This is a genomic window from Lysobacter sp. cf310 (assembly GCF_900114355.1).
GTDB lineage: Bacteria > Pseudomonadota > Gammaproteobacteria > Xanthomonadales > Xanthomonadaceae > Lysobacter.
In genome coordinates this window covers 934,345-988,538 of record NZ_FOSS01000002.1, presented here as the reverse complement: position 1 = coordinate 988,538, position 54,194 = coordinate 934,345, and the positions used below count along the sequence as shown (strand labels likewise).

Sequence of the window (54,194 nt, the reverse complement as noted above, 5' to 3'; positions counted from 1 at the left end):
GGTGCGCGTCACGGCGCGCTGACGGCTCCGATCTTCGTCGGCGGCGGCGTGACCTTCGCGGCCAAGCCGCGCAGCTTCGCGCAGAAGGTCAACCGCAAGATGTACCGCGCAGCGATGGCTGCGATCCTGTCGGAGTTGAACCGTCAGGGCCGCATCACCGTCGTCGAGACGCTGGACATCGACTCGCCGAAGACCTCGGGCATGGTCGCCAAGCTGAAGTCGCTCGAAATGGGCCGTCGTCCGCTGCTCGTCACCGAGGAAGCCTCCGAGAATCTGTACCTCTCGGCGCGCAACCTGCCCTACGTTGAAGTCCGCGACGTGCAGGGACTCGATCCGGTCGCCCTCGTCGGCGCCGATTCGATCGTGTTCACGACCGATGCGGTCAAGAAGATCGAGGAGTGGCTGGCATGAACGACGCCAAGCTCTACAGCATCATCCGTGCGCCGCGCGTGTCCGAAAAGACCGCGCGTCTGCAGGAAGTTTCCAACCAATACGTCTTCGAAGTCGCGACGGACGCTACCAAGGCCGACATCAAGGTCGCCGTGGAAAAGCTGTTCGACGTGAAGGTCGAGGCGGTGAATGTGGTCAACGTGAAGGGCAAGAACAAGGCCTTCAAGTTCCGCATGGGCCGTCGCGCCGACTGGCGTAAGGCGTACGTGAAGCTGGCCGCTGGCCAGTCGATCGACGTGATTGCCAAGCCCTGAGGAAAGACCCATGGCATTGATGACTTTCAAGCCCACTTCCCCCGGCCGCCGCAGCGCGGTCCGCGTGGTGACGCCGGGCCTGCATAAGGGCGCGCCGCACGCGGCGTTGGTCGAGAAGCAGAGCAAGAGCGGCGGCCGTAACCACCACGGTCGCATCACCACCCGTCACATCGGCGGTGGCCACAAGCAGCATTACCGCATCATCGACTTCAAGCGCGACAAGGTCGGCATCCCCGCCCGCGTCGAGCGGATCGAATACGATCCGAACCGCACCGCGCACATCGCGCTGCTGTGCTACGTCGATGGCGAGCGCCGTTACATCATCGCCCCCAAGGGCCTGAAGGACGGCGACCAGGTGATCGCGGGCCGCGACGCCCCGATCCGCGTCGGCAACACGCTGCCGCTGAGCAACATCCCGGTCGGCACCACCGTGTGCTGCGTCGAGATGAAGCCGGGCAAGGGCGCCCAGCTGGCCCGTGCGGCCGGCGCCAGCGCCTACCTGGTGGCTCGCGAGCAGGGCTACGCCACGCTGCGTCTTCGCTCCGGCGAAATGCGCAAGGTGCCCGTCGAGTGCGGCGCCACGATCGGCGAAGTCGGCAACGACGAACACAGCCTCGAGAAGCTCGGCAAGGCCGGCGCCAAGCGCTGGCGCGGTATCAAGCCGACCGTCCGCGGTGCGGCCATGAACCCGGTCGACCATCCGCACGGCGGTGGTGAGGCCAAGGCTGGCCAGGGCAACCCGCATCCGGTCACCCCGTGGGGTGTGCCGACCAAGGGTTACAAGACGCGTAAGAACAAGCGTACGCAGCAGTTCATCGTTCGCGATCGCAGGAGCTAATCGGCCATGGCACGTTCACTCAAGAAAGGTCCGTTCGTCGACCACCATCTGATGAAGAAGGTGGAAGTCGCGGGCAACAACAAGAAGCCGATCAAGACCTGGTCGCGTCGCTCGATGGTGCTGCCGGAGATGGTGGGTTTCACCATCGCGGTGCACAACGGCAAGAACCACATCCCGGTGTTGGTCAACGAAAATATGGTTGGCCACAAGCTTGGCGAATTCGCCCTGACCCGTACGTTTAAGGGTCACGGCGGCGACAAGAAGTCGGGCAAGTAAGGAGATGACCATGGAAGCGAAAGCCATCCTGCGCACCGCGCGCATCTCCCCGCAGAAGGCCCGCCTGGTCGCCGACCAGGTGCGCGGTCTGTCCGCCGAACGCGCCGTCAACCTGCTGAAGTTCTCGGATAAGAAGGCAGCTGCACTGATCCGCAAGGTCGTGGAGTCCGCCATCGCCAACGCCGAGAACAACCAGGGCGCCGACGTCGACGAGCTCAAGGTCAAGACCATCATGGTGGACGAGGGTCCCGCACTTAAGCGCTTCATGGCGCGTGCGAAGGGCCGCGGCACCCGCATCCTCAAGCGCACCAGCCACATTACTGTGGTTGTGGGCGCGGGCAAGTAAGGCGGAGTCAGACAATGGGTCATAAAGTTCATCCGACCGGTATCCGCCTTGGTATCTCCAAGGACTGGAACTCCAAGTGGTTCGCCGGCAAGAAGCAGTACGCCGAGTACCTGGCTGCCGACCTCAAGGTCCGCGAGATGCTTCGCAAGAAGCTCGCGCAGGCCGGCATCTCGAAGATCTTCATCGAGCGTCCGGCCAACAACGCCCGCGTCACGATCCACACCGCCCGTCCGGGCGTGGTGATCGGCAAGCGCGGCGAGGACATCGAGAAGCTGCGTAAGGAAGTCAGCGCGCTGATGGGCGTTCCGGCGCACATCAACGTGACCGAGGTCCGCAAGCCGGAACTCGACGCGCAGCTGGTCGCCGAGTCGATCGCTCAGCAGCTCGAGCGCCGCATCATGTTCCGTCGCGCGATGAAGCGCGCCGTGGGCAACGCGATGCGCCTGGGTGCCCTGGGCATCAAGGTCAACGTGGCCGGCCGTCTCAACGGCGCCGAGATCGCGCGTTCGGAGTGGTACCGCGAAGGCCGCGTGCCTCTGCACACCCTGCGCGCCGACATCGACTACGGCTTCGCTGAAGCCAAGACGACGTACGGCATCATCGGCATCAAAGTCTGGGTTTACCGCGGCGAAATCTTCGATTTCTCGCAGGTCGGCCAGGAAAAGCAGGACGATTCGCCGCGCAGCGATCGTGGTGACCGCGGCGACCGCGGCGACCGTAACGACCGCCCGGGCCGTCCTGCCCGCGAACAGAGGTAATCCGCCATGTTGCAACCCAAGCGAACCAAGTACCGCAAGGTACACAAGGGCCGCAATGAGGGCCTGAGCTGGAACGGCAATGCCGTCAGCTTCGGCGAATACGGCCTCAAGGCGACCGCACACGGCCAGCTGACCGCGCGTCAGATCGAAGCGGCTCGCCGCTCGATCAGCCGCTACGTCAAGCGCGGCGGCAAGATGTGGATCCGCGTGTTCCCGGACAAGCCGATCACCAAGAAGCCGATCGAGGTCCGAATGGGCTCCGGTAAGGGCAACGTCGAGTACTGGGTCGCTCAGATCCAGCCCGGTCGCATGATTTACGAGATCGAAGGTGTCGCTGAGGACGTCGCGCGTGAAGCGTTCCGTCTGGCGGCCGCCAAGCTCTCGGTGACCACCACTTTCGTTACCCGGACGGTGCGCTAATGGAACTCAAGCAACTGCGCGAGAAGTCGGCTGACGAGCTCAAGGCTCATCTGGTCGACCTGCACAAGGAGAGCTTCGCCCTCCGCATGCAGAAGGCCACCGGTCAGCTCGCTAAGACTCATGAGGCCCGCCGTGTTCGCCGCGAGATCGCTCGCGTGAACATGCTGCTGGGTCAGAAGAAGTAAGGACCCACGCCATGACCGACAACAACACAGAGAAGGCGCTGCGCACGGTTGAAGGCCGGGTCGTCAGCAACAAGATGGACAAGACCGTCACCGTGCTCGTCGAGCGTCAGGTCAAGCACGCGCTGTACGGCAAGTACATCCGTCGCTCGACCAAGCTCCACGCCCACGACGCCGAGAACGCCTGCAAAGAAGGCGATATCGTGCGAGTGAAGGAAATTGCGCCGATGTCGAAGACCAAGAACTGGAGCGTGGTTGAGATCGTCAGCCGCGTGGCCGAATAAGAGGAGGCTGAACCATGATCCAGATGCAAAGCTACCTCGCCGTGGCCGACAACTCCGGTGCTAAAGAAGTGATGTGCATCAAGGTGCTCGGCGGCTCCAAGCGCCGTTACGCGCACATTGGCGACATCATCAAGGTCACCGTCAAGGACGCGATCCCGCGCGGCAAGGTCAAGAAGGGCGACGTCTACGACGCCGTCGTGGTCCGTACCCGCAAGGGCGTTCGTCGCCCCGACGGTTCGCTGATCCGCTTCGATGGCAACGCTGCGGTGTTGCTCAACAACAAGCATGAGCCGATCGGCACCCGTATCTTCGGGCCCGTGACTCGCGAGCTGCGCTCGGAGAAGTTCATGAAGATCGTCTCGCTCGCGCCTGAAGTGCTCTGAGCGGAGGAACTAGACCATGAACCGTATCAAGAAGGGCGATCAGGTGATCGTCACCGCCGGCAAGGACAAGGGCAAGAAGGGCGACGTCGTGCGCGTTCTCGGCGACAAGGTCGTCGTGGCGAACATCAACATCGTCAAGCGCCACACCAAGCCGAATCCGCAGGCCAACCAGCCGGGCGGCGTGATCGAGCGCGAAGCGCCGATCCACATTTCCAACGTCATGCTGTTCAACCCGGCCACCGGCAAGGGCGAACGCATCGGTTTCAAGGTGCTGGAGGATGGACGCAAACTGCGTGTGTTCCGCTCCAGCGGTGAGGCGGTTGACGCCTGAGGAATGCTGAAATGACCACCCGGCTCGAAGAGTTCTACAAGAATGAAGTGGTTCCTGCGCTGACCGAGAAGTTCGGTTACAAGAACCCGATGGAAGTGCCGCGCCTGAGCAAGATCACGCTGAACATGGGCGTGGGCGAGGCTGCGACCAACAAGAAGATCCTGGAAAATGCCGTCGCCGACATGGCCAAGATCTCCGGCCAGAAGCCGATCGTGACGAAGACCCGCGTGTCGGTGGCTTCGTTCAAGATCCGCGACGGCTGGCCGATCGGCGCCAAGGTCACCCTGCGCCGCGCCAAGATGTACGAGTTCATGGACCGCCTGATCAACATCTCGCTGCCGCGCGTGCGCGACTTCCGCGGTGTCTCGGGTCGTTCGTTCGACGGCCGTGGCAACTACAACATGGGCGTCAAGGAACAGATCATCTTCCCGGAAATCGATTTCGACCAGGTCGATGCGCTGCGCGGCATGGACATCGCGATCACCACGACCGCGAAGACCGATGCCGAGGCCAAGGCCCTGCTCGAAGCCTTCCGCTTCCCGTTCCGCAACTGAGTCTAGGATTGAACTATGGCTAAGACCTCCATGATCAACCGCGACATCAAGCGGACCAAGCTGGTGAAGAAGTTCGCCGGCAAGCGTGATGCGCTGAAGAAGATCATCTCCAGCGACAGCTCCTCCTACGAGGAGAAGCTGGAAGCCGCCGTCAAGCTGCAGAAGCTGCCGCGCGACTCCTCGCCGAGCCGCCAGCGCAACCGCTGCGCCCTGACCGGCCGTTCGCGCGGCGTCTACCAGAAGTTCGGCCTGGGCCGCAACAAGCTGCGTGAAGCCACCATGCGCGGCGACGTGCCTGGTCTTCGCAAGGCAAGCTGGTAAGATAGTCGGCTGTCCCAGCTGTACCGCCGCGGCCCTCGGGTCGCGGCGGCGCTGTTGAAAGTGTCGTAACCCGTTGTATTTATTACTGAAATTCGCAATCCCGCGGATATCGGTGCTACTCATAGGTGATATTCAATGAGCATGACTGATCCCATCGCCGACATGCTGGTCCGCATCAAGAATGCGGCGGCTGTTCGGAAGCAGACGGTGAAGATGCCGTCGTCCAAGGTGAAGGTGGCCATCGCCGCCGTGCTGAAGGACGAGGGCTACATCCTGGACTCGCGCGTGGTCCAGACCACGCCGGGCAAGGCCGAACTCGAAATCTCGCTGAAGTACTACGAAGGCAAGCCGGTGATCGAGCGCCTCCAGCGCTACTCCCGCTCGGGCCTGCGTCAGTACCGCGGCAAGGAAGCGCTGCCCAAGGTCCTCGGCGGCCTGGGTATCGCCATCATCTCCACCTCGAAGGGCATCATGACCGATGCGCAGGCGCGCCAGCAGGGCGTCGGCGGTGAAGTCCTGTGCTTCGTGGCCTAAGGGAGGAACGAAAATGTCCCGAGTTGCCAAGAAGCCGATCGCTCTCCCGAAGGGCGTCGAACTGAACGTGCAGGCCGACAACGTCAGCGCCAAGGGCCCGAAGGGCACCCTGTCGATCGCGAAGCCGGCGGCCATCAACCTGCAGATCGAAAACGGCGAAGCCGTGTTCACCACCGAAGACGCCGCGCTGATCCCGCTCACGGGCACCCTGCGCGCGATCCTCGCGAACATGGTCAAGGGCGTCTCCGAAGGCTTCGAGCGCAAGCTCGAGCTGGTCGGCGTCGGCTACCGCGCCTCGATGCAGGGCCAGGACCTGAACCTCTCGCTGGGTTTCTCGCACCCGGTGCTGTTCAAGGCTCCGGAAGGCATCACCATCGCTACCCCCACCCAGACCGAGATCGTGGTCCAGGGCGCGGACAAGCAGCGCGTCGGTGAAGTCGCCGCCAAGATTCGCGGTTTCCGTCCGCCGGAGCCCTACAAGGGCAAGGGCGTGAAGTACGCCGGCGAAGTCATCATCCGCAAGGAAGCCAAGAAGGCCTAAGGAACGCATCGCCCTCGCAGGGCCGTGCCGACCCCCCTTCAGCTTTCGGAGATCAGAACATGAACAAGAACATTTCCCGCCTGCGTCGCGCCAAGTCCACCCGCGCGCACATCCGCGAACTCGGCGTGCCGCGTCTGTCGGTGCTGCGCACCGGTCAGCACCTGTACGCCCAGGTCTTCACCGCCGACGGCTCCAAGGTCCTGGCTGCCGCCTCGACCGTGCAGGCCGACGTCAAGGAAGGTCTGAAGAACGGCAAGAACGCCGAGGCCGCCGTCAAGGTCGGCCACGCGATCGCCGCCAAGGCCAAGGCCGCCGGCATCGAGAAGGTCGCGTTCGACCGTTCGGGTTACCGCTACCACGGTCGCATCAAGGCTCTGGCCGATGCGGCTCGCGAAGGCGGCCTGAAGTTCTAAGGCTTGAAGGCGAGGGGATTCGTCCCCACGCCTGAACCAGACAACTGCCGGCGCGGTCTGCGCCGGGCGTCAGGACGGGTTCCCGTCCTGGTCGCGGCACCCGATGCATATCACAACCATAAGCGGCGACGCCGCAAATCCCATAAACCTACGAGATATCGAAATGGCTGAAGAACAGCGTGCACCGCGGGGTCGTGATCGCGACCGTAACCGCGAAGAGATCGACGACGGCATGATCGAGAAGCTGATCGCGGTCAACCGCGTCAGCAAGACCGTCAAGGGCGGTCGCCAGTTCACCTTCACCGCGCTGACGGTGGTGGGCGACGGCAACGGCAAGGTCGGCTTCGGCTACGGCAAGGCGCGCGAAGTGCCGGTCGCGATCCAGAAGTCGATGGAATACGCCCGCAAGGCGATGAACAACGTCGATCTGAACAACGGCACCTTGTGGCACGCCGTGAAGTCGGGCCACGGCGCGGCGCATGTGTTCATGCAGCCGGCGTCGGAAGGTACCGGCGTGATCGCCGGCGGCGCGATGCGCGCCGTGCTGGAAGCGGTCGGCGTCAAGAACGTGCTGGCCAAGGCCACCGGTTCGCGCAACCCGATCAACCTGGTTCGCGCCACGCTGAAGGGTCTCACCGGCATGCATTCGCCGGCCAAGATCGCGGCCAAGCGCGGCAAGAAGGTGGAGGATCTCAACCATGGCTAAGGCTGCTAACAAGCCGGTCGAAGGCGGCACCGTCACGGTGCGCCTCGTCAAGGGTCTGCGTGGCTGCCAGTCGCGTCACCGTCTGTCGGTGAAGGCGCTGGGCCTGAACAAGCTCAACGACGTGCGGACGCTGAAGGACAGCCCGCAGGTTCGTGGCCTGATCAACACGGTCCACTACCTGGTTCAGGTCGAGGGCTAAGGAGAACATCATGCGTCTCAATACACTCAAGCCGGCTGACGGCGCCCGCGAAGACCGCAAGCGCGTCGGTCGCGGTATCGGTTCCGGCCTCGGCAAGACCGCCGGCCGCGGCCACAAGGGTTCGTTCGCTCGTTCGGGCAAGGGCAAGATCAAGGCCGGCTTCGAAGGCGGTCAGACCCCGATGCAGCGTCGTCTGCCGAAGATCGGCTTCCGCTCCAAGACCGCCAAGGACACCGCCGAAGTGCTGTCCTACCAGCTGGACAAGCTGGAAGCCGGCGAGATCGATTTCGCCAAGCTGCTGGCGGCCAAGCTGGTCCCGACCACGGCCAAGCAGGCGAAGATCGTGAAGAAGGGCGAGCTGAACAAGGCGTTCGTGCTCAAGGGCGTGCTGGCCACGGCCGGTGCTAAGGCCGCTATCGAAGCGGCCGGCGGCAAGGTCGAGGAGTAAGCGATACATGGCGCGGAGCAGCAACGCGATGGCCGGTCTCGGCGGCGGTCTCGGTAAGTTCACCGAGCTCCGCCAACGTCTGCTGTTCGTAGTCGGCGCATTGATCGTCTACCGCATCGGTTGCTACATCCCGGTGCCGGGCGTCAATCCCGAGGCGATGCTCAAGCTCATGGAGTCGCAGAAGGGCACGATCGTGGACATGTTCAACATGTTCTCGGGCGGCGCCCTTCACCGTTTCAGCCTGTTCGCGCTGAACGTGATGCCGTACATCTCGGCGTCGATCATCGTGCAGCTGCTGGTGCAGATCGTGCCCAGCCTGAAGGCCATCCAGAAGGAAGGCGAGTCGGGCCGGCGCAAGATCAACCAGTGGTCGCGCATGGGTGCGATCCCCCTGGCCGTGTTCCAGGCCTGGGGTATCGCGACGGCCTTGCAGGCCGGCGGCGCGAGCCAGGGCATTCCGGTGGTCTACAACCCGGGTCCGGGCTTCATCCTGACCGCGGTGATCGCGTTGACCGCGGGCACCATGTTCCTGATGTGGATCGGCGAGCAGGTGACCGAGCGCGGCATCGGCAACGGCGTGTCGTTGATCATCTTCGCCGGCATCGTCGCGGGCCTGCCCGCCGCGGTGATCACGATGTTCACCCAGATCAACGACGGCACCATGAACCCCATGACCGCGATCGCGGTGGTGGCCATCGTGGTGGTGTTCACCTATCTGGTGGTGTTCGTCGAGCGCGGCCAGCGGCGGATCACGGTCAATTACGCCCGTCGTCAGGGCGGCCGTAACGCCTACATGAACCAGTCGTCGTTCCTGCCGTTGAAGCTCAACATGTCCGGCGTGATCCCGGCCATCTTCGCCTCGAGCATCGTGATGTTCCCGGCGACGGCGGCCACCTGGTTCAGCCAGAGCAGCTCGGCCACCTGGCTGCAGCGGGTCAGCCAGTGGCTGAACCCGGGCGAGCCGCTGCATATGATCCTGTATGCGGCCCTGATCATCGGTTTCGCCTTCTTCTATACGGCGCTGGTGTTCAACTCGCAGGAAACGGCCGACAATCTGAAGAAGTCGGGCGCGCTGATTCCGGGTATCCGCCCGGGCAAGGCGACGGCCGACTATGTCGACGGCGTGCTGACCCGCCTCACGGCGGCCGGCGCGGCTTATCTGGTGATCGTCTGTCTCCTCCCGGAGATCATGCGCACCCAACTGGGCACCTCGTTCTACTTCGGCGGCACCTCGTTGCTGATCGTGGTGGTGGTGGTGATGGATTTCATCGCTCAAGTCCAGGCTCATCTGATGTCGCATCAGTACGAGAGCCTGTTGAAGAAGGCGAACTTGAAGGGCGGCTCGCGCGGCGGTCTCGCGCGCGGGTGAGCCAGGGCCATTCCGCGCGCCAGAGTAGCGCGCGGGGCGAGCAGGGCGGGATCGCCCTGTTCAGCCAGTCCTGGTTCGTCGCCGGAGCATGGGCACACTCCCCATGCCGTGGTTCCGTGGCACCCCTGGGTGCCGCGGGGCTTCCTATTAACCCGAGACCTTGTTAAAATTTCCAGTTCACTCCGCCGGGATTAATCCGTCTCGGCCGCCAAACTCAGTTGGAGATCGCGTTATGGCGCGTATTGCGGGCGTCAATTTGCCTGCCCAGAAGCATGTCTGGGTCGGTTTGCAAAGCATTTTCGGCATCGGCCGTACCCGTTCGAAGAAGGTCTGCGATGCCGCAGGCGTGAATTCTTCGACCAAGATCCGTGACCTGTCCGAGCCGGAAGTCGAGCGCCTGCGCGCCGAAGTCGGCAAGTACGTGGTCGAAGGCGACCTGCGTCGCGAGGTCGGTATCGCTATCAAGCGTCTGATGGACCTGGGCTGCTACCGCGGCCTGCGTCACCGCCGCGGCTTGCCGCTGCGCGGTCAGCGCACGCGTACCAATGCACGTACCCGTAAGGGTCCGCGCAAGGCCATCAGGAAGTAAGGGGTAGACCATGGCTAAGCCGGCAGCTGCAAAAACCAAGAAGAAGATCAAGCGCGTCGTCACCGACGGCATCGCCCACGTCCACGCTTCTTTCAACAACACGATCATCACGATCACCGACCGCCAGGGCAACGCGCTCTCGTGGGCGACTTCGGGCGGCGCGGGTTTCCGCGGCTCGCGTAAGTCGACCCCGTTCGCCGCTCAGGTCGCCGCCGAAAAGGCAGGCCGTGCTGCGCTCGACTACGGCGTGAAGTCGCTGGAAGTGCGCATCAAGGGTCCGGGTCCGGGCCGTGAGTCCGCCGTTCGTTCTTTGAACAACGTCGGTTACAAGATCATGAACATCATCGACGTGACGCCTATCCCGCACAACGGGTGCCGTCCGCCGAAGAAGCGTCGCGTCTGAGGAGCTGAAGAAAAATGGCTCGTTATATCGGTCCCACCTGTAAGCTCGCTCGTCGCGAAGGCGCCGACCTCGGCTTGAAGTCGTCCGCTCGCGCACTCGATTCGAAGTGCAAGCTCGAGCAGAAGCCCGGCCAACACGGCCCCACCGCCCGCAAGGGCAAGCTGTCCGACTACGCCACCCAGCTTCGCGAGAAGCAGAAGGTCAAGCGTATCTACGGTCTGCTGGAACGTCAGTTCCGCAACTACTACAAGAAGGCTTCGACCAAGAAGGGCAACACCGGCGAAAACCTGCTGCAGCTCCTGGAGACGCGTCTCGACAACGTGATCTACCGCATGGGCTTCGCGGTTACCCGTCCGGCCGCCCGTCAGCTGGTCTCGCACCGCGGCGTTACGGTTAACGGCAAGTCCGTCAACCTGCCGTCCTACCAGGTCAAGGCCGGCGACGCGATCGCGTTGTCCGAGCGGGCCCAGAAGCAGCTGCGCGTGCAGGAATCCCTGACCGTCGCTTCGCAGATGGACCTCTCGCCGTCCTGGGTCGAGGTCGACAGCAAGAAGTTCAGCGGTGTGTTCAAGGCTGTGCCGGATCGTGCCGATCTGCCGGCCGATATCAACGAAGCGCTGATCGTCGAGCTGTACTCGAAGTAATTATCTTTTGAAGCCCCGGTTCGCCGGGGCCTCGCAGGAGACACCGAAACATGACGGTTACCGCCAACCAGGTACTGCGTCCGCGCGGTCCCCAGATCGAACGCCTTGCCGGCAATCGCGCCAAGGTCGTGATCGAGCCGCTGGAACGCGGCTACGGCCACACCCTCGGCAATGCGCTGCGCCGTGTGCTGCTGTCTTCGATCCCGGGTTTCGCCATCACCGAAGTCGAAATCGATGGCGTGCTCCACGAGTACACCACCGTTGAAGGTCTCGAAGAGGACGTGCTCGAAGTCCTGTTGAACCTCAAGGACGTCGCCATCCGCATGCACACCGGCGACGCTTCCACCCTGTCGCTGGCCAAGCAGGGTCCTGGCATCGTCACCGCCGGTGACATCAAGACCGACCACAACGTCGAGATCCTGAACACCGAGCACGTGATCTGCCACCTGACCAAGGACACGGCGATCAACATGCGTCTGAAGATCGAGCGTGGTTTCGGCTACCAGCCGGCCGCCACGCGTCGTCGTCCGGACGAAGAAACCCGCACCATCGGCCGCCTGATGCTGGATGCCAGCTTCTCGCCGGTCCGTCGCGTCGCCTATGCCGTCGAAGCCGCGCGCGTCGAACAGCGTACCGACCTCGACAAGCTGGTGCTGGACATCGAAACCAACGGCACGATCGACGCCGAGGAAGCCGTGCGCACCGCCGCCGACATCCTCACCGATCAGCTGTCGGTGTTCGGCGATTTCACCCACCGCGACCGCGGTGCGGCGAAGCCGGCCACCAGCGGCATCGATCCGATCCTGCTGCGTCCGATCGACGATCTCGAGCTCACCGTTCGTTCGGCCAACTGCCTCAAGGCCGAGAGCATCTACTACGTCGGCGATCTGATCCAGAAGACCGAAGTCGAGCTGCTCAAGACCCCGAACCTGGGCAAGAAGTCGCTCACCGAGATCAAGGAAGTGCTGGCTCAGCGCGGCCTGTCCCTCGGCATGAAGCTGGAAAACTGGCCGCCGGCCGGGATCGCTCAGCACGGCATGATGGGCTGAGCCCCAGCCTCGCTTGCGCGGCATTGCCGCGCGGCCGGGGCGAACGCCCGACGCGCTGCGTCGGGCAGGGGAGCGACAAGGGTCCACGCCGAAGCTAGCCGAAGCGTGGACTCTTGATCCATCGACAGTTACGCAACACCGCAACACGCAACACAGACGTCGACGGGCCCCAGGCCCGCGACGATGCCCGATCAGGACGACCGGGCTCGGACCATCCGCAGTCCATGCAACAACGCCATGAAGGCGACAGCGAACCTCAATAGCGACACCATTCATTAGGAAATACGACCATGCGCCACCAGAAATCCGGACGTAAGTTCAGCCGCACCAGTGCGCACCGCGATGCGATGTTCACCAACATGGCTGCGTCCCTCATCAAGCACGGCCTCATCCGCACCACCCTGCCCAAGGCCAAGGAACTGCGCCGCGTCGCAGAGCCGCTGATCACCTTGGCGAAGATCGATGGCGTCGCCAACCGCCGCCTTGCCTTCTCGCGCCTGCGCGACAAGGAAGCCGTGGGCACGCTGTTCACGACCCTGGGCCCGCGCTACCAGTCGCGCCCGGGCGGTTATCTGCGCATCCTCAAGTGCGGTTTCCGCGCTGGCGACAATGCGCCGATGGCCTACGTCGAGCTGGTCGACCGTCCCGAAGCCGCCGAGTAATCGACGGCGCGGAGATCGATCCGCAGCGATACCCCGCAACGCCGCGCCAGCGGCGATGCGAGCGAGAGCCCCGGCCCAGGCCGGGGCTTTTGCGTTCTGGCGACGGTTACGACGGCAACGGTTTCGCGGGCAACGAAAGGCAACTTTCGCCGCCTGTCGGAGTCTTCTGACGACATAACCGAACCGGCGCCGCTGCCCGCTAGGCACGGCGCTGCCCACGACGTAAGGTGACCACATGACCGCCAGCCCATTTTCCGCCTCGTTCCGCGTCCAATACCTGCTCGGCTTCCTGGCCTGCGTGGGCCTGCTGGGCTATGCCTTCTATCTGCAATTGCACGACAGCCTGGAGCCGTGCCCGCTGTGCATCTTCCAGCGCGTGGCCTTCTTCGCGCTCGGCCTGGTGTTCCTGATCGGCGCGATCCACGGCCCCAAGGGTGCGCGTGGCCGCAAGACCTATGGCGTGTTCGCGCTGCTGGCCGCGCTGGGCGGCATCCTGGTCGCCGGCAACCACGTACGCCTGCAACACCTGCCGCCGGACCAGGTTCCGGCCTGCGGCCCGGGCTTGGATTACATGCTCGAGGCGATGCCGATCGCCGGCGTGATCCGCAAGGTCATGACCGGTTCCGGCGAATGCGCCGCGGTCGATTGGACCTTCCTGGGCCTAGCCATGCCGGCCTGGAGCCTGATCTGCTTCCTGGTGCTGGCCGCCTGGGCCGCCTACGCCGCGTTCCGCAAGCGCGTTACCGTTTGATCGCCGACGCGCCCTGCGCGCGTCCTTCGCAATTCGTTCCGCAACCACTGGATCCAAGGAAATGAGCGCCACCGACCGCAACCTCCGAGCCGTCAACCTGCCAGCCAACTGGACGCCCACGTCCTGGCGCGAGCGCACCGCGCTGCAGTTGCCGACCTATCCGGACGCGGCCGAGCTGGCCGACGCCCTGCAGGAGCTGCGCAACCTGCCGCCGCTGGTGACGTCTTGGGAGATCCTCGCGCTCAAGCAGCAGTTGGCCGAGGCCCAGGAGGGCAAGCGCTTCCTGCTCCAGGGCGGCGACTGCGCCGAGAGCTTCGACCAGTGCTCCTCGGACGTGATCTCCAACCGGCTCAAGGTGCTGCTGCAGATGAGCCTGGTGCTGGTGCACGGCATGCGCAAGCCGGTGGTGCGGGTCGGGCGTTTCGCCGGCCAGTACGCCAAGCCGCGTTCGGCCGACACCGAGACTATCGGCGACGTGACCCTGCCCAGCTACCGCGGCGACATGGTCAACGCGCCGGCCTTCACCGAGGCCGCGCGCCGTCCCGATCCGCGCCGCATGATCAAGGCGCACGCGCGCTCGGCGATGACGATGAACTTCGTGCGCGCCCTGATCGACGGCGGTTTCGCCGACCTGCACCATCCCGAGTACTGGAACTTGAACTGGGTGGGGCATTCGCCGTTGGCCGACGAGTACCGGCGCATGGTCAACGCGATCGGCGATGCGGTGCGCTTCATGGAGACGCTGTCGGGTTCGGAAGTGCATAACCTCAACCGGGTCGACTTCTACACCTCGCACGAAGCCCTGCTGCTGCCGTACGAGGAGTCGCTGACCCGGCAGGTGCCGCGTCACTGGGGCTACTTCAACCTCAGCACCCATTACCCGTGGATCGGCATGCGCACCGCCGCCGCCGACGGCGCCCACGCCGAATACTTCCGCGGCATCCGCAATCCGATCGCGCTCAAGGTCGGTCCCTCGGTCACGCCGGACCAGCTGTTGCGCACGATCGACCTGCTCAATCCCGAGGACGAGCCGGGCCGCCTGAGCTTCATCCATCGCATGGGCGCGGGCGCGATCGCCGACAAGCTGCCGCCGCTGCTGGACGCGGTGCGCCGCGACGGTCGCCGTGTGCTGTGGGTCTGCGATCCCATGCACGGCAACACCGAGAGCACCAGCAACGGCTACAAGACCCGTCGCTTCCGCAACATCCGCAGCGAGATCGAGCAGGCCTTCGAACTGCACGCCGCGGCCGGCACCCGCCTGGGCGGCGTGCACCTGGAACTGACCGGCGAGGACGTGACCGAATGCCTGGGCGGCGCGCGCGAGCTCACCGAGAGCGATCTGGAACGCGCTTACCACTCCACGGTCGATCCGCGCTTGAACTACGAGCAGGCGCTGGAAGTGGCGATGCTGATCGTGCGCAAGCAGGCGCAGATCGCCGCGCCGGCCTGAGTCCGGCGGCTAGACCAGCACCGGCTGCGATACGCCGCCGGTTCTGGTCTTGTTTGGCCCGACGCTTGCCGACACGGGACCTCGAATGAGGCACGAGCGCGCCAACCGCTGGCTGATCGCGGCCGGCCTCGGCAGCGCGTTGGCGGCGCTACTGCATCTGGGCTGCATCGCGTTCGGCGCGCCCTGGTACCGGTTCTTCGGCGCCGGCGAGCGGATGGCGCAGCTGGCGATCGCGGGCAGTCCGTATCCGACGGTCGTGACCCTGTTGATCGCCGGCGTACTCGCTATCTGGGCCTTGTATGCGCTGTCCGGCGCGGGTGCGATCCGGCGTCTGCCCTTGTTGCGCAGTGCTTTGTGCGCGATCACCGCGGTCTACCTGCTGCGCGGTGTCGTCGCGTTGCCGTTCGTCGCGCAACTGCCGGAGCGCAGCCCGGCGTTCTGGTACTGGAGTTCGGCGATCTGCTTCGTCCTGGCCGCGTTGCATCTGATCGGCCTGCGCCAGGTCTGGGCGCACCTGTCGGCCAGTCGCAGAGTGCGGTGAACCACATCGTTCGCGCAGCCGCCCGCTCGTAGTGAGATGGCGATGGTGCGGTTATCACCGCACCCTACGAGTCCGAGAGGCCGTCTGTGGGTGTGGTGAGCGCAGCGAACCGCATCGTTCGCGCAGCCGCCCGCTCGTAGCGAGGTGGCGATGGTGCGGTTATCACCGCACCCTACGAGTCCGAGAGGCCGACCGTAGGATGTGGTGAGCGCAGCGAACCGCATCGTCGCGTGGCCACGCGTGTGAGACGAGACGGCGATGGTGCGTTATCACCGCACCGTATGGCATCGCCAACGCCGGTGCGCTTGTCGCCGCGCCCTACGGCGCCCGAACCGGTTCCATCGATACGCTGGGCAGGTAGCGCGGCGCGATGCGCGCGCGCGTGAGCTGCTCGAAGGCGTAGCCATAGCCGAGCAGCTTGGCTTCGCTCCACTTCGGTCCCAGGAAGGCCAGGCCCAGCGGCAGGCCCTGGGCGTTGCCCATGGGCACGGTCAGGCTGGGATAGCCGGCGACCGCGGCCGCGCCGTAGCCGGCGCCCTTGAAGTGGTCGCCGTTGATCGGGTCGACGATGAAACTGGGGCCGGTGGTGGGCGCGACCAGCGCGTCCAGCTTATGGCGCTTGAGCGTGGCGTCGATGCCCTCCGGGCCGGCCAGCCGGCGTGCCTTGGCGGCGGCCTGGCGATAGCGCGCATCGGTCAGCGGACCGCGCTGGGCCGCGCGTTCGAAATGCTCCTGGCCGAAGTAGCCGAGCTCCTCGTCCGCGTGCGCGCGGTTGAAGGCGATCACCTCGTCCAGGTCGCGCAGCGGCGCGCCGCTGTCGCGCAAATAGCGCTGCAGGCCATCCTTGAATTCGTACAGCAGCACCTCGTACTCGGCCTCGTCCCATTGCCCGGCGGTGGCGATCTCGACTTCGATCACGGTCGCGCCGGCTTCGCGCAGGGTCGCGATCGCGCGTTCCAACGAGGCGTTGAGTTCGCGCTGATAGCCCACGCCGGACTCGTGCAGGAAACCGATGCGCGCGCCTTTGAGCGCGTTCGGATCCAGGGCGCGGGTGTAGTCGGCCAGGCGATGCTGGGCCGCCGCCTGCGCGGCCGGGTCGCCGCCGGCATCGGCCGCGGCCAGCACGCCGAGCAGGCGCGCGGCATCGGCGACGCTGCGGGTCATGGGGCCGGGCGTGTCCTGGCTGGCCGAGATCGGGATGATGCCGGCGCGGCTGATCAGGCCGACGCTGGGTTTCAGGCCGACCAGGCCGTTCATGGCCGCGGGGCAGAGGATGCTGCCATCGGTTTCGGTGCCCACGCCGACCGCGGCCAGACTGGCGGCGATCGCCGCGCCGGTGCCGCTGCTGGAGCCGCAGGCGCTGCGGTCCAGCGCGTAGGGATTGCGGGTCAGGCGGCCGCGCGCGCTCCACCCCGAAATCGAATGGGTGGAACGGAAGTTGGCCCATTCGCTGAGGTTGGTCTTGCCCAGAATCACCGCGCCCGCCGCGCGCAGGGCCGCCACCAGCGGCGCGTCGGTCTTGGGCCGGTGCGCGGCCAGGGCCAGCGAGCCGGCCGAGTTGACCATGGGCGTGGCGTCGATGTTGTCCTTGATCAGCACCGGGATGCCGTGCAGCGGCCCGCGCAGCGTACCGGCCTTGCGCTCGCCGTCGAGGCGTTCGGCTTCGAGCAGGGCGTCGGGATTGAGCTCGATCACCGCATTGAGGGTGGGGCCGGCGTCGTCGAGCGCGGCGATGCGGTCCAGGTAGGCCTGGGTCAGCTGCACGCTGCTGAGCCGGCCGTCGCCCAGCAGGCCGGCGAGCCGTTCGAGATCGGCTTCGGCGATGCCGTGCGGGTCGGCGACGCCGACGGCCGGCGCGGCGGCGGTAGCCGGACCGGTGGCGGGGGCGGGGGCGGGGGCGGGGGCGGGGCTTCGCGCCTGCGGCGCCATCGCGCAAGCGCTCAGTGCCAGCGCCACCACGGGCGCGGCGAGTCTAGGCGTGAACGGCATCGGCATCCCCTGGCCCTGGTGTGGGCGGAGTATGCCCCAGCGCGGGTCCGCGGGTGGCGGCGCGCCTGCCGCCTCAGCGGCGGCGTTTGAACAGGTCGCGGCCGAGCACCCAGACCACGATCAGATTGATCACCAGCACCGCCACCGCGACCCAGCCCGGGTGCTTGAACAAGGCATAGAGATCGAAGGGCAGATAGGCGGCGGCGCCGATGCAGCCCAGCCACGAGGCCCAGGCCTTGGCGCGCCACAGGCCCCAGGCTTCGATCACGTGCAGCACGCCGTAGGCCAGCACCGCGAGCGCGGCCAGGTGCACCGAGTGCGGGCTGATCGCGTCGGCGAACTTGGCCAGTCCGCCGTGCTCGGGATTGAGGTGGAAGCGCGTGATCAGTTCGTGGATCCAGCGCTGCAGCGGCGCCGGACCCAGCAGTTCCAGCCCGCTCGCGGCGAGCAGGCCCAGCAGGCCCTTGGCCGCTTCGACCAGCGCGATCACGTGCAGGCCCGGGTGGGCCTGCGGTCGTGGATCGTAGTGAGCCTCGTCGCTCACGCGATGCGCTTGCGTGCGCCGGCGCGGATCGCGATCAGGCCGCGCGCGAGGCGCGCTTGCGATCGCTTTCGGTGAGGAACTTCTTGCGCAGGCGGATTTCCTTCGGGGTGACTTCGACCAGCTCGTCGTCCTCGATGAAATCCAGGGCCTGCTCCAGCGTGTACTTGATCGCCGGGGTCAGCTTGATCGCGTCGTCCTTGCCCGAGGCGCGCATGTTGGTCAGCGGCTTGGGCTTGATGGCGTTGACGGTCAGGTCGTTGTCCTTGGAGTGGATGCCGACCAGCTGGCCTTCGTACACCTGGTCGCCTTCGGCGGCGAACAGACGGCCGCGCTCTTCCAGCGGGCCCAGCGAGTAGGCGGGCGTCACGCCGGCGGCATTGGCGATCATCACGCCGTTGATGCGCTTGGCGATCGCGCCGGTTTCCTTCGGACCGTAATGGTCGAACACGTGGAACAGCAGGCCCGAGCCCTGGGTCAGGGTGCGGAACTCGTTCTGGAAGCCGATCAGGCCGCGCGCCGGGATCATGTAGTCCAGACGCACGCGACCCTTGCCGTCGGATTCCATGTTCTTGAGCTGGCCCTTGCGGGTGCCCAGCTTCTCCATCACGCCGCCCTGGTGCTGCTCTTCGATATCCACCACGAGCTGCTCGACGGGTTCCATCAGCTGGCCGTCGATCTCCTTAATGATCACTTCCGGGCGCGACACCGCCAGCTCGAAGCCTTCGCGGCGCATGTTCTCGATCAGCACCGACAGGTGCAGCTCGCCGCGGCCGGAGACCAGGAACTTGTCCGGATCGGAGCCTTCCTCGACCTTCAGCGCCACGTTGTGCAGGGTCTCGCGCTCCAGGCGCTCGCGCAGCTGGCGGCTGGTGAGGAACTTGCCGCCGCTGAGTTCCTTATGACCGGCGAACGGCGAATTGTTCACCTGGAAGGTCATGCTGATCGTCGGCTCGTCCACGGTCAGCGCCGGCAGCGCTTCGGGCGCGTCGAGCGCGCACACCGTGTCGGAGATCGACAGGTCGGCCACGCCGGAGATCGCGACGATGTCGCCGGCCACGGCCTCTTCGGTTTCGATGCGCTCCAGGCCCAGGAAGCCCAGCACCTGCAGGACCTTGCCCTGGCGCTTCTTGCCTTCGCGGTCGACCACGCTGACCGGCATGTTGCGGCGGACCTTGCCGCGCTGGATGCGGCCGATGCCGATCAGGCCGACGAAGTTGCTGTAGTCCAGCTGGCTGATGCGCATCTGGAACGCGCCTTCCGGATCCACGTCCGGCGGCGGCACGTGCTTCATGATCGCTTCGTACAGCGGGGTCATGTCGCCGTCGCGCGCGGCGTCGTCCAGGCTGGCGTAGCCGTGCAGCGCCGAGGCGTACACGATCGGGAAATCGAGCTGCTCGTTGGTGGCGCCGAGCTTGTCGAACAGGTCGAACACCTGGTCGATCACCCAGTCCGGACGCGCGCCCGGACGGTCGATCTTGTTGACCACCACGATCGGCTTGAAGCCCATCGCGAAGGCCTTCTGGGTCACGAAGCGGGTCTGCGGCATCGGGCCGTCCATCGCGTCGACCAGGATCAGCACCGAGTCCACCATCGACAGCACGCGCTCGACCTCGCCGCCGAAGTCGGCGTGTCCCGGGGTGTCGACGATGTTGATGCGGTTGCCCTGCCAGGTGATCGCGGTGTTCTTGGCCAGGATCGTGATGCCACGTTCCTTTTCCTGGTCGTTGCTGTCCATCGCGCGTTCGGCCAGCACCGTACGTTCCGACAGGGTGCCCGATTGCTTCAACAGGCAGTCGACGAGGGTGGTCTTGCCATGGTCGACGTGGGCGACGATGGCGATATTGCGGAGGTTTTGGATGGACATGCGGAGAGCGCCCTTGGTGAAGAGCGTGGAGGCCTGGAGAGAAGCCGATCATTATACCTGTCAATTGCCACACCTGCCCGTTCAGCTGAACGGGGTGGGGTATCCTTGAGGATTGGCCCGGCCGTCGCCATGTCGGCGGCAGGTTTCCGGACCCGAACACCCCCTCCATCCACTCCCAGGAGACGGCTATGAGCCTGACCGCCACTTTCGACACCGACCGCGGCCCGATCCGCATCGAGCTCGCCGCCGACAAGGCCCCGCTCACCGTCGCCAATTTCGTGAACCTGGCCCAGCGCGGCTTCTACGACGGCCTGAACTTCCACCGCGTGATCGCCGATTTCATGGTCCAGGGCGGCTGCCCGCTGGGCACCGGCACCGGCGGCCCCGGCTACCGCTTCGAGGACGAGACCCGCAACGGCCTGCCGCACGAGCGCGGCGTGCTGTCCATGGCCAATGCCGGCCCGGGCACCAACGGCAGCCAGTTCTTCATCACCCACATCCCCTGCGCCTGGCTGGACGGCAAGCACACCGTGTTCGGCAAGGTCGTCGAGGGCCTGGACGTGGTCGACGCGATCAAGCAGGGCGACAAGATCAAGTCGGTGAAGATCGACGGCGACGCCGCCGCCGCGCTGGCCGCCAAGGCCGACCGCGTCGCCGAGTGGAACAAGATCCTGTCGCCCTGACCGGACCTTGAAATACCGGGCCCCGCGGTCGATCCGCCGCGGCGGTCCCGCCGGGCGCCCCTGCGGCGGCCGGCTTCCTGTGGGAGCGGCGTAGGCCGCGATTCGACCGCCCCGGTGGCTGCGAATCGCGGCTTACGCCGCTCCCGCAGCGTTTTTGTCGGGTGCCTGTCCCGCGTGGTCCGACGGGGCGCCTTTGCCGATCCGGCGCCGTGCGCGTGCGTATCCGGCCCGTGCCCGCGCCGACGTCGCGGACGCGGGTTTCGCGGTTCGCGCCGGCCGGCGCCAGGACGCCGCTGTGCTACCATTTTGCGGCTCGATTCCGGTGGTTCCGGACGCATTCGGACACCGTACGCAGCGCGTTCGCTCGCACACCTCCCCGCATCCGTCGTACACCACCCCACGAGGTTTCACGATGCCCCAGCTTGCCCGGCGCATCGGTCGCGCCAAGCCCAGCGCGATCATGCAAGTCGCCGAAAAGGCCAAGCGGCTCAAGTCCGAAGGCCGCGACATCATCAGCTTCTCCATCGGCGTCCCCAACTTCCTGCCCGGCGAGCACGTCTACGCCGCGGTGCGCGAGGCGCTGAGCAAAGACAGCGGCCAGTACGGCAGCAACCGCGGCGCCGACGCGCTGCTGGACGCCTTTCTCGAGCACATCGGCAAGATCGGCCTGACCGGCTACGGCCGCGTCAACGTGGCCACCGGTATCGGCGCCAAGCACGTGATCTACAACATCGCCGAGGCGCTGTTGGACGAAGGCGACACCATCGTCTTCCCGACCCCGTACTGGACCAGCTATCTCGACATCGCCGAGATCGTCAACGCCAAGATCGATCTGCTGCCGTGCCCGGCCGAGCAGGACTACAAGCTCACGCCCGCCCAGCTCGACGCCGCGCTGGCGCGCAAGCCTAAGGTGTTCCTGTTCAACAATCCGTCCAACCCGACCGGCATGGTCTACGGCAAGGACGAGATCGATGCGCTGGCCGATGTGCTGGTGAAGTATCCGGACACCTGGATCATCACCGACGACATCTACAACCGCATGGTGTTCGACGGCCTGGGCTATCACAACTTCGTGCACGCGCGCCCCGAGCTGCGCGACCGGGTGATCTTCCTGGACTCGCTGTCCAAGACCTACGGCATGCCGGGTTGGCGCGTGGGCTTCATGGCCGGTCCGGAATCGGTGGCGCAGGCCCTGGCCACGATGAACTCCAACCACATCACCAACATCCCCGAGATGGTCACCGCGGCCGCGGTCGCCGCGCTGAACGGTCCGCAGGATATCCCGACCCAGAAGTGCGCCGAGTTCCAGGCCAAGCGCGACCAGGTCATGGCGGTGATGGACGCGATTCCGGGCGTGGTCTGCCCGCGTCCGCAGGGCGCGTTCTACGTGTTCCCGGACATCAGCGTCGCCTACGGCAAGACCCATGCGCCCAGCGGCCAGAAGATCGGCAACGACATGGACTTCTGCAACGTGCTGCTGGAAACCAAGGGCGTGGCCTGCGTGCCGGGCTCGGCGTTCGGCGAGCCGCGCGCGTTGCGCATCAGCTACACCTGTCCGACGCCGCAGCTGGCGCCGGGCCTGCAGCGCTTCCAGGAGTTCTTCGCCGAACTCGTCTGAGTCCGGCGCGGACCCGTCAGCGACGATCGGAGAAGGAATCTCGACATGCGCGTGGTCACCGTCCTGTGGATCGCCGGAGCGCTCGCGCTCGGCGTGGTCGGTTACAAGACGCTGGGCGGCGACGTCGGCGCGATGCTCGGCATGGGTCCGGAGCAATTGCATCCGGACGACCCGCGCCAGCTCACCGGCGAGACCAAGATCGTGATGCTGGCGGCGGAATGGTGCGGCTATTGCCGCAAGCAGCAGCAAGATTTCGAGCAGGCGAACGTGCGCTACCGCGTGCTCGATGTCGACACCCCGGAAGGCGAGCGCGCGGCGCGCGCGCTCGGCTCGCGCGGCGTGCCGGTGACCGTGATCGGACAGAACGTGATCCACGGCTACCAGACCGACGCGCTCAAGGAAAAACTGACCCCTCTGGGTTACTCCATCTACTGAAGCGGGCCCGCCCGCATCTCACTCCAGCGTAAGGAACCACCCCATGAAGAATCCCGTCCGCGTTGCCGTCACCGGTGCTGCCGGCCAGATCGGCTACTCGCTGCTGTTCCGCATCGCCTCCGGCGAAATGCTGGGCAAGGACCAGCCCGTGATCTTGCAGTTGCTGGAGCTGCCGCTGGACAAGGCCCAGGCCGCGCTCAAGGGCGTGATGATGGAGCTGGAAGACTGCGCGTTCCCGCTGCTGGCCGGCATGGTCGGCACCGACGACGCCGAGGTCGCGTTCAAGGACGCCGACATCGCCCTGCTGGTCGGCGCGCGTCCGCGCGGCCCGGGCATGGAGCGCAAGGACCTGCTGCTGGAGAACGCCAAGATCTTCACCGCCCAGGGCGCCGCGCTGAACAAGGTCGCTTCGCGCAACGTCAAGGTGCTGGTGGTCGGCAACCCGGCCAACACCAACGCCTACATCGCCATGAAGTCGGCGCCGGACCTGCCGGCCAAGAACTTCACCGCCATGCTGCGCCTGGATCACAACCGCGCGCTGAGCCAGCTCGCCGCCAAGGCCGGCGTCGCCGTGGGCGACATCGAGAACCTGATCGTGTGGGGCAACCACAGCCCGACCATGTACCCGGACTACCGTTTCGCCACCGTCAACGGCCAGTCGCTGAAGGACAAGATCAACGACGCCGACTGGAACGCCAACACCTTCATTCCGCAGGTCGGCAAGCGCGGCGCCGCGATCATCGAGGCGCGCGGCCTGTCCTCGGCCGCTTCGGCCGCCAATGCCGCGATCGACCACATCCGCGACTGGGTGCTGGGCAGCAACGGCAAGTGGGTCACCATGGGCGTGCCGTCGGACGGCAGCTACGGCATCCCGGAGACGGTGATGTACGGCGTGCCGGTGATCACCGCCAACGGCGAGTACACCCGCGTCGAGGGCCTGGAAGTCGACGCGTTCAGCCGCGCCGCGATGGACAAGACCCTGGCCGAGCTCGAGGAAGAGCGCGCCGGCGTCGCCCACCTGCTGGGCTGAGCCGCCGCCTCATCGCAAGGGAACCAACAGGGCGGCCACGGCCGCCCTGTTTTTTTGTGCGCCGCAAAGTCCGGCCGCGCGCACGCCGTGTAGGATCGGGCTGCGCCGAGCGGGCGCGCCGAACGACGCCACGATGGACCAGGGCCTGCGCCTGTTGATCGCCGACGACCACCCGATGTTCCGGGCGGCGTTGCGCCATGCCCTGGGCGCGATCGCGCCCGGCGCGCAGATCGGCGAAGTCGCCAGCCGCAGCGCGCTGGAAGCGGCGGTCGCCGACGGCACGCCCTACGACCTGGCGATGCTGGACCTGACCATGCCCGGCGCGATGGGGTTTTCCTCGCTGGTCTATCTGCGCGGCGAACGTCCCGAACTGCCGGTGCTGATCGTCTCCTCCGACGACCATCCGCGCACGATCCGGCGCGCCCAGCAGTTCGGCGCCGCCGGCTTCGTGCCCAAGTCGGCGCCGGCCGAGGCCTTGGGCGAGGCGGTGAGCGCGGTACTCGCCGGCGGCTTGTGGTTTCCGCCGCAGCAGGCCGAGCGCAACGAGGCCGACGCGCAACTCGCGCAGCGCCTGGCCCAGCTCACGCCGCAGCAGCTGCGGGTGTTGATGCGCATGGCCGACGGCCTGCTCAACAAGCAGATCGCGCACGAACTCTCGCTGGCCGAGAACACGGTCAAGATCCACGTCACCGCGGTGCTGCGCAAACTCGGCTGCCATTCGCGCACGCAGGCGGCGGTGCTGGTGAAGGCGCTGGCGCTGGACGGCGAAGATGCGGGCGAGGACGAGGCTGGCGGCTGATCTGGACGCCTAGAAGCAAATCCCCCTCATTCCCCCTTTTGCAAAGGGGGAGGTTCTATACCCAGCCACCAACGCTGCTGGTCTTCCTCCTTCAGCAAAGGGGGATTGAGGGGGATTTGCTCTTGCTGTTCCCTCACCCCAACGCGCGCATCATCAGCGCGCGCAAGGCCGCCGGCCGCAGCGGCTTGGGCAGGAAACTCCAGCCCAGTTCCTCCGCGCGCTGTCGCAACGCGGCATCGATGTCGGCCGACATCAGGATCACCGGCGGCAGGCCCTGCCAGGCGCGTTGCAGGCGCGGCGCCAGCGCCAGGCCGGTGTCTTCGCCCAGGCGATAGTCGAGCAGCAGCAGGTCCGGCATCGACGCTATCCGCGCCTGCATCTCCGCGTCGGCGGCCGAGCCGGCGGCGGTCGTCGCGCAGCCCCAGTCGGCGAGCAGGCGCGTGGCGGCGTCGCGCGAAGCCGCATCGTCGTCGATCACCCAGACCCGGCGCCCGCTCAAGGGCGCCTCGTCCGTGGACGCCGCATCGACTTTCGCGGCGATCGACGCGGACGCGTCGCCGTACGGCAACTCCACCGAGAACACGCTGCCGCGTCCGGGCCAGGAGCGCACCCGCACCTGATGCTCCAGCAGCAGCGCGATCCGGCGCACGATCGCCAGGCCCAGGCCGGCGCCGCGCGCGGGCGCGTCGATGCCGCTGTCCAGGCGCTGGAACTCCTCGAAGATGGCCTCGAGCTTGTGCTCGGGAATGCCGGTGCCGCTGTCCCAGACTTCCACGCGCACGCCGGTGGACGTGCGGCGCGCGCCGAGCACGACGCGGCCGCCACGCGGCGTGAACTGCAGTGCGTTGGACACGAAGTTCTGCACGATCCGGCGCAGCAGCGCTTCGTCGCTGTCGACGATGGCGCGGCTGGCGATCACGTGCAGACGCAAGCCGCGCGCCTGCGCCAGGATCCGGAACGGCCCCTCGATGGCCGCGAACAAACGCGCCAGCGGAAACGGGCCGCGGCGCACCTGCAGCGCGCCCGACTCCAGGCGCGCGATATCCAGCAGGCTGGCCAGGATGTCGTCCTGCGCCGACAGCGCGGCGTCGATGTGTTCGACCAGATCCACGCCTTCGCCGTCGACGCGCCGACGCAGCGTGGACAGATACATGCGCGCGGCGTTCAAGGGTTGCAGCAGATCGTGCACGGCGGCGGCGACGAAGCGGGTCTTGGAACGGTTGGCGCGCTCGGCCTCGCCCTTGGCCTCGCGCAGATCGCCGGTGCGTTCCTCGATGCGCCGCTCCAGGCTGTCGGCGAGGGTGCGCAGATCGCGCGCGGCCTGCTTGTAGGCGGTGATGTCGGCGTAGCTGGTGACGAAGCCGCCGTCGGGCATGGGATTGCCGCGGATCTCGATCACGGTGCCGTCGCCGCGCTCGCGTTCGTGCAGATAGGGCTGGGCGCGCTGCAGATGATCCAGGCGGCGCTTGATCGCTTCCTCCGGATCGTCGCCAAGCAGGCCGCGGCGCGCGTTGTAGCGGATCAGGTCCTCGATCGGGCGACCGACCTGCAGCAGCTCCGGCGGATAGCGGAACAGCTCGGCGTAGCGCTGGTTCCAGGCCACCAGGCGCAGTTGCGCGTCGACCACGCTCACGCCCTGCGGCAGATGCTCCAGGCTCTGGCCTTCGCCGGTGCTGGCGCGGTGCGCGGCCTGGACCACGCCGTCCTGGGCGGTGCGCAGCGCCTGCGCGTGCTGCTCGACCATCTGCTCCAGTTCCAGGCGGCTGCGCAGGCGCAGGCGCGCGATGCGGTGGCGCTGCCACAGCAGCAGCGCCAGCGACACCAGCAGCAGCCAGGCGCCGGCGGCCATCGCGCGCGCTACCCAGGCCGCGCGCACGCTGGGGCCGGTGTCGCGCAGCAGGTGCAGCGTCCAGCCTTCGCGCGCCAGGCTCAGCGATTGCCAGACCAGATCGCGACGGCCGCCGAACTCGCGCACGCGCACCACGCGCGCATCGTCGTCGAGCGCGCGCTGCTGCGCGATCGACACCGGTCGCAACGACTGGCCGCGGTACTGCTGGGTGCGTTGCAGCTGTTCGCGTTGCGCGGGCAGCAGCGGCGCGAGCATGCGGTAGCGCCACTCCGGCCGGCCGGTCAGGAACACGATGCCGTTGGCGTCGCTGAGCAGGATCAGGTCGCCGCGCTCGCTCCAATCGGACTGGATGTCGTCCAGCACCACTTTCACCGCGACCGCGCCGATCGCGCGGCCCTGCGGGTCGCGCACCGCGCGCGCGATGAAGTGACCCGGGCGCTGGGTGGTCACGCCGATCGCGTAGAACTCGCCGCTGCCGCGCTGCATCGCCTGCTGGAAATACGGCCGGAACGCGTAGGAGTGGCCGACGTTGCTGCTGGGCAGGGTCCAGTTGCTGGCCGCGATGCCGATGCCGTCGCGATCGATCAGGGTCAGGGTGCTGGTGCGGTTGGCGAAGTTGAGCTGGACCAGGCGCTCGTTGGCGCGCTGGCGCTGAACCTGGTCCTGCGGGTCCAGCAGGGTGGCCTTGAGCTGCGGATCCAGCGACAGCACTGCCGGCATGATGCGGTAGCGGTCGATGTGCTGTTCCAGCGCCTGCGCGCGCGGCACCAGCACGGCGCGCGCTTCGCCGGCCTGGGCCCGCAGCGCGCGCGCATAGGCGATGCGGCCGGCGATCAGCATCGACAGCAGCATGCCGGCCAGGATCAGGGCGATCCACAGCACGGTATGCAACTGGCGGCGACGCGGGATCACGGTCGGGGTCGGTGGGTGGCGGGCCTAGGCCAAGACTAGCGACTCTGCGCGCGGCGCGCCCAGGCCGGCGCTCAGAAATTCACCTGCGCGCGCAGTTCCAGCACGCGCGGATCCGCGGCCAGCGCGCCGCGCTCGGCGGCCACCCGCACATAGTTGGCCTGGAACTTGAAATGCGTGCTGAGGTACCAGTTCAGGCCCAGGGTGAGGTCGCGCTGATGGCCGCCGGCGATGCCGGCGTGATCCAGGTCCAGCTCGCCGTAGCGCAGCAGCGCCTCGACCGCGCCGTAGCCGTGCGCGGGTTTGACGTTGCCGACGTTGCCGGCCGCGTAGGGCCGGGTCTCGCCGGTCAGCACCCAGCTGCCGGTGACGTAATAGCCATTCGCGGTGTAGTCCTCCAGGCCGTCCTCGCGTTGCGCGGTGGCGCGCAGAACCTCGGCCTGCAGCGACAGCGGGCCTTCGATCCACAGGGCCTCCAGGCCGTTGCGCACGATGCGGTCGACCCCGCGCAGGCTGCCGCTGTCGACCAGGCGCACCGCAGTCAGTCCGGCCTCGGGGCGCGCGCGGAAACGCGCCGAGGGACCGAACCAGGTGCCGCGCCCGTCGCGGTAGCCGTGCGGGTTCTCGACCGAGCCCGACAGGGCCAGATGCACGACCTGGTCCTTGTCCTTGACCGGCGTCCAGATCGCGCGCCCCGCGGCGGTGATGCCGGGGTTGTCGCCCTGCAGGTCGGTGCCGAAGAAGTAGGCCGCGCTCAGGCCGTAGCGCGGGCGGTCCAGCGACCATTCCACGCCCGTGCGACGCCCTTCGTAGATCGCCTGCGAGGCCGCCGAGGCTTCCAGCATGCTGCCCGCGCGCGAGGCCGCCGTGCTTTCCATGCTGACCGGGGTCTTGAAGTAGCCGATGCGGATCTTGCCGTAGTCGCGGTCGAACAGGGCGCGCGTTTCGACGCGCAAGGCCACGTCCAGCCAGAGCTTGGACTGGAAATCCATGACCGCGGTGAAGTCGTACACGTCCTTCTTCTTGACCACGATGCCGAACTCCTTGCGCCGGTTCGTGTGCGCGTCCTCCAGCGTGGTGGCGGCGGTGCCGTAGCCGTCGTCGCCGGAGAAATCGTTGAGGTCCCAGGCGTAGTTGAGGGTGCCGGAGATCTCGGTGCCGTCGGCAAGGGCGAACTTGGTCGGCCAGTCGTCGCCGGCGTGCGCGACGGTAGCGGCAGACAGGGCGAAGGCGAACAGACAGGCGCGACGGGGCAGAGGAGGCATGGTCGGTCTCTCCGATGGGCGACGCGCAGGCGCGCGCCGCCGACGGGCGTGGCGACGCCCGGGGCTTGCGGGTGGGGATGCGGCGCGCGGGGCGATCCCGCGCGCAGGGGATCAGCGAGGGCGGATCAGCCGCCGGTTTCGGGCACGCGCGGCGCGCGTTCCAGGGCCAGGTCGGCGTCGAGGTCGGCGACGCTGGGCGGATTCAGCAGTTCGTGCTGCAGGCGGTCGCGATCGAGCTCGTTTTCCCAACGCGCGACCACGATGGTGGCCACGCCGTTGCCGATGATGTTGGTCAGCGCGCGCGCCTCGCTCATGAAGCGGTCGATGCCCAGGATCAGCGCCAAGCCGGCCACCGGCACCGAGGGCACCACGGTCAGGGTCGCGGCCAGGGTGATGAAGCCGGCCCCGGTCACGCCCGAGGCGCCCTTGGAGGTCAGCATCGCGACCGCCAGCAGGGTCAGTTCCTGGGTCAGGGTGAGTTCGACGTTGAGCGCCTGGGCGACGAAGATCGCCGCCATGGTCAGGTAGATGTTGGTGCCGTCGAGATTGAACGAGTAACCGCTGGGCACGACCAGGCCGACCACCGGCTTGGAGCAGCCCAGGCGTTCGAGCTTGCGCATCAGCGGCACCAGCGCCGACTCCGAGGAGGACGTGCCCAGCACCAGCAGCAGTTCGTCGCGGATGTAGCGGATGAAGCGCAGGACGCTGAAGCCGGTGAGGCGCGCGATCAGGCCCAGCACCACCAGCACGAACAGCGCGCAGGTCAGGTAGAAGCTGCCCATCAGCTTGAGCAGCGGCCCCAGCGACTCGATGCCGAACTTGCCGATGGTGAAGGCCATCGCCGCGCCGGCGCCGATCGGGGCCAGCTTCATGATCATGCTCATGATGCCGAAGAAGGCTTTCGACAGGCTCTCGAACAGGTCCATGACCTTCTCGCCGGCCTTGCCCATGTGCAGCAGGGCGAAGCCGAACAGCACCGCCAGCAGCAGCACCTGCAACAGGCTGCCTTCGCCGGTGAAGGCGTCGGTGAAGGTCTTGGGGATGATGTGGAGCAGGAAATCGACCGTGCTCTGTTCCTCGGCCTTGTGCGCGTAGCCGATCGCCTCGGCGACCTTCTTGGGATCGAGGTCGGCGACGTTGACGTTGAAGCCGGCGCCGGGCTTGAGCGTGTTGACCACCACCAGGCCGATCACCAGCGCGATGGTCGATACCACCTCGAAATAGAGAATCGCCTTGGCGCCGACCCGGCCGACCTTCTTGACGTCGGCCACGCCGGCGATGCCCAGCACCACGGTCAGAAAGATGATGGGCGCGATCAGCATCTTGATCAGGCCGATGAAACCGTCGCCCAACGGCTTGAGCTTGACGCCGAAGTCGGGGAAGAAATGGCCGACGGCGCCACCCAGCACGATCGCGCCGAGCACCCAGAGATAGAAACGCGAGCCGGGAGATTTCATGGGGTCAGTTCCGAGGCGTGAGGGGGTTCAGTCGCGGTCGATGTGCGAGGTCTTGCGGGTGTCGGGCATCAGCGCGTAGACCAGCAGCGAGCAGAAGATGCAGGCGCTGACGTACCAGAAGAAGCCGCTTTCCATGCCCAGTTGCTTGAACTTGATCGCGATCGGTTCGGCGGTGCCGCCGAACAGGGCCACGGTGAGCGCGTAGGGCAGGCCCACGCCGAGCGCGCGGATCTCCACCGGGAACAGCTCGGCCTTCACCACCGCGTTGATCGCGGTGTAGCCGCTGACCGCGCTGAGCAGGATCATGATCAGCCAGAACGCTTCCATCGGCGTCCGCGCATCCTGGATCAGATGCATCACCGGCACCGTCAGCACCGTGCCGAGCACGCCGAACGCGATCAACAGCGGGCGCCGGCCGATCCGGTCCGAGAGCGCGCCGACCAGCGGCTGCATCAGCATGTAGACGAACAGGCTGCCGGCGTTGATCAGCGACGCGGTCTCCTTGTCGAAGCCGGCGCTGAGGGTGAGGTACTTCAGCATGTAGTTGGTGTAGGTATAGAACGCCAGCGTGCCGCCCATGGTCAGGCCGATCACGGTCAGTACCGCGCGCGGGTGGCGCATCAGGGTGCGCAGCGAGCCTTCGCGCGGCTTGGCGGCTTCGTTGCTCTGCAGCTTGGTGAAGGACTCGGTCTCCATCATGTTGCGGCGCAGGTACAGCGCGATGATCGCGGCCAGCGCGCCGATCGCGAACGGGATGCGCCAACCCCAGGCCTTGAGCTGGGCTTCGTCGAGCACGAACTGCTGCAGCACGATCAGCACCAGCAGGGCCAGCAGCTGGCCCATGATCAGGGTCACGTACAGGAAGCTGGACCAGAAACCGCGGTTCTCGCGCGTGGCCATCTCGCTCAGATAGGTCGCCGAGCTGCCGTACTCGCCGCCCACGCTCAGGCCCTGCAGCAGACGCGCGAACACCAGCAGGATCGGCGCGAGCACGCCGATGGTCTCGTAGCCCGGGGTGAAGGTGATGATCAGCGAGCCGCCGCACATCAGCAGCACCGACAGCATCAGCGCCGCCTTGCGTCCGTGGCGGTCGGCGTAGCGACCGAACACCCAGCCGCCCAGCGGCCGCATCAGGAAGCCCACCGCGAAGATCGCCGCGGTATTCAGGGCCTGCGACAAGCTGTCGCCCGCTGGGAAGAAGGTCTTGGCGAAGTACAAGGAGAAGGCGGTGTAGACGTACCAGTCGTAGTACTCGACCAAGTTGCCGATCGAACCGCTGAAGATCGACTTCAAACGCTGCCCGGCTCCGATCGGCGCGGCCTGGGGGAGGGCGGAGGCGGGGCTGTTGGCGCTCAAGGACGGCTCCTGCGGTTGCGGCGGCGGGACGGACGGACCCATCGCGACGCCGGGGACGATGGTGGACGCGGGGGGGGCGGGCGGCCAATAGCACCTTAAGGCTAGCCGGAAAGGCTTAGGGGGCGCGGGGCTCGCGTGTGTGATCCCGGAGCGCCGAGCCCAACCGCCCCCGATGGCCGTAGGGGCGGTGAGCGAACGCGAACCGCACCACAGCGCCATTCCCAGCCCCCGCGACGGTGCGGTTGTCACCGCACCCTACGGGCGGGCCGCCGTCTAGACCAAGGTCGTAACGCGCCCTTGCACGCCCTGGTCTAGCCTGCCGTGAGACCCGGACCGTACAGGCGCCGCATGAGCTACGAGGAGTTCTACCGCCGTTCGATCGAGCAGCCCGAGGCGTTCTGGGCCGAGCAGGCGCGCGCGATCCATTGGCACAAGCCGCCCGAACGCATCCTCGACTACGACCGGCCGCCGTTCCGGCGCTGGTTCGTCGGCGGCGAAACCAACCTTTGCTACAACTCCCTGGACCGCCACCTGGAGGCGCGAGGCGATCAACTCGCACTGGTCGCGATTTCCAGCGAAACCGGGCAGACCCGCGAACTCAGCTACCGCGAGCTGCACCGCGAAGTGAACGCGTTCGCCGCGGTGCTGAAATCCCTGGACGTAGTCCGCGGCGACCGGGTCGTGATCTACATGCCCAACATGGCCGAGGCGGTGTTCGCGATGCTGGCCTGCGCGCGCATCGGCGCCGTGCATTCGGTGGTGTTCGGCGGTTTCGCCGCGCACAACCTGGCCCTGCGCATCGACGACGCCAGGCCCAAGCTGCTGATCTGCGCCGACGCCGGCATGCGCGGCGGCAAAGTGATCCCCTACAAGCCGCTGGTCGACGCCGCCTGCGCCGAAGCCGCGTCGCCGCCGCCGCGGGTGCTGGTGGTGAATCGCGGCCTGGATCCCGCGCTGCGGCTGATCGCCGGACGCGACCTCGACTACGCCGGCTTGCGTGCGCAACACGCCGAGGCGACGGTCGAGGTCGAATGGCTGGAATCCAACGAACCCAGCTATCTGCTCTACACCTCGGGCACCACCGGCAAGCCCAAGGGCGTGCAGCGCGACGTCGGCGGCTATGCGGTCGCGCTGGCCCTGTCGATGTGGTCGATCTACGACGTGCGCGCCGGCCAGGTCATGTTCTCGACCTCGGACGTGGGCTGGGCGGTGGGGCATTCCTACAACGTCTACGGGCCGCTGATCGCGGGCGCGACCTCGGTGCTGTACGAAGGCTTGCCGACCCACCCCGACCCCGGCATCTGGTGGCGCATCTGCGAGCAGTACGGCGTGCGCACCATGTTCTCCTCGCCGACCGGCATCCGCGTGCTCAAGAAACAGGACGCGGCCTGGCTGAAGGCGCACGACCTGTCGCGCCTGCAGTGGCTGTTCCTGGCCGGCGAACCGCTGGACGAGCCCACCGCGCACTGGATCACCGACGGCATCGACAAGCCCATCATCGACAACTACTGGCAGACCGAGACCGGCTGGCCGGTGCTGGCGCTGATGCCGGGCCTGGACATGCGGCCGATCAAGTTCGGCTCGCCCGGCCTGCCCACGCCCGGCTATCGCCTGCGCGTGATCGACGAGGCCACCGGCCGCGATGTCGGCGCCAACGAGAAGGGCGTGCTGGTGATCGTGCCGCCGCTGCCGCCGGGCTGCATGAGCACGGTCTGGAACGACGACGCGCGCTTCCTGTCCAGCTATTTCGGCCACTTCAAGGAGCTGCTGTACAGCTCGCTGGATTGGGCGATCCGCGACGACGACGGCTACACCTTCATCCTCGGCCGTACCGACGACGTGATCAACGTCGCCGGGCACCGCCTGGGCACGCGCGAGATCGAGGAGTCGGTGGCCTCGCATCCGGCCGTGGCCGAGGCGGCGGTGATCGGCGTGCACGACGAACTCAAGGGCCAGGTGCCGGTGGTGTTCGCCACCCTCAAGCAGGCCGGCGACCAGGACGCCGCGCGCGTCGCCGCCGGCATGCGCCAGTGCGTGGTCGATCAGCTGGGCGCGGTGGCGCGGCCGGCGCGGGTGTACGTGGTCGCGGCCCTGCCCAAGACGCGCTCGGGCAAACTGCTGCGCCGCTCGATCCAGGCCCTGGCCGAAAGCCGCGATCCCGGCGATCTGTCGACCCTGGACGATCCGGCCGCCCTGGACGAGGTACAACGTGCCTTGGCGCGCGGCGCGGACGCTTGAATCGCTTCGCGGCATCGCATTTGCGCAAAACGGGCGGGTCGCGTCCGCCGCGGCCGCGTTTGACGCCGCCTTGCGGCGCGCTCCGCTACCATGCTCCCCTCATTGCCACGGAACCCGGCCGACACGATGGAACAGGACGAGGACGGTAACGACGATCGCGGTGCGGACCAGGCCGGCTGGGACGCGATCGATCGCGCGCTGGCGCCGTTGTACGGCGAGCAGGAGCCGCGCCACTACGGCACCCTGATCAAGCACGCGCTGGGCGGCCCGGATCCGCTCGACGGCATCAGCGCCTACAAGCGCGAGCAGCCGGTGCCGCACTGGCACTTCGTCACCTACGGCCTGTCCGAGTTGTACGCCAAGGAGTCCGAGGATGCCGAGCACAGCGGCTGGGGCTTCGAATTGACCTTCCGCCTGCGCGACGACAGCGACGCCAGCGAGCCGCCGATGTGGGCGCTGAACTTCCTGCAGAACCTCGCGCGTTATGTGTTTAGCAGCGGCAACGCCTTCGCCGACGGCCACTATCTCAACGCCAACGGTCCGATCGCGGTGGACACCCGCATCCGCTCGGTGGCGTTCGTGCGCGATCCCGAGCTGGGCGAGATCGACAGCCCGCACGGCAAGGTCGAGTTCCTGCAGGTGGTCGGCCTGACCAACGAAGAGGAACTGGCCCTCAAGCGCTGGTCCACGCGCAAGGTGCTGCACGCGTTCGAGCCGCACATGCCGCTGTGGATCACCGACCTGGAACGGGATTCGCTGATGCAGGAGTCGGAGATCGCCGCCGAGATCGCCGCCGGCACCGCCAACGAGGGTTCCGATACCGGCTTCGTGTTCGTCGACGGCTTGTCCTGGCAGCAACAGGCGCGGCGCTGGCGCAAGCCGTCGACCACGGTGGTGCTGGGCGCGCGCCAGGTCGGCGAGTTGCTGGCCCTGCTGCCGCTGCGGCTGCCGTTCGACAAGCCGTTCGCGCTGATCGGCGCGGAGTGCCGGATCGAGTTCGCGCAGGGCCGGCGCAACGCCGCCGAGGCCGACGGCGCCGACCTGCGCCTGACCCTGACCGCCGACACCCTGCGCGAGCTGATCGCGACCCTGCAGGCGCGCGAGGGCCAGTACCCCGTGCGCGGCTACGATCTGCTGTCCTTCGTGGTGCGCAAGACCCAGATCAAGGACGCCGAGGGCCGGGTGGTCCAGACCATAGGCTGAAGCGGCCGCGCGCGGCCCCCAACCGCCCGACTCGGCGCGGTCGGACGGGGCGGCGGGGCCGGTCGGCTCGGACGGCTGGGGTAAAATGGCCGGATCGCCCCTGAGTCCCGGGGCCGATCACAACGGAGCCAGCATGAGCCATCCTTCCGCCGGCGCGCAGTTCCGCGCCGCTCTAGCCGCCGAATCGCCCTTGCAGGTGATGGGCGCGATCACCGCCTATGCCGGCCTGATGGCCAAGCGCACCGGTTACAAGGCGCTGTACCTGTCCGGCGGCGGCGTCGCCGCCAATTCGCTGGGCGTGCCCGACCTGGGCATCAGCACCATGGAAGACGTGCTCACCGATGCGCGCCGCATCGTCGACGCCACCGGCCTGCCGCTGCTGGTCGACATCGACACCGGCTGGGGCGGCGCCTTCAACATCGGCCGTACCATCCGCTCCTTCATCAACGTCGGCGTCGCCGCCGTGCACATGGAAGACCAGGTCGGCCAGAAGCGCTGCGGCCACCGTCCGGGCAAGGAAGTGGTGAGCAAGCAGGAGATGGTCGACCGGGTGAAGTCCGCGGTCGACGCGCGCACCGACGAGCAGTTCGTGATCATGGCGCGCACCGACGCCGCCGCGGTCGAGGGCATCGATTCGGCGATCGAGCGCGCGGTGGCCTACGTCGAGGCCGGCGCCGACATGATCTTCCCCGAGGCCATGAACACCCTCGATGACTACCGCCGCTTCAAGGCCGCGGTGAAGGTGCCGATCCTGGCCAACCTGACCGAGTTCGGCTCGACCCCGTTCTTCACCACCGACGAGCTGCGCGACGCCGGCGTCGACATCGCCCTGTACTGCTGCGGCGCCTATCGCGCCATGAACAAGGCCGCGCTGCACTTCTACGAGACCGTGCGCCGCGAGGGCACCCAGAAGAACATCGTCGACACCCTGCAGACGCGCGCGCAGCTGTACGACTTCCTCAACTATCACGCTTACGAAGACAAGCTCGACCAGCTCTTCGCGCAAGACAAATAACAAGGAATTCCGATGAGCGACAACGCCACCCAAGTACTGCCCAAGGCCAAGAAGTCGGTCGCCCTCAGCGGCACCGCGGCCGGCAACACCGCCCTGTGCACGGTCGGCCGCAGCGGCAACGATCTGCATTACCGCGGCTACGACATCCACGACCTGGCGACCCAGTCGACCTTCGAGGAAGTCGCCCACCTGCTGGTCCACGGCGTGCTGCCCACCGCTTCCCAGCTCAAGGCCTACAAGCTCAAGCTCAAGCGCCTGCGCGGCCTGCCCGCGATCGTGACCGAAGCGCTGGAACTGGTGCCCGCCAACGCCCACCCGATGGACGTGATGCGCACTGGTTGCTCGGTGCTGGGCACGGTGCTGCCCGAGCGCGAAGGCCATCCGGCCAGCGAGGCGCGCGACATCGCCGACCGCCTGATCGCCAGCTTCGGTTCGATGCTGCTGTACTGGTGGCACTTCACCCGCAACGGCCGCCGCATCGACTGCGAGACCGACGACGACAGCGTGGCGGCGCACTTCCTGCACCTGCTGCACGGCGAGGAGCCCAGCGCGCTGCACGCCGACTCGCTGGACAAGTCGCTGATCCTGTACGCCGAGCACGAGTTCAACGCTTCGACCTTCACGGCGCGCGTGATCGCCGGCACCGGTTCGGACCTGCATTCGTGCATCACCGGCGCGATCGGCGCGCTGCGCGGCCCCAAGCACGGCGGCGCCAACGAAGTGGCGATGGACATCATCTCGCGCTACAACAGCGCCGACGAGGCCGAGGCCGACATCCGCGCGCGCGTGGAGCGTAAGGAGATCGTCATCGGCTTCGGCCACCCGGTCTACACCATCGGCGACCCGCGCAATCCCATCATCAAGGAGCTGTCGCGCGCGCTGTGCAAGGACGGCGGCAATCAGACCCTGTTCGACGTCAGCGAGCGCATCGAAACCCTGATGTGGGACCTGAAGAAGATGTTCCCGAACCTGGATTGGTACTCGGCGTCGGCCTATCACATGATGGGCATCCCGACCCCGATGTTCACGCCGCTGTTCGTGATCGCGCGCACCACCGGCTGGGCCGCGCACGTGATCGAGCAGCGCGAGGACGGCAAGATCATCCGCCCCAGCGCCAACTACACGGGCCCGGAAGACCGCGCCTACGTGCCGATCGAGCAGCGCTGAACCGCGCCGGCGTTCGCGCCGCGCCCGCAGTACCGGACAGGCCGCGCGGATGCGCGGCCTGTTTTTTTGTGCCTCGTTCTTTGGTCTAACGCCGCCGGCGGCGCGGTCGGCGCATGGCATAGTCGGCCGGTGCGCTCGCAAAGCGCGAACGGCATCGCATCGCGAGCGCGCCGATAGGCGTAGCGTCGGCCCTGCGGCCGGCCGCTATGCCGGCCATGCCGATGCGTGCCGGAGGGGGCCATGCGCGACCAGGACATCCTGAGCAAGACCGAGGCGGGGCGCGAGGAGATCGAGCATCGCACCCGCAAACTGCCGACCGTGCTGCGCTCGCTGCTGCTGGTGGTGGACGGGCAGCGCGACGTGGCGCAGCTGCGTACGGTCGCCGCCGGCCTGCACGGGCCGGCGGATGCGCTGGAGCAATTGGTGGCGCTGGGCCTGATCGGCGTCGGCGGGCAGCCGTCCGCGGCGGCGCGCGTGACGGCGGCGCTCAGCGCTGTCAATGGTGCTCAGGCCGCGCCCGCGGCCGCGGCTCCTGCGTTGGCGGCGGGGGATACGTCCAGTCGCTATGGGGTGCTGTACGCGCTGATGTCGGATGCGGTGCGGGAGCAGTTGGGTCTGCGTGGGTATTTTCTGCAGCTCAAGATCGAGCGCTCGGCCGATCTGGCGGAGTTGGCGCAGTTGCTGCCGGATCTGCGTGCGGCGGTGGCGAAGGTGCGCGATGCGGCTTGGGCGGACGAGTTGGACCGGCGCCTGCGCGCGGCGGCGCAGCTCTAGCGACGCGGTAGCTCGGTGGCCGTTATCGCTACGCGCCACAAGCGAGTCGTGGGATGTGGCGGGCATAGACGGGTCGCATCGTCGCGCAGCTCCGGGCTCTGCGTCTTCGCTTCTTTAGCTCCCTCAGGGTGAAGCCGTCCGGCTTACGAGCTGCGGGTTCGTGCACGGCTGAATGCCGGCCGCTTGCTCCTAGCTCTTAGCCTTTAGCCCTTAGCTCCCTCCTTTGAAAAAGGAGGGTTGGGGAGGATTTGCTTTTGCTTTGCTGTCGCTTCTTCTGATCGAAGGTCAACGGCTTCCGCCTGCTGCGCATGCGGGTCACTTTCTCTTGCTAGCCCAAGAGAAAGTAACCAAAGAGAAGGGCTAGCGTGACCAACCCTCCCTTGCGAGTTCGGTGCGGGCGCGGGGATTTTTCGATAGGACATCCCTGTCCTATCAAAAAACGGCGCGCGTCCTGCGCGCCGCCCTTCGGGTCTACGGTTGTCTGTGTGAGTGCGGTGCTTTTGGACTTCAATGCAACGGCAATGGCAATGGCAACGGCAATGGCAACCGCTACAGCAATCGCTTTAGCAACAGCAACAGCATTGCCGTGTAGGGCGGCATTCGTAGGATGCGGTGAGCCGAAGGCGAACCGCATCGTCGCGCGGCTTCGGGGGCCCGCGATAGCGCGGTTGCCGCCGCACACGAATCTTCGTCGCAATGCACGCAGCGCAAGCCGCGCGCATCGCCGCTCGCGTCTTAGGTCAGGCCTTCCGCCTGCAAGGCCGCGCGCACGCCTGCGTCGGCTTCCATGCGCTGCTTGAACGCAGCCAGATGGTTCAGGTCGCTGAGGTCGATCTTCTGCCCGTCGGCCCAGCGCAGGGTGATGTACAGATACGGATCGGCGTAGCTGCGGAAACCGGCCAGCCATTGCTTGCCTTCGAGCTGACGGTCGGCGGCTTCGTACAGCGCGCGCAGGCGTTTGTGCGCGGCGTCCTTGAGCGCGGGCTGGTCGCTCGCGTCTTCGGAGAAGCGGGTGGGCGCGAACAGCGGCAGGAAGGCCGGGTGCAGGTCGGAGTTCACGAACGCGAGCCAACGCGCCGCAGTCGCGCGCTGTTGGATGCTGCCGTCGCCGGCGAGCTGTGCGTCGGGATAACTGTCGGCGATGTAGCCCATGATCGCGGCGTTCTGGGTGAGCACGAAATCGCCGTCCTCGATCGCAGGCACGGCGCCGGCCGGATTGATCGCGAGGAACGCGGGCGCTTTCATCGCGTCGCGCGTCATCACCTGCAGGTCGAACGGCTGGCCGGTCCACTGCAAGGCGATGTGGTCGGCGGTCGAACACGCGCCGGGCTTGGTGTAGAGCTTCATCAGCGGACTCCTTGGGATGAGGAAAGCGTCCAGAGTAAAGAGGAGCGAGTGAAAAGCGCTACTTCCTCTTGCCGTTGCTTCGCCGTCGCCGCGCATGTCCCAAAAAAGCAAAAGGAACGAGCGCATCCACTCGTTCCTCTTTCTTATTACGCGTTACCCGCTTGCTCAGGTCTTGCGCGGCTTGAGCTTCTGCACCTGATAGAAGGTGTGATCGCCGATGGTCGCGACCTGGTAGGCGTTGCGCCAGCTCGGGCTGGCGATCGCGTGGGCGGCGAAGTGGCTGGCGCCCGGCACGATCTCCTTGCGCTGGCCGGCCGGCAGGGCCCAGTTCCGCTCGGCTTCCAGGGCGATCTGCACCGACTCGGCCCAGGCCTCGGTGTTGCTCAGGCGCGTGCCCGGCGATACCAGGGTCGGCGCGAACTGCTTGCGGGCGGTGACCACCTCGCAGACCGAATCGCCCCACAGGCCGCTGTCGCGGCGACGCAGGGCGACCTCGGCCACGGCCTTCTGGCCGCGGATGGACTGGTCGCGGGCTTCCAGGTACACGGTGGTGCTCAGACACAGCGAATCGGCGGGTTGCGGCGGAAGCACAGAGGCCAGCCACAGGATCCAGGCGAGTTTCATATTGACTCCTTGCTCCGTTGCGCCGGACCGCACTGGGGCTTCCGTTCCCTCCTAGCGGGGACGGACGACACGGCGTGGACCGGCATGGCGTACTGGGGAGGGCAGCGGCTCTGCGGCGCGCTTTTGCCCCGTGCCGTGGACCGCGTGGACGACGCGGGCGGCGAGGGTTGCCACCTGAAGCGGCGGCGTGAAAGTTGGCGCAAGGTAGCCGCGACTAACTAAACGCCCGCTGAATCTAAAAACCTAAGTGCGCGAAAAAACTCAAGTTTTTACTCTGAATAGGCGCTAAGGCCTTGCCAGGGAAGGGTATCTCCGAGGCGCGAGACGCCCCGGGGAGCGTGACGCCCACCACTGTTCAGCTCCCCTGAAAACGCTTTACAGCGCCGCTGCGACCCGGCTGCCCTGGGCGATCGCGCGCTTGGCGTCCAGTTCGGCGGCGACGTCGGCGCCGCCGATCACGTGCACCGGGCGGCCGTCGCCGGCCAACTGCGCGGCCAGCGGCTTGAACGGTTCCTGGCCCGCGCAGATCACCACGTGATCGACCGCCAGCAGCTGTTCGCTGCCGTCGACGCGGACGCGGAAGCCTTCGTCGTCCACGCCCAGGTACTCGACGCCGCCGAGCATGCGCACCTGCTTGGCCTTGAGGGTGGCGCGGTGGATCCAGCCGGTGGTCTTGCCCAGGCGCGCGCCGGGTTTGCCGGCGCTGCGCTGCAGCAGCCAGACCTGGCGCGCGGGCGGCTCCGGCCGCGCTTCGGCCAGGCCGCCGCGGTTGTCGCCGTAGCCCAGGTCCACGCCCCATTCGGCGCGCCAGCGTGCCGGATCCAGACTGGAGCTGTCGTGGCCGGCCGGGTGCACCAGGTATTCGGCCACGTCGAAGCCGATGCCGCCGGCGCCGACGATCGCGACCTTGGCGCCGGGCACCACGCCGCCGCGCAGCACGTCCAGGTAGCTGAGCACCTTGGGATGCTCGGCGCCGGGGAAATCGACCGCGCGCGGGGCGATGCCGGTGGCCAGCACGATCTCGTCGTAGCCGGCCAGCGCGGCCGTGTCGGCGCGCGTGTTCAGACGCAGCTCGACGCCGCTGGTTTCGATTTTGCGCGCGAAGTAGCGCAGGGTCTCGTGGAACTCTTCCTTGCCCGGGATCCGCTTGGCCAGGTTGAACTGGCCGCCGATCTCGTGGGCGGCATCGAACAGGGTGACGCGGTGGCCGCGTTCGGCCGCCACCGTCGCGCAGGCCAGACCGGCCGGGCCCGCGCCGACCACCGCCACGCGCTTGGGCGCCGCGGTCGGGCGGTAGTTGAGCTCGGTCTCGGCGCAGGCGCGCGGATTGACCAGGCAACTGGCGTGCTTGTTCTCGAACACGTGGTCCAGGCAGGCCTGGTTGCAGGCGATGCAGGTGTTGATCTCGTCGCTGCGCCGGTCGCGGGCCTTGGCGACCCAGGCCGGGTCGGCCAGCAGCGGCCGCGCCATCGACACCATATCGGCCTCGCCCTCGCGCAGGATGCGTTCGGCCACGTCCGGCATGTTGATGCGGTTGGTGGTGATCAGCGGCAGGCCCACGTGCGGCTTCAGGCGCGCGGTGATGCCGGTGAAGGCCGCGCGCGGCACCGAGGTGGCGATGGTGGGGATGCGCGCCTCGTGCCAACCGATGCCGGTGTTGATCAGGGTCGCGCCCGCGGCTTCGATCGCCTGGGCCTGGGCGATCACGTCCTCCCAGGTCGAACCGCCGTCGACCAGGTCGATCATCGAAAGCCGGTAGATGATGATGAAATCCGGCCCGCAGGCCTCGCGGATGCCGCGCACGATCCGGGTCACGAACGCGATCCGGCGCGCGGCGTCGCCGCCCCATTCGTCCTCGCGTTTGTTGGTGCGCGGCACGGTGAACTGGTTGAGCAGATAACCTTCCGAGCCCATCACCTCGACGCCGTCGTAGCCGGCCTCGCGCGCGAGCCTGGCGCTGTTGACGAAGGCACGGATCTGCGCGCGCACGCCGTAGCCCGACAGCGCGCGCGGCGTGAACGGATTGATCGGCGCCTTGAGCTTGGACGGCGCGACCTGCAGCGGGTGATAGCCGTAGCGGCCGGCATGCAGGATCTGCAGGCAGATGCGGCCGCCGTGGCTGTGCACGGCCTGGGTCACCTGGCGGTGCTTGCCGACTTCCCAGCGCCAGCTCAGCTTGCCGCCGAAGGGCTTGAGCCAGCCGACGATGTTGGGCGCGAAGCCGCCGGTCACGATCAGGCCGACGCCGCCGGCCGCGCGTTCGCCGAAGTAGGCCGCGAGCTTGGGGAAGTCGGCGGCCTTGTCCTCCAGACCCGTATGCATCGAGCCCATCAGCACGCGGTTGGGCAGGGTGCAGAAACCCAGGTCCAGCGGCTCGAACAGCTTGGGGTAGGCCGGGTGCGGGGCGGCGGGGCTTGCAGGCAGGGAGCTGGCGGCCGTCATGCTCGAATACGCTGGCGTATGGAGCGCGCACGATGCCGGTAAAACGGCCGCGATTCAACCAGGACGTGCGCCGGGCGTCCGCGTGGCCTCCTGGACGACGCCTGGACGAGCACGCGCCGCCGCAACGCTGCATCCCAGGCGCCGCATCGCGCGGACGATTGACTCCGGCGCGGCCGCCCCTACTCTTATGGGCACCCAGAACCCGGCCCTGCCGCCCATGAAGTCGTTCCCGCTACTGATATCGCTGCATGCCCAGCGCGAGAGCGCGGGCCGGGTGCGCCTGCCTCCTGTGATCTGCGAGTGCGTGTCGAGCTGATCCGACCGCGCCGCCGCCACACGATACCGAGCACCCGCAAGGGTGTTTTTTTTTGCCCGTCGTTCGGCCCGGCGCTGCGCTCCGGCGCCGGTTTTCCATCCACCGCAGTCCCGTGCATCCCAAGGAGAACGTGTCGTGAATACCGCGGCCGAGACCGAAACCTAGCCGCGCGCCCCGTCGCCAACCGGGTCGCGCGGCCTCCCGAGTTGGCAACGAATAGCGAAAAATCTCATGAACACCACCACTGTCTCCCGCTGGCGCAATCTCGGCATCATCGCCCACGTCGATGCGGGCAAAACCACGCTCACCGAACGCCTGTTGTGGAAAACCGGCGCGATCCATCGCACCGGCGAAGTCCACGACGGCGCCGCCACCACCGACTTCAGTCCGATCGAGAAGGACCGCGGCATCACCATCGGCGCCGCGGCCGTGCAGACGCATTGGGCGCCGCAAGGTCAGGCCGAGCATCGCCTGACCATCATCGACACGCCCGGCCACATCGACTTCGCGATCGAGGTCGAGCGTTCGCTGCGCGTGCTCGACGGCGCCGTCGCCGTGTTCAGCGCGGTCGACGGCGTGCAGCCGCAATCGGAAACCGTGTGGCGCCAGGCGCGCCGGCACGGCGTGCCGATGATCGCGTTCGTCAACAAGATGGACCGGGTCGGCGCCTCGCTGGACTTCGTGCTGGCGCAAATGCGCGACAAGCTCGATGCGCAGCCGTGGCCGCTGGGCCAGGCGATCGGCGCCGAGGGCGAGCTGCGCGGCTGGGTCGACTACGTGGCGCGCGAGATCGTGCTGTGGGGCCTCGACGACGCCATCGCGCGCCGGCCCTGGGACGGCGACGAAAGCCGCGCCTACGAGCCGCTGCGCCAGCGCCTGATCGAGGCCGTCGCCGATCACGACGACGAACTCGCCCAGGCCTACCTGGAAGCGCGCGCGATCGACCCCGGCCTGCTCAAGGCCGCGCTGCGTCGCGGCACGCTGGCGGGCGCGGGCACGCCGGTGCTGGCCGGTTCCGCGTTCAAGAACAAGGGCGTGGAACCGCTGCTGGACGCGATCGTCGACTACCTGCCGTCGCCGCTGGATCGGCCGTGGGTGCGCGCCGAGAGCGAACAGGGCGAGCTGGCGCTGGCGCCGGACGCGTCCGGTCCCCTGGCCGGCCTGGTCTTCAAGATCGTGCACAAGGAGCACGGCGCGCTGTCGTTCGTGCGCCTGTACTCGGGCACGCTGCGGGTCGGCGACACCGTGTGGGCCTCGCGGCGCGAACGCGCGCTGCGGGTCGGCCGCCTGGTCGTGGTGCAGGCCGATCGCGGCCGCGACGTCGAGGCCGCGTATGCGGGCGAGATCGTCGCGGTGCAGGGCTGGAAGGACGCGGTCAGCGGCGAAACCCTGAGCGCGGGCGAACGCAAGCTGGTGCTGGACGCGATCCAGGCCCAGCCGGCGGTGCTGTCCTGGCGACTGAGCGCGGCCAACGCGAACGATCTGATCCGTCTCGGCCAGGGCTTGGCCAGCCTGGCCCAGGAGGATCCGTCGTTCCACGTCGGCAGCGACGAGGACACCGGCGAGACCCTGATCTGGGGCATGGGCGAACTGCACCTGGAAGTGATGGTGGAGCGCCTGCGTCAGGAGTGGAAGGTCGAGGTGCGCACCGGTTCGCCACGCGTGGCGTATCAGGAAACCCCGAGCCGCGCGGTCGCGGGCGTCGAAGGCAAGCTGTCCAAGCAGAACGGCGGCATCGGCCAGTTCGCGCGTGTGGTCATCGACGTCGAGCCGCGCACGGACGGTCGCTTCGAGTTCGTCGACCGCACCAGCGGCGGCGTGGTCCCGCGCAACTTCGTCACTGCGACGGAAAAGGGACTGCGCAGCGCGCTCATGGAAGGGCCGCGCGGCTATCCGGTGGTCGGGCTCACCGTGACCTTGATCGACGGCGAGACGCATGCGGTGGATTCGTCCGAACTCGCGTTCCAACGCGCGGCGGGCGAGGCCCTGAAGGCGGCGCTGGCGCTCAGCGGCACGACGGTGCTGGAGCCGGTGATGACGCTGGTCGTGGACACGCCCGCCGGCAACGTCGGCGACGTGGTCGGCGATCTGCAACGTCGCTCCGGCCGCGTGCTGGCGATCGACGACCGCGGCACGCGCGCCGACGTCTCCGCGCGCGCGCCGCTGGCGCAGCTGTCGGGGTACACCACCGCGCTGCGCTCGCTGACCCAGGGACGGGCCTCGGCCTCGCTGGTCTTCAACGGCTACGAGGCCGCGCGCAACGTCTGAATGCGTAAGCTTGTTCGAAAGAGAGGGGGCCGGCATTGCCGGCCCCTTTTTTCTTTTTTCGCGTCAAGCCGCCGCCGGCCGCAGACGCAGCAGACTCAATCCCATCGCCGCGTAGCCGGTGCCCAGCGCACGGTTGAACCAGCGCGCGCGGCGCGGCTGCGCGAACCAGCCGCGCAGGGCGCCGGCCAGCACCACGTAACACAGGTGCGACAGCACGGTGCAGGCGGCGAAGGTCAGGGTCAGGGCGAAGAACTGCGGCAGCAGCGCGGCGTCGGCGCGCATGAACTGCGGCAGCAGGGCGGTGAAGAACAGGATGCTCTTGGGATTGGTGGTCGCCACCAGCAGACCTTGCAGGAACATGCGCCGCGGCGCGCCGGCCTGGGCGGGCGAGGGCGCGCGCGCGAACAGGTCGTCGCGAGCGCGCCATTGGCGCAGGCCCAGCCAGATCAGATAGGCCGCGCCTGCCAGCTTGAGCGCGCCGAACAACCAGGCCGAGGTCTGGAGCAGGGCGCCCAAGCCCAGCATCGCGGTCGCCGAGACCAGGAACACGCCCAGGGCGTTGCCGACCGAGCCCAGCAGGGCGCGGCGCGCGCCGTGCGCGGCGGTGTTGGACACCGCCAGCAACACCGCCGGCCCGGGGCTGAACGCGGTCAGCAGCGCGAGGCTGCAGAACAGCAGCCAGGACGTAGCGCTCATGCGCGCGGCCCCGTCGCGATCACCAGCCGGCCAGGGTCAGCTTGCCGACGGTGCTGCCCGATTCGAGGCGGCGATGCGCTTCGCGCAGGGTGGCCGCGTCGATCTTGCCCAGGGTCGCGCTGTGGGTGCCGCGCAGTTCGCCGGCGTCGATCAGCTTGGCGACGCGGTCCAGGATGCGCGCCTGTTCGACCATGTCGGCGGTCTGGAAGCGCGGCCGCGCGAACATCATTTCCCAGTGGATGCCGATGCACTTGGCCTTGTAGGGATCGCCGATGCGCAGGGCGCCGGCGGGCTCCACGATCAGGCCGACATGGCCCTGCGGGGTCAGCAGCTCGCCGATCGCGTCCCAGTAGCGGTCGGTGTCGGCCAGGTTCAGCACCGCCTCGACCTGGGCATGGCCCAGCGCCTGCAACTGCGGCAGCAGCGGCTGGCGGTGGTCGATCACTTCGTGCGCGCCCATCGCGCGGCACCAGGCGATGGTTTCCGGGCGCGAGGCGGTCGCGATCACGTTGAAGCCGGCGCGGCGCGCGAGCTGGATCGCGATCGAACCGACGCCGCCGGCGCCGGCGATCACCAGCACGGTCTTGCCTACGCCGCCCTTGTCGGCGTCGTAGGGCATGCGCTGGAACAGCAGCTCCCAGGCGGTGATCGCGGTCAGCGGCAGGGCCGCGGCCTGGGCCGCGTCCAGCGACTGCGGCGCATGGCCCGTCACGCGTTCGTCGACCAGCTGCAATTGCGCGTTGCTGCCGGGGCGGGTGATGTCGCCCGCGTAGTAGACGCGGTCGCCGACCTTGAAGCGGGTGACCGCGTCGCCGACCGCGACCACGGTGCCGGCAGCGTCGTAGCCGAGCACGCGCGGCTGCGCTTCCACGGTCGGCTTGGGCGCGCGCACCTTGGTGTCGACCGGATTGACCGAGATCGCCTCGACCTGGATCAACAGGTCGTGGCCCTGCGGCGCGGCGGGGTCGGGCAGTTCGACGTCGAGCAGGGATTCGGGATCGTCGATGGGCAGATAGCGGGTGAGGGCGACGGCTTTCATGGGGACTCCAAAACGGTTCGGTCGTTGAATACGAAAGAAGGGATCAGAACGCGGACAGCACCAGGCCGCCTTCGGCGCGGATCGCCGAGCCGTTGACCACCGAGGCCGCCGGGCTGGCGACGAAGGCGACCACGCGCGCGATCTCGGACGGTTCGGCGAAGCGGCGCAGCAGGGAGGTCGGGCGCACGGTCTGGAAGAACTGCTTTTCGAACTCGGCCGCGCTCACGCCCTGTTGCTCGGCGAGCTGTTCGACGAACACGCCCACGCCCTCGGAACGGGTGGGGCCGGCCAGCACCGAGTTGACGGTGACCTGGGTGCCGGCGGTGAGCTGGGCCATGCCGCGCGCGAGCGCGATCTGCGCGGCCTTGGTCACGCCGTAATGGATCATCTCGGCCGGGATCTGCAATCCCGATTCGCTGGACAGGAACACCACCCGGCCGCGATCGCGCGCGAGCATGCCGCTGAAGTAATGGCGCGACAGGCGCACGCCGCTCATCACGTTGGCATCCCACAGGCGCTGCCATTCCCCGTCTTCGATGTCGGCGAAATCGGTGGGCACGAAGATGCCGAGGTTGTTGATCAGGATGTCGGTCTGCGGCACCGCGGCGATGAACTCGGCCGCGCCTTGCGCGGTGGCGAGATCGGCGGCGACGCCGCTGAGCTGCGCGCCCGGCACGGCGGCGCGCAGCGAAGCCAGCGCGGCATCGACGCGGGCCTGGCTGCGACCGTTGACGACCACGGCGGCGCCGGCGCGCGCAAGTTCCTCGGCGATGGCGTAGCCGATGCCCGCGGTGGAACCGGTGACGACGGCGGTGGAACCGGAAAGGGGGGCGCTCATATCGGTGTTCTCGATGAAGGGGTCAGTGTTCGGGGATCGGACGGTTCAGACCGGCGCGGGGGTGCGCTCGGAGAACATGCCGTTCCAATACGGGTAGTAGGGATAAGGCGGCGTGACGCGGCTGGCCTGGTCGAGCCTGGCGACCTGCTCGGCGCTGAGGGTCCAGCCGACCGCGCCCAGGTTCTGGCGCAGCTGTTCCTCGTTGCGCGCGCCGATCAGCACGCTGGACACCGTCGGGCGCTGCAGCAGCCAGTTCAGGGCGATCTGCGGCACGCTCTTGCCGGTTTCGGCGGCGACTTCGTCCAGCGCGTCGACGATGCGATACAGGCGCTCCTCTTCCACCGGCGGCGCGAAGCCGGCGGTGTCGTGCAACCGGCTGCCCTCGGGCAGCGGCTGGCCGCGGCGGATCTTGCCGGTCAGGCGGCCCCAGCCCAGCGGGCTCCACACCACCGCGCCCACGCCCTGGTCCTGCGCCAGCGGCATCAGCTCCCATTCGTAGTCGCGGCCGACCAGCGAGTAGTAGGTCTGGTTGGCGACGAAGCGCGAATAGCCGTAGCGGTCGGCGACCGCCTGCGACTTCATCAGCTGCCAGCCGGAATAGTTGGACACGCCCAGGTAGCGCAGCTTGCCGGCGCGGACCAGGTCGTCGAGCGTGGACATGACCTGTTCCACCGGCGTCTGCGCGTCGAAGTGGTGCAGTTGCAGCAGGTCGATGTAGTCGGTGCCCAGGCGCTGCAGGGCGCGGTCGACGGCGCGGATCAAATGGTGGCGCGAGGCGCCGACGTCGTTGGCGCCTTCGCCGGCGCGCAAGCTGATCTTGGTCGACAGGATGACTTCATCGCGGCGGCCCTGGATGGCGGCGCCGAGTATCGATTCGGAGGCGCCGTCGGAATACACGTCGGCGGTGTCGAACAGATTCACGCCGGCCTCCAGGCAGATCTCGATCAGGCGCCGGGCCTCGGCGACGTCGGTGTTGCCCCAGGCGCTGAACAACGGGCCCTTGCCGCCGAAGGTGCCGGCGCCGAAGCCCAGAACCGGCACTTTGAAGCCGGAGTTGCCGAGAAAGCGGGTGTCCATGAGGGAGTTCCTTTGAGAGTGAGGGCGCGCGTCCAACGCCGCGCCTAGGAATGGGGAGGAAGAAATCAGGCGGCCGGACAGGCCGCGGCGGCTTGCAGCGCCGGCTTGCGCGGCGCATCCAGGCGCGCCGCCCACACCGCCAGCACGATGCCCGACACCGTCACCAACGCGGCCACCCAGGTCACCGCGCCCAAGCCCAGGCCTAGGTTGATCACCGCGCCGCCCAGCCAGGCGCCGAGCGCGTTGCCGAGGTTGAAGGCGCCGATGTTGAGGCTGGAGGCGAGGTTGCGGCCGGCGCTGTCGGTCTTCTGCAGCACCCACAGCTGGATCGGCGACACCGTGGCGAACGCGGCGATGCCGAGCAGGGCGACGAAGATCACCGCCGCGATCTTGCTGTGCAGGGCGAAGGTCATCAGGCCCAGCACCACCGCCAGTGCGACCAGGGTGCCGACCAGGGCCGGCGCCAGGCGACGGTCGGCGAGGCGGCCGCCGAGCAGGTTGCCGGCGATCAGGCCGACGCCGAACACCAGCAGGATCGGCGACACGGCGCTTTCGGCGAAGCCGGTGACCTGGGTCAGGATCGGCTGGATGTAGGTGAACACGGTGAACACGCCGGCGAAGCCGAGCACGGTCATGGCCAGGCCCAGCAGCACCTGCGGATGGGTCACCGCCTTGATCTCGTCGCGCAGCGCGGCGTTCTCCTGCTGGCCGTTGTCCTTGGGCACCAGCGCCGCGATCACGATCGTGGCGATCACGCCGATCGCGGCCACCGCCCAGAAGGTGGCGCGCCAGCCCAGGTGCAGGCCCAGCCAGGCGCCGGCGGGCACGCCGAGCAGGGTGGCCACGGTCAGGCCGACGAACATGATCGAGATCGCCGAGGCCTTGCGGTCTTCCGAGACCAGGCCGGTCGCGACCACCGCGCCCACGCCGAAGAAGGTGCCGTGCGCGAGCGAGGTGATCACGCGCGCGATCATCAGGGTGGTGTAGTTGGGCGCGATCGCACAGGCGATGTTGCCCAGGGTGAAGATCAGCATCAGCGCGACCAGCACGGTCTTGCGCGGCAGGCGCCGGGTGGCGGTGGTCAGCAGCGGCGCGCCGACGAACACGCCCAGGGCGTAGCCGGAGATCAGCAGGCCGGCCGCGGCGATGGTGACCTGGAGGTCGGCGGCGACCTGCATCAGCAGACCCATGATCACGAATTCGGTGGTGCCGATGCCGAAGGCGCCGGCGGTGAGGGCGTACAGGGCCAACGGCATGCGCTGCTTGGGCGCGCCTGGCTTGGAGGCGCCGGTTTCGGAGCGGGGAAGGGCGGGGGATTCCATGTCGGGCATCCACTGGGGAGGCGCGCAGTCTGGAAGCTTGCATCTTTAGCTAAAACCACCAAAATGACTAATCAGTTTCAATGAATAATTGAGAATAGGCCATGGACCGAGTCGGCGACCTTGCCTTGTTCCTGCGCGTGCTCGACTTGGGCTCGATCAGCGCCGCCGCGCGCAGCCTGGACCTATCGGTGGCGGTGGCCAGCCAGCGCCTGAAGCGGCTGGAGCGCGACCTGGGCGTGCGCCTGCTGCATCGGACCACGCGCCAGCTGCACGCCACCCCCGAGGGCGCGGCCTTGGCCGAACAGGGCCGTGCCCTGGTCGAGGACCTGGAGGCGCTGACCGGCGGCCTGCGCCAGGCCGCGACCGACGTCGCCGGCACCCTGCGCCTGACCGCCTCGGCCTCGTTCGGGCGTCAGTATCTGTCGCCGCTGCTGCCCGAATTTCTGGCCCTGCATCCGCGGGTCAAGGTCAGCGTCAATCTCAACGATCAGTTGCTGGACCTGGTGAGTTCCGGTTTCGATCTGGCGATCCGGATCGGCGCGCTCGAGGACTCCAGCCTGGTCGCGCGCAAGCTGGCGCCGAACCGGCGCGTGATCTGCGCCTCGCCCGACTACGTGCGCCGCCACGGCATGCCCAATTCGCCAGAGGAGCTCGCGCGCCACGAGTGCCTGATGCTGGTCGGCAGCCAGGGCCGCCAGGATCTGTGGCGCCTGCACGACCGCGCCGGCCGCGAAGTCGCGGTGCGGGTGTCGGGGCGTTTCGAAAGCAACCTGGGCGAGCTGTTGCGCGACGCCGCGGTCGCCGGCCTGGGCATCGCCGTGCATTCGACCTGGCACGTCAACGAGGACCTGCGCGCGAAGCGGCTGGTGCCGGTGATGCCCGACTACGGCGTCGCCGAATCCGGCATCTACGCGGTGATGCCGCAGCGTCGCCTGATCCCGCCACGGGTCCGCGCGTTCACCGATTTCCTGGCCGAACGCTTCGGCGAGCATCCGCCGTGGGAGCACTACGAGCTGTCGGTGCCTTGAGCGCGGTGTCGAGTTCGCAGCGATGCCGCCGGCTCGCGCCTTCGATGTCTGTGGGAGCGGCGTAAGCGGCGATGGCGTGTCGGCCAAGCTTGCATCGCGCGTGTGGCTCAATCGCGGCTTACGCCGCTCCCACAGAAAGCGCTGCATCGCGCCGGTCTTCCCCTTTGAAAATGGGGGGAGATCGCGGCTTACGCCGCTCCCACAGAAAGCGCTGCATCGCGCCGGTCTTCCCCCCTTTGAAAATGGGGGGGAGATCGCGGCTTACGCCGCTCCCACAGAAGGCGTTGCGTCGCGCCGGTCTTCCCCGTTGAAAATGGGGGGAGATCGCGGCTTACGCCGCTCCCACAGAAGGCGCCGCGTCGCGCCGCTCTTCCCCCTTTGAAAAAAAAAGGGGGATTTGCTGTTAGCGCCTCAATCGAACGCAAACGCATCCAAGGCCAGCGAGCCCATCTCGTGCGAACGGTGGATCGTGCGCACCGAGGCCTGCGCGCCGGCCGCGCCCAGCGCCACGAACAAGGGCATCAGATGCTCGACGGTGGGGTGCGCATGCCGCGCGTGCGGCGCCTGCGCCTGCCAGTCCAGCAGGGCGGCGTGGTCGTGCGCGTCCAGGCGCGCGTGCATCCATTCGCCGAACTCGCGCGCCCACGGCGCCAGCGGCGCGTCGCGGTGTTGCCAGTCGAGATCGCCGAGGTTGTGCACGAAGCCGCCCGAACCGATCACCAGCACGCCTTCCTCGCGCAGCGGCGCCAGCGCGCGACCTAGCGCGTAGTGCCCGGCGGCGTCGCCGTGCGGCATCACCGACAACGGCACCACCGGAATCCCGGCCTGCGGGTACATGCGCCGCAGCGGCACCCAGATGCCATGGTCCAAGCCGTGCGATTCGCGCACCTTGGGATTCAGGCCGGCTTCGTCCAGGCGCGCGCGGATCGCCTTGGCCAGGTCCGGATCGCCGGGGGCGGGGTATTGGATCTGATACAGCGGCGCCGGGAAGCCGCCGAAGTCGTGCACGGTATGCGGCTGCGCGTGCCCGCCCAGCATCGGCCGGTCGGTCATGAAATGCGCCGAGGCGACCACGATCGCCTTCGGCCACGGCAGCTGCGCGCCCAGCCCGTCCAGGAAGCGGCCGGCGGCGGAATCCTCGATCGCCAGCATCGGCGAACCGTGGGACAGGAACAGGGTGGGCAGGCGGGTCGGGATGTCCATGCCGAAAGGGTGATCCCGGCCGGGCGCAAACACCAGCGCGCTACGCCGCTCGCTGCGTTCCGTCCTTGGCGTCAAAGCCGGGCGCCGCGTTCGCGCCGGCCGCACGCGCGGCGTCGCAGACTGCGGCTTCCGTCCACGGCCCGCCGCCCGCCATGAGCCACGCCGATCCGCGTTCCGCCCTACGTCCCGACTACGACTCGCCGATGCGCGAGATCGCCGACTACGTGCTCGATTACCGCATCGAGTCCGAGGAGGCCTACGCCACCGCGCGCACCATGCTGCTGGATTCGCTGGCCTGCGCGGCCCTGGCGATGGCGCACCCCGCCTGCGTCGCCCACCTGGGCCCGCTGGTGCCGGGCGCGGAGCTGCGCGGCGGCGCGCGCGTGCCGTACACCGCTTACGAACTCGATCCGGCCCAGGCCGCCTACAACATCGGCAGCCAGATCCGTTGGCTGGACTTCAACGACACCTGGCTGGCCGCCGAGTGGGGGCATCCCTCCGACAACCTGGGCACGCTGCTCGCGCTGGCCGACTATCTGGGCCGGCGCGCCGAAGCCGCGGGCGGCCGTGGCGCGAGCGTGCGCGAGCTGCTTGGGCATGCGATCAAGGCCCACGAAATCCAGGGCTGCTATGCCTTGCGCAACGCCTTCAACCGGGTCGGCCAGGATCACGTGATCCTGGTGCGCCTGGCCTCGACCGCGCTGGCCACGCGCATGCTGGGCGGCGATCGCGAGGCGATCCTCGCCGCGATCTCGCACGCCTGGATCGACAACGGCGCGCTGCGCACCTATCGGCATGCGCCCAACACCGGCCCGCGCAAGAGTTGGGCCGCCGGCGACGCCTGCCGCCGCGCGGTGGTGCATGCGCTGAACGCGGTCAAGGGCGAAGTCGGCTATCCCAGCGCCTTGAGCGCGCCGACCTGGGGCTACTACGACGTCGCCATGCGCGGTCGCGCGTTCGAGTTCGAGCGCCCTTTCGGCAGCTATGTGATGGAGAACGTGCTGTTCAAGATCAGCTACCCGGCCGAGTTCCACGCCCAGACCGCGGTGGAATGCGCGCTGCGCCTGCATCCGCAGGTGCGCGGGCGCCTCGATCGCGTGGCCCGCATCGAACTGCGCACCCAGGAAGCCGGACGCCGCATCATCGACAAGACCGGGCCGCTGGCCAACTACGCCGATCGCGATCACTGCCTGCAGTACATGGTCGCGGTGCCGCTGATCTTCGGTCGGCTGCAGGCCGAGGACTACGGCGATGCGGTCGCCGCCGATCCGCGCATCGACGCGCTGCGCGCGAAGATGAGCGTCGCCGAGGATCCGGAGTTCACCCGCGACTATCTCGACCCCGACAGGCGCTACATCGGCAATGCCGTGCAGGTGTTCTTCGACGACGGCAGCGCCACCGAGGCGGTGCGGGTGGATTACCCGGTCGGCCATCGCCGGCGCCGCGCCGAAGGCCTGCCCCTGCTGATGGACAAGTTCGAGACTGCGATCCGCGCCCGCCTGCCGTCCGCGCAGGCCGATACACTGTGCGCGCTGGCCCGGGACCCGGCGCGGTTGGACGCGCAGCCCATCACCGGCTTCCTGGGCTTGTTTCAGCCCTGATTCACGTTCGCGACGGCGCCGGCGTTTAACACGGATGCCGCCGGGAATGTTAGATGCCTGTTAACATGGCTTTCACATAGGCAAACCTAACCTGCGCGGGATGGCGTCGGAAGGCGGCTGTCCTGAATTGGTAGGAACCTCGCAGACGCGGTTTCCAATTTTTCTGAACCAAGGAGCTATAACAAATGAATAAGAAACTCCTCTGCGCCGCCCTGCTGGGTGGCCTGAGTCTGGCCCAGGCAGCCAGCGCGCAGGATTTCGACGACCGCTGGTACATCACCGGTTCGGCGGGCATGAACATCCAGGACAACGATCGCGGCACGCGTAACGCGCCGTTCGTGGGCCTGGGCGTGGGCAAGTTCATCAGCCCGAACTGGTCGATCGACGGCGAGCTGAACTATCAGCACCCGAAGTTCGACGCCGACCAGGACCTGTCGTGGAGCCAGTACGGCGTCTCGCTGGACTTCCGTCGCCACTTCATCACCGAAGGCCGCAACTGGAA

At 67.6% G+C, this 54,194-nt stretch carries 58 protein-coding genes (1 of these 58 running past the window's edge); 42 read left to right on the top strand and 16 right to left on the bottom strand.

What is annotated here, in order from left to right; translation table 11 throughout:
• From rplD to BMZ45_RS11180, 28 genes are all read left to right on the top strand, one after another.
• Nucleotides 1-411 carry the 3' portion of a 50S ribosomal protein L4 gene (gene rplD, locus BMZ45_RS11315; protein ID WP_055902318.1) on the top strand. The gene continues 195 nt to the left of window position 1, outside the view, so 411 of the gene's 606 nt are visible here — the last part of the coding sequence; its start codon lies beyond the left edge, outside the window; its stop codon occupies nt 409-411.
• Nucleotides 408-704, top strand: a complete 297-nt coding sequence (rplW, locus tag BMZ45_RS11310; protein WP_056172307.1) for a 50S ribosomal protein L23 — start codon at nt 408-410, stop codon at nt 702-704. Before rplD ends, rplW begins: the two co-directional genes overlap by 4 nt.
• Before the next feature lie 10 nt (nt 705-714).
• Complete coding sequence (gene rplB, locus BMZ45_RS11305; protein WP_091636282.1) at nt 715-1,542, top strand: 50S ribosomal protein L2; 828 nt, start codon at nt 715-717, stop codon at nt 1,540-1,542.
• A 6-nt stretch (nt 1,543-1,548) separates the two neighbouring features.
• Nucleotides 1,549-1,818, top strand: a complete 270-nt coding sequence (rpsS, locus tag BMZ45_RS11300) for a 30S ribosomal protein S19 (RefSeq protein WP_091636279.1) — start codon at nt 1,549-1,551, stop codon at nt 1,816-1,818.
• A 10-nt stretch (nt 1,819-1,828) separates the two neighbouring features.
• Nucleotides 1,829-2,164 carry a 50S ribosomal protein L22 gene (gene rplV, locus BMZ45_RS11295; protein ID WP_056176302.1) on the top strand — a complete coding sequence of 112 codons (336 nt, stop codon included), beginning with the start codon at nt 1,829-1,831 and terminating at the stop codon, nt 2,162-2,164.
• 14 nt (nt 2,165-2,178) lie between these two features.
• Nucleotides 2,179-2,922, top strand: coding sequence for a 30S ribosomal protein S3 (gene rpsC / locus BMZ45_RS11290; RefSeq protein ID WP_056172314.1), 744 nt, complete (start codon nt 2,179-2,181; stop codon nt 2,920-2,922).
• A 6-nt stretch (nt 2,923-2,928) separates the two neighbouring features.
• Nucleotides 2,929-3,342: a 50S ribosomal protein L16 gene (gene rplP / locus BMZ45_RS11285; protein ID WP_055902334.1), complete on the top strand. Its 414-nt coding sequence runs from the start codon at nt 2,929-2,931 to the stop codon at nt 3,340-3,342.
• Nucleotides 3,342-3,527, top strand: a complete 186-nt coding sequence (gene rpmC, locus BMZ45_RS11280) for a 50S ribosomal protein L29 (protein WP_056172318.1) — start codon at nt 3,342-3,344, stop codon at nt 3,525-3,527. Before rplP ends, rpmC begins: the two co-directional genes overlap by 1 nt.
• Nucleotides 3,528-3,538: 11 nt before the next feature.
• The gene (rpsQ, locus tag BMZ45_RS11275) at nt 3,539-3,808 is read left to right on the top strand and encodes a 30S ribosomal protein S17 (RefSeq protein ID WP_055902341.1); all 270 of its coding nucleotides are present in this window, start codon (nt 3,539-3,541) and stop codon (nt 3,806-3,808) included.
• A 14-nt stretch (nt 3,809-3,822) separates the two neighbouring features.
• Nucleotides 3,823-4,191, top strand: coding sequence for a 50S ribosomal protein L14 (gene rplN, locus BMZ45_RS11270; RefSeq protein ID WP_056172322.1), 369 nt, complete (start codon nt 3,823-3,825; stop codon nt 4,189-4,191).
• 16 nt (nt 4,192-4,207) lie between these two features.
• Nucleotides 4,208-4,522, top strand: coding sequence for a 50S ribosomal protein L24 (gene rplX, locus BMZ45_RS11265; protein ID WP_056172324.1), 315 nt, complete (start codon nt 4,208-4,210; stop codon nt 4,520-4,522).
• 11 nt (nt 4,523-4,533) lie between these two features.
• A complete protein-coding gene (gene rplE, locus BMZ45_RS11260) occupies nt 4,534-5,076 on the top strand; it encodes a 50S ribosomal protein L5 (protein WP_056172328.1) in 543 nt (180 codons plus the stop codon).
• A gap of 15 nt (nt 5,077-5,091) precedes the next feature.
• Nucleotides 5,092-5,397, top strand: coding sequence for a 30S ribosomal protein S14 (gene rpsN, locus BMZ45_RS11255; RefSeq protein WP_056172331.1), 306 nt, complete (start codon nt 5,092-5,094; stop codon nt 5,395-5,397).
• A gap of 135 nt (nt 5,398-5,532) precedes the next feature.
• Nucleotides 5,533-5,931 (top strand): 30S ribosomal protein S8, encoded by a 399-nt coding sequence (gene rpsH / locus BMZ45_RS11250; RefSeq protein ID WP_091636277.1) that lies wholly within the window; start codon nt 5,533-5,535, stop codon nt 5,929-5,931.
• A gap of 13 nt (nt 5,932-5,944) precedes the next feature.
• Entirely contained in the window at nt 5,945-6,472 is a 528-nt protein-coding gene (gene rplF / locus BMZ45_RS11245) for a 50S ribosomal protein L6 (protein ID WP_091636274.1), read from the top strand.
• Between the two features lie 59 nt (nt 6,473-6,531).
• Complete coding sequence (rplR, locus tag BMZ45_RS11240; RefSeq protein ID WP_056172342.1) at nt 6,532-6,885, top strand: 50S ribosomal protein L18; 354 nt, start codon at nt 6,532-6,534, stop codon at nt 6,883-6,885.
• Between the two features lie 163 nt (nt 6,886-7,048).
• Nucleotides 7,049-7,591, top strand: coding sequence for a 30S ribosomal protein S5 (rpsE, locus tag BMZ45_RS11235; protein WP_055902361.1), 543 nt, complete (start codon nt 7,049-7,051; stop codon nt 7,589-7,591).
• A complete protein-coding gene (gene rpmD / locus BMZ45_RS11230; protein ID WP_036111762.1) occupies nt 7,584-7,790 on the top strand; it encodes a 50S ribosomal protein L30 in 207 nt (68 codons plus the stop codon). Before rpsE ends, rpmD begins: the two co-directional genes overlap by 8 nt.
• A gap of 10 nt (nt 7,791-7,800) precedes the next feature.
• A complete protein-coding gene (rplO, locus tag BMZ45_RS11225; protein WP_055902365.1) occupies nt 7,801-8,238 on the top strand; it encodes a 50S ribosomal protein L15 in 438 nt (145 codons plus the stop codon).
• Between the two features lie 7 nt (nt 8,239-8,245).
• The gene (gene secY / locus BMZ45_RS11220) at nt 8,246-9,607 is read left to right on the top strand and encodes a preprotein translocase subunit SecY (RefSeq protein ID WP_091636272.1); all 1,362 of its coding nucleotides are present in this window, start codon (nt 8,246-8,248) and stop codon (nt 9,605-9,607) included.
• A 232-nt stretch (nt 9,608-9,839) separates the two neighbouring features.
• Entirely contained in the window at nt 9,840-10,196 is a 357-nt protein-coding gene (gene rpsM, locus BMZ45_RS11215) for a 30S ribosomal protein S13 (protein ID WP_056172351.1), read from the top strand.
• Nucleotides 10,197-10,206: 10 nt separating this feature from the next.
• Nucleotides 10,207-10,599: a 30S ribosomal protein S11 gene (rpsK, locus tag BMZ45_RS11210; protein WP_055902370.1), complete on the top strand. Its 393-nt coding sequence runs from the start codon at nt 10,207-10,209 to the stop codon at nt 10,597-10,599.
• 14 nt (nt 10,600-10,613) lie between these two features.
• Nucleotides 10,614-11,243, top strand: a complete 630-nt coding sequence (rpsD, locus tag BMZ45_RS11205; RefSeq protein ID WP_055902372.1) for a 30S ribosomal protein S4 — start codon at nt 10,614-10,616, stop codon at nt 11,241-11,243.
• A gap of 50 nt (nt 11,244-11,293) precedes the next feature.
• Nucleotides 11,294-12,292, top strand: coding sequence for a DNA-directed RNA polymerase subunit alpha (gene rpoA / locus BMZ45_RS11200; protein WP_091636269.1), 999 nt, complete (start codon nt 11,294-11,296; stop codon nt 12,290-12,292).
• A gap of 290 nt (nt 12,293-12,582) precedes the next feature.
• A complete protein-coding gene (gene rplQ, locus BMZ45_RS11195; RefSeq protein ID WP_091636266.1) occupies nt 12,583-12,954 on the top strand; it encodes a 50S ribosomal protein L17 in 372 nt (123 codons plus the stop codon).
• A 235-nt stretch (nt 12,955-13,189) separates the two neighbouring features.
• Complete coding sequence (locus BMZ45_RS11190) at nt 13,190-13,705, top strand: disulfide bond formation protein B (RefSeq protein ID WP_091636263.1); 516 nt, start codon at nt 13,190-13,192, stop codon at nt 13,703-13,705.
• A gap of 61 nt (nt 13,706-13,766) precedes the next feature.
• A complete protein-coding gene (locus BMZ45_RS11185) occupies nt 13,767-15,155 on the top strand; it encodes a class II 3-deoxy-7-phosphoheptulonate synthase (protein ID WP_091636260.1) in 1,389 nt (462 codons plus the stop codon).
• A gap of 85 nt (nt 15,156-15,240) precedes the next feature.
• Nucleotides 15,241-15,696: a hypothetical protein gene (locus tag BMZ45_RS11180; RefSeq protein ID WP_091636258.1), complete on the top strand. Its 456-nt coding sequence runs from the start codon at nt 15,241-15,243 to the stop codon at nt 15,694-15,696.
• Nucleotides 15,697-16,014: 318 nt separating this feature from the next.
• Here the strand turns inward: BMZ45_RS11180 and BMZ45_RS11175 are convergent, their stop codons facing one another.
• From BMZ45_RS11175 to typA, 3 genes are all read right to left on the bottom strand, one after another.
• Nucleotides 16,015-17,685 carry an amidase gene (locus BMZ45_RS11175; RefSeq protein WP_254776599.1) on the bottom strand — a complete coding sequence of 557 codons (1,671 nt, stop codon included), beginning with the start codon at nt 17,683-17,685 and terminating at the stop codon, nt 16,015-16,017.
• Between the two features lie 73 nt (nt 17,686-17,758).
• Nucleotides 17,759-18,229, bottom strand: coding sequence for a DUF2127 domain-containing protein (locus tag BMZ45_RS11170; protein ID WP_091636255.1), 471 nt, complete (start codon nt 18,227-18,229; stop codon nt 17,759-17,761).
• A gap of 34 nt (nt 18,230-18,263) precedes the next feature.
• Nucleotides 18,264-20,093, bottom strand: coding sequence for a translational GTPase TypA (gene typA / locus BMZ45_RS11165; RefSeq protein ID WP_091636252.1), 1,830 nt, complete (start codon nt 20,091-20,093; stop codon nt 18,264-18,266).
• Between the two features lie 188 nt (nt 20,094-20,281).
• Here typA and BMZ45_RS11160 point away from each other — a divergent pair, with 188 nt between their 5' ends.
• From BMZ45_RS11160 to BMZ45_RS11140, 5 genes are all read left to right on the top strand, one after another.
• On the top strand, nt 20,282-20,776 hold the full coding sequence (locus tag BMZ45_RS11160; protein ID WP_091636250.1) for a peptidylprolyl isomerase: 495 nt from the start codon (nt 20,282-20,284) through the stop codon (nt 20,774-20,776).
• A 412-nt stretch (nt 20,777-21,188) separates the two neighbouring features.
• Complete coding sequence (locus BMZ45_RS11155) at nt 21,189-22,394, top strand: pyridoxal phosphate-dependent aminotransferase (RefSeq protein WP_091636247.1); 1,206 nt, start codon at nt 21,189-21,191, stop codon at nt 22,392-22,394.
• Between the two features lie 45 nt (nt 22,395-22,439).
• Nucleotides 22,440-22,829, top strand: coding sequence for a glutaredoxin family protein (locus BMZ45_RS11150; RefSeq protein WP_091636244.1), 390 nt, complete (start codon nt 22,440-22,442; stop codon nt 22,827-22,829).
• Nucleotides 22,830-22,872: 43 nt separating this feature from the next.
• Nucleotides 22,873-23,859 carry a malate dehydrogenase gene (locus tag BMZ45_RS11145; protein ID WP_056172379.1) on the top strand — a complete coding sequence of 329 codons (987 nt, stop codon included), beginning with the start codon at nt 22,873-22,875 and terminating at the stop codon, nt 23,857-23,859.
• A 133-nt stretch (nt 23,860-23,992) separates the two neighbouring features.
• Nucleotides 23,993-24,658, top strand: a complete 666-nt coding sequence (locus BMZ45_RS11140; RefSeq protein WP_091636242.1) for a LuxR C-terminal-related transcriptional regulator — start codon at nt 23,993-23,995, stop codon at nt 24,656-24,658.
• 133 nt (nt 24,659-24,791) lie between these two features.
• Here the strand turns inward: BMZ45_RS11140 and BMZ45_RS11135 are convergent, their stop codons facing one another.
• The 4 genes from BMZ45_RS11135 to BMZ45_RS11120 all read right to left on the bottom strand — a co-directional run bounded on the left by BMZ45_RS11135 (nt 24,792) and on the right by BMZ45_RS11120 (nt 31,494).
• Nucleotides 24,792-27,359, bottom strand: coding sequence for a hybrid sensor histidine kinase/response regulator (locus BMZ45_RS11135; protein WP_091636442.1), 2,568 nt, complete (start codon nt 27,357-27,359; stop codon nt 24,792-24,794).
• Nucleotides 27,360-27,490: 131 nt separating this feature from the next.
• The gene (locus tag BMZ45_RS11130) at nt 27,491-28,681 is read right to left on the bottom strand and encodes an OprO/OprP family phosphate-selective porin (RefSeq protein WP_091636239.1); all 1,191 of its coding nucleotides are present in this window, start codon (nt 28,679-28,681) and stop codon (nt 27,491-27,493) included.
• 125 nt (nt 28,682-28,806) lie between these two features.
• Nucleotides 28,807-30,138 carry a dicarboxylate/amino acid:cation symporter gene (locus tag BMZ45_RS11125; protein WP_091636237.1) on the bottom strand — a complete coding sequence of 444 codons (1,332 nt, stop codon included), beginning with the start codon at nt 30,136-30,138 and terminating at the stop codon, nt 28,807-28,809.
• A gap of 27 nt (nt 30,139-30,165) precedes the next feature.
• Nucleotides 30,166-31,494, bottom strand: a complete 1,329-nt coding sequence (locus tag BMZ45_RS11120; protein ID WP_254776598.1) for an MFS transporter — start codon at nt 31,492-31,494, stop codon at nt 30,166-30,168.
• Between the two features lie 348 nt (nt 31,495-31,842).
• Here BMZ45_RS11120 and prpE point away from each other — a divergent pair, with 348 nt between their 5' ends.
• The 5 genes from prpE (at nt 31,843) to BMZ45_RS11095 (ending at nt 37,891) form a co-directional block, all read left to right on the top strand.
• Nucleotides 31,843-33,732: a propionate--CoA ligase gene (gene prpE / locus BMZ45_RS11115; protein WP_091636230.1), complete on the top strand. Its 1,890-nt coding sequence runs from the start codon at nt 31,843-31,845 to the stop codon at nt 33,730-33,732.
• 126 nt (nt 33,733-33,858) lie between these two features.
• A complete protein-coding gene (locus BMZ45_RS11110; protein ID WP_091636227.1) occupies nt 33,859-34,935 on the top strand; it encodes a suppressor of fused domain protein in 1,077 nt (358 codons plus the stop codon).
• A gap of 133 nt (nt 34,936-35,068) precedes the next feature.
• Nucleotides 35,069-35,950 (top strand): methylisocitrate lyase, encoded by an 882-nt coding sequence (prpB, locus tag BMZ45_RS11105; RefSeq protein ID WP_091636224.1) that lies wholly within the window; start codon nt 35,069-35,071, stop codon nt 35,948-35,950.
• A gap of 12 nt (nt 35,951-35,962) precedes the next feature.
• Nucleotides 35,963-37,117 carry a bifunctional 2-methylcitrate synthase/citrate synthase gene (gene prpC, locus BMZ45_RS11100; RefSeq protein WP_091636222.1) on the top strand — a complete coding sequence of 385 codons (1,155 nt, stop codon included), beginning with the start codon at nt 35,963-35,965 and terminating at the stop codon, nt 37,115-37,117.
• A 240-nt stretch (nt 37,118-37,357) separates the two neighbouring features.
• A complete protein-coding gene (locus BMZ45_RS11095; protein ID WP_091636219.1) occupies nt 37,358-37,891 on the top strand; it encodes a hypothetical protein in 534 nt (177 codons plus the stop codon).
• 735 nt (nt 37,892-38,626) lie between these two features.
• Here BMZ45_RS11095 and BMZ45_RS11090 read toward each other — a convergent pair.
• The 3 genes from BMZ45_RS11090 to BMZ45_RS11080 form a co-directional block, all read right to left on the bottom strand.
• Nucleotides 38,627-39,238: a glutathione S-transferase N-terminal domain-containing protein gene (locus BMZ45_RS11090; protein WP_091636216.1), complete on the bottom strand. Its 612-nt coding sequence runs from the start codon at nt 39,236-39,238 to the stop codon at nt 38,627-38,629.
• Nucleotides 39,239-39,403: 165 nt separating this feature from the next.
• Nucleotides 39,404-39,862: a cell wall hydrolase gene (locus BMZ45_RS11085; RefSeq protein WP_056172412.1), complete on the bottom strand. Its 459-nt coding sequence runs from the start codon at nt 39,860-39,862 to the stop codon at nt 39,404-39,406.
• Nucleotides 39,863-40,237: 375 nt separating this feature from the next.
• Nucleotides 40,238-42,304, bottom strand: a complete 2,067-nt coding sequence (locus tag BMZ45_RS11080; protein ID WP_091636213.1) for an NADPH-dependent 2,4-dienoyl-CoA reductase — start codon at nt 42,302-42,304, stop codon at nt 40,238-40,240.
• Between the two features lie 547 nt (nt 42,305-42,851).
• On the opposite strand from BMZ45_RS11080, the gene fusA reads away from it, so the two are divergent.
• Complete coding sequence (gene fusA, locus BMZ45_RS11075) at nt 42,852-44,888, top strand: elongation factor G (protein ID WP_091636210.1); 2,037 nt, start codon at nt 42,852-42,854, stop codon at nt 44,886-44,888.
• A gap of 63 nt (nt 44,889-44,951) precedes the next feature.
• On the opposite strand, the gene BMZ45_RS11070 is transcribed toward fusA, so the two are convergent.
• The 5 genes from BMZ45_RS11070 to BMZ45_RS11050 form a co-directional block, all read right to left on the bottom strand.
• The gene (locus tag BMZ45_RS11070; protein ID WP_091636207.1) at nt 44,952-45,584 is read right to left on the bottom strand and encodes a LysE family translocator; all 633 of its coding nucleotides are present in this window, start codon (nt 45,582-45,584) and stop codon (nt 44,952-44,954) included.
• 19 nt (nt 45,585-45,603) lie between these two features.
• Nucleotides 45,604-46,623, bottom strand: coding sequence for a zinc-binding alcohol dehydrogenase family protein (locus tag BMZ45_RS11065; protein WP_091636204.1), 1,020 nt, complete (start codon nt 46,621-46,623; stop codon nt 45,604-45,606).
• 43 nt (nt 46,624-46,666) lie between these two features.
• Complete coding sequence (locus BMZ45_RS11060; RefSeq protein WP_091636202.1) at nt 46,667-47,461, bottom strand: SDR family NAD(P)-dependent oxidoreductase; 795 nt, start codon at nt 47,459-47,461, stop codon at nt 46,667-46,669.
• 45 nt (nt 47,462-47,506) lie between these two features.
• Nucleotides 47,507-48,538, bottom strand: coding sequence for an aldo/keto reductase (locus BMZ45_RS11055; RefSeq protein ID WP_091636199.1), 1,032 nt, complete (start codon nt 48,536-48,538; stop codon nt 47,507-47,509).
• Between the two features lie 65 nt (nt 48,539-48,603).
• Nucleotides 48,604-49,794, bottom strand: a complete 1,191-nt coding sequence (locus tag BMZ45_RS11050; protein ID WP_091636439.1) for an MFS transporter — start codon at nt 49,792-49,794, stop codon at nt 48,604-48,606.
• 167 nt (nt 49,795-49,961) lie between these two features.
• Between BMZ45_RS11050 and BMZ45_RS11045 the strand changes: the two genes are divergently transcribed.
• Complete coding sequence (locus tag BMZ45_RS11045) at nt 49,962-50,888, top strand: LysR family transcriptional regulator (protein ID WP_091636196.1); 927 nt, start codon at nt 49,962-49,964, stop codon at nt 50,886-50,888.
• 411 nt (nt 50,889-51,299) lie between these two features.
• Here BMZ45_RS11045 and BMZ45_RS11040 read toward each other — a convergent pair whose 3' ends face one another.
• On the bottom strand, nt 51,300-52,091 hold the full coding sequence (locus BMZ45_RS11040; protein ID WP_091636193.1) for a DODA-type extradiol aromatic ring-opening family dioxygenase: 792 nt from the start codon (nt 52,089-52,091) through the stop codon (nt 51,300-51,302).
• A gap of 152 nt (nt 52,092-52,243) precedes the next feature.
• Here BMZ45_RS11040 and BMZ45_RS11035 point away from each other — a divergent pair, with 152 nt between their 5' ends.
• On the top strand, nt 52,244-53,692 hold the full coding sequence (locus BMZ45_RS11035; protein ID WP_091636190.1) for a bifunctional 2-methylcitrate dehydratase/aconitate hydratase: 1,449 nt from the start codon (nt 52,244-52,246) through the stop codon (nt 53,690-53,692).
• Between the two features lie 185 nt (nt 53,693-53,877).
• Nucleotides 53,878-54,194 (top strand): outer membrane beta-barrel protein (locus BMZ45_RS11030; protein WP_139215472.1); only part of this gene is annotated, 317 nt, incomplete at its 3' end.

Excerpts from the sequence above, each read along its gene's own strand:
- BMZ45_RS11055 (WP_091636199.1), bottom strand. The coding sequence starts at position 48,538 with ATGGACACCCGCTTTCTCGGCAACTCCGGCTTCAAAGTGCCGGTTCTG.
- BMZ45_RS11080 (WP_091636213.1), bottom strand. The coding sequence starts at position 42,304 with ATGACGGCCGCCAGCTCCCTGCCTGCAAGCCCCGCCGCCCCGCACCCG.
- BMZ45_RS11135 (WP_091636442.1), bottom strand. The coding sequence starts at position 27,359 with ATGCTGCTGTCGATGCTGATCGCCGGCCGCATCGCCTATGCGCGCGCG.
- prpB (WP_091636224.1), top strand. The coding sequence starts at position 35,069 with ATGAGCCATCCTTCCGCCGGCGCGCAGTTCCGCGCCGCTCTAGCCGCC.
- rplX (WP_056172324.1), top strand. The coding sequence starts at position 4,208 with ATGAACCGTATCAAGAAGGGCGATCAGGTGATCGTCACCGCCGGCAAG.
- rpsN (WP_056172331.1), top strand. The coding sequence starts at position 5,092 with ATGGCTAAGACCTCCATGATCAACCGCGACATCAAGCGGACCAAGCTG.
- rplQ (WP_091636266.1), top strand. The coding sequence starts at position 12,583 with ATGCGCCACCAGAAATCCGGACGTAAGTTCAGCCGCACCAGTGCGCAC.
- rpsM (WP_056172351.1), top strand. The coding sequence starts at position 9,840 with ATGGCGCGTATTGCGGGCGTCAATTTGCCTGCCCAGAAGCATGTCTGG.
- rplV (WP_056176302.1), top strand. The coding sequence starts at position 1,829 with ATGGAAGCGAAAGCCATCCTGCGCACCGCGCGCATCTCCCCGCAGAAG.
- rplN (WP_056172322.1), top strand. The coding sequence starts at position 3,823 with ATGATCCAGATGCAAAGCTACCTCGCCGTGGCCGACAACTCCGGTGCT.
- BMZ45_RS11175 (WP_254776599.1), bottom strand. The coding sequence starts at position 17,685 with ATGCCGTTCACGCCTAGACTCGCCGCGCCCGTGGTGGCGCTGGCACTG.
- secY (WP_091636272.1), top strand. The coding sequence starts at position 8,246 with ATGGCGCGGAGCAGCAACGCGATGGCCGGTCTCGGCGGCGGTCTCGGT.
- BMZ45_RS11145 (WP_056172379.1), top strand. The coding sequence starts at position 22,873 with ATGAAGAATCCCGTCCGCGTTGCCGTCACCGGTGCTGCCGGCCAGATC.
- typA (WP_091636252.1), bottom strand. The coding sequence starts at position 20,093 with ATGTCCATCCAAAACCTCCGCAATATCGCCATCGTCGCCCACGTCGAC.
- BMZ45_RS11130 (WP_091636239.1), bottom strand. The coding sequence starts at position 28,681 with ATGCCTCCTCTGCCCCGTCGCGCCTGTCTGTTCGCCTTCGCCCTGTCT.
- rpsK (WP_055902370.1), top strand. The coding sequence starts at position 10,207 with ATGGCTAAGCCGGCAGCTGCAAAAACCAAGAAGAAGATCAAGCGCGTC.
- rplE (WP_056172328.1), top strand. The coding sequence starts at position 4,534 with ATGACCACCCGGCTCGAAGAGTTCTACAAGAATGAAGTGGTTCCTGCG.
- BMZ45_RS11035 (WP_091636190.1), top strand. The coding sequence starts at position 52,244 with ATGAGCCACGCCGATCCGCGTTCCGCCCTACGTCCCGACTACGACTCG.
- prpE (WP_091636230.1), top strand. The coding sequence starts at position 31,843 with ATGAGCTACGAGGAGTTCTACCGCCGTTCGATCGAGCAGCCCGAGGCG.
- rplP (WP_055902334.1), top strand. The coding sequence starts at position 2,929 with ATGTTGCAACCCAAGCGAACCAAGTACCGCAAGGTACACAAGGGCCGC.
- BMZ45_RS11140 (WP_091636242.1), top strand. The coding sequence starts at position 23,993 with ATGGACCAGGGCCTGCGCCTGTTGATCGCCGACGACCACCCGATGTTC.
- rpmD (WP_036111762.1), top strand. The coding sequence starts at position 7,584 with ATGGCTAAGGCTGCTAACAAGCCGGTCGAAGGCGGCACCGTCACGGTG.
- BMZ45_RS11125 (WP_091636237.1), bottom strand. The coding sequence starts at position 30,138 with ATGAAATCTCCCGGCTCGCGTTTCTATCTCTGGGTGCTCGGCGCGATC.
- BMZ45_RS11190 (WP_091636263.1), top strand. The coding sequence starts at position 13,190 with ATGACCGCCAGCCCATTTTCCGCCTCGTTCCGCGTCCAATACCTGCTC.
- BMZ45_RS11180 (WP_091636258.1), top strand. The coding sequence starts at position 15,241 with ATGAGGCACGAGCGCGCCAACCGCTGGCTGATCGCGGCCGGCCTCGGC.
- rpsS (WP_091636279.1), top strand. The coding sequence starts at position 1,549 with ATGGCACGTTCACTCAAGAAAGGTCCGTTCGTCGACCACCATCTGATG.
- BMZ45_RS11185 (WP_091636260.1), top strand. The coding sequence starts at position 13,767 with ATGAGCGCCACCGACCGCAACCTCCGAGCCGTCAACCTGCCAGCCAAC.
- rplF (WP_091636274.1), top strand. The coding sequence starts at position 5,945 with ATGTCCCGAGTTGCCAAGAAGCCGATCGCTCTCCCGAAGGGCGTCGAA.
- BMZ45_RS11095 (WP_091636219.1), top strand. The coding sequence starts at position 37,358 with ATGCGCGACCAGGACATCCTGAGCAAGACCGAGGCGGGGCGCGAGGAG.
- rpsH (WP_091636277.1), top strand. The coding sequence starts at position 5,533 with ATGAGCATGACTGATCCCATCGCCGACATGCTGGTCCGCATCAAGAAT.
- BMZ45_RS11160 (WP_091636250.1), top strand. The coding sequence starts at position 20,282 with ATGAGCCTGACCGCCACTTTCGACACCGACCGCGGCCCGATCCGCATC.
- rpsC (WP_056172314.1), top strand. The coding sequence starts at position 2,179 with ATGGGTCATAAAGTTCATCCGACCGGTATCCGCCTTGGTATCTCCAAG.
- fusA (WP_091636210.1), top strand. The coding sequence starts at position 42,852 with ATGAACACCACCACTGTCTCCCGCTGGCGCAATCTCGGCATCATCGCC.
- BMZ45_RS11045 (WP_091636196.1), top strand. The coding sequence starts at position 49,962 with ATGGACCGAGTCGGCGACCTTGCCTTGTTCCTGCGCGTGCTCGACTTG.
- BMZ45_RS11050 (WP_091636439.1), bottom strand. The coding sequence starts at position 49,794 with ATGCCGTTGGCCCTGTACGCCCTCACCGCCGGCGCCTTCGGCATCGGC.
- BMZ45_RS11040 (WP_091636193.1), bottom strand. The coding sequence starts at position 52,091 with ATGGACATCCCGACCCGCCTGCCCACCCTGTTCCTGTCCCACGGTTCG.
- rplR (WP_056172342.1), top strand. The coding sequence starts at position 6,532 with ATGAACAAGAACATTTCCCGCCTGCGTCGCGCCAAGTCCACCCGCGCG.
- BMZ45_RS11090 (WP_091636216.1), bottom strand. The coding sequence starts at position 39,238 with ATGAAGCTCTACACCAAGCCCGGCGCGTGTTCGACCGCCGACCACATC.
- BMZ45_RS11110 (WP_091636227.1), top strand. The coding sequence starts at position 33,859 with ATGGAACAGGACGAGGACGGTAACGACGATCGCGGTGCGGACCAGGCC.
- rpsE (WP_055902361.1), top strand. The coding sequence starts at position 7,049 with ATGGCTGAAGAACAGCGTGCACCGCGGGGTCGTGATCGCGACCGTAAC.
- BMZ45_RS11155 (WP_091636247.1), top strand. The coding sequence starts at position 21,189 with ATGCCCCAGCTTGCCCGGCGCATCGGTCGCGCCAAGCCCAGCGCGATC.
- BMZ45_RS11070 (WP_091636207.1), bottom strand. The coding sequence starts at position 45,584 with ATGAGCGCTACGTCCTGGCTGCTGTTCTGCAGCCTCGCGCTGCTGACC.
- rplB (WP_091636282.1), top strand. The coding sequence starts at position 715 with ATGGCATTGATGACTTTCAAGCCCACTTCCCCCGGCCGCCGCAGCGCG.
- rpsQ (WP_055902341.1), top strand. The coding sequence starts at position 3,539 with ATGACCGACAACAACACAGAGAAGGCGCTGCGCACGGTTGAAGGCCGG.
- rpsD (WP_055902372.1), top strand. The coding sequence starts at position 10,614 with ATGGCTCGTTATATCGGTCCCACCTGTAAGCTCGCTCGTCGCGAAGGC.
- BMZ45_RS11150 (WP_091636244.1), top strand. The coding sequence starts at position 22,440 with ATGCGCGTGGTCACCGTCCTGTGGATCGCCGGAGCGCTCGCGCTCGGC.
- BMZ45_RS11065 (WP_091636204.1), bottom strand. The coding sequence starts at position 46,623 with ATGAAAGCCGTCGCCCTCACCCGCTATCTGCCCATCGACGATCCCGAA.
- rpmC (WP_056172318.1), top strand. The coding sequence starts at position 3,342 with ATGGAACTCAAGCAACTGCGCGAGAAGTCGGCTGACGAGCTCAAGGCT.
- prpC (WP_091636222.1), top strand. The coding sequence starts at position 35,963 with ATGAGCGACAACGCCACCCAAGTACTGCCCAAGGCCAAGAAGTCGGTC.
- BMZ45_RS11085 (WP_056172412.1), bottom strand. The coding sequence starts at position 39,862 with ATGAAACTCGCCTGGATCCTGTGGCTGGCCTCTGTGCTTCCGCCGCAA.
- BMZ45_RS11060 (WP_091636202.1), bottom strand. The coding sequence starts at position 47,461 with ATGAGCGCCCCCCTTTCCGGTTCCACCGCCGTCGTCACCGGTTCCACC.
- rplW (WP_056172307.1), top strand. The coding sequence starts at position 408 with ATGAACGACGCCAAGCTCTACAGCATCATCCGTGCGCCGCGCGTGTCC.
- rpoA (WP_091636269.1), top strand. The coding sequence starts at position 11,294 with ATGACGGTTACCGCCAACCAGGTACTGCGTCCGCGCGGTCCCCAGATC.
- rplO (WP_055902365.1), top strand. The coding sequence starts at position 7,801 with ATGCGTCTCAATACACTCAAGCCGGCTGACGGCGCCCGCGAAGACCGC.